At 73.1% G+C, this 57,053-nt stretch carries 49 protein-coding genes and 1 pseudogene (1 of these 50 running past the window's edge); 28 read left to right on the top strand and 22 right to left on the bottom strand.

What is annotated here, in order from left to right; translation table 11 throughout:
- Both ACF09E_RS33800 and ACF09E_RS33795 read left to right on the top strand, forming a co-directional pair.
- Positions 1-248 carry the 3' portion of a GNAT family N-acetyltransferase gene (locus tag ACF09E_RS33800; RefSeq protein ID WP_392209864.1) on the top strand. Its footprint begins 841 nt before the window's first position, so only the last 248 of its 1,089 coding nucleotides appear in the window; its start codon lies off the left edge, out of view; it ends in the stop codon at positions 246-248.
- A gap of 84 nt (positions 249-332) precedes the next feature.
- Positions 333-1,019, top strand: coding sequence for a UbiX family flavin prenyltransferase (locus ACF09E_RS33795; RefSeq protein WP_392209862.1), 687 nt, complete (start codon positions 333-335; stop codon positions 1,017-1,019).
- Here the strand turns inward: ACF09E_RS33795 and ACF09E_RS33790 are convergent.
- Positions 1,016-1,153 (bottom strand): hypothetical protein, encoded by a 138-nt coding sequence (locus tag ACF09E_RS33790; RefSeq protein WP_361852626.1) that lies wholly within the window; start codon positions 1,151-1,153, stop codon positions 1,016-1,018. The genes ACF09E_RS33795 and ACF09E_RS33790 overlap by 4 nt on opposite strands.
- A 113-nt stretch (positions 1,154-1,266) precedes the next feature.
- Here ACF09E_RS33790 and ACF09E_RS33785 point away from each other — a divergent pair, with 113 nt between their 5' ends.
- A complete protein-coding gene (locus ACF09E_RS33785; protein ID WP_148005687.1) occupies positions 1,267-1,722 on the top strand; it encodes an Lrp/AsnC family transcriptional regulator in 456 nt (151 codons plus the stop codon).
- Positions 1,723-1,771: 49 nt separating this feature from the next.
- Positions 1,772-2,935 carry an aminofutalosine synthase MqnE gene (gene mqnE / locus ACF09E_RS33780; RefSeq protein ID WP_361852622.1) on the top strand — a complete coding sequence of 388 codons (1,164 nt, stop codon included), beginning with the start codon at positions 1,772-1,774 and terminating at the stop codon, positions 2,933-2,935.
- 112 nt (positions 2,936-3,047) lie between these two features.
- On the opposite strand, the gene ACF09E_RS33775 is transcribed toward mqnE, so the two are convergent.
- Both ACF09E_RS33775 and ACF09E_RS33770 read right to left on the bottom strand, forming a co-directional pair.
- Positions 3,048-3,926 (bottom strand): GyrI-like domain-containing protein, encoded by an 879-nt coding sequence (locus ACF09E_RS33775; protein WP_392209860.1) that lies wholly within the window; start codon positions 3,924-3,926, stop codon positions 3,048-3,050.
- 96 nt (positions 3,927-4,022) lie between these two features.
- Positions 4,023-4,556 (bottom strand): GNAT family N-acetyltransferase, encoded by a 534-nt coding sequence (locus ACF09E_RS33770; protein ID WP_392209858.1) that lies wholly within the window; start codon positions 4,554-4,556, stop codon positions 4,023-4,025.
- 144 nt (positions 4,557-4,700) lie between these two features.
- On the opposite strand from ACF09E_RS33770, the gene ACF09E_RS33765 reads away from it, so the two are divergent.
- The 4 genes from ACF09E_RS33765 (at position 4,701) to ACF09E_RS33750 (ending at position 9,470) form a co-directional block, all read left to right on the top strand.
- Positions 4,701-4,967, top strand: coding sequence for a DUF4229 domain-containing protein (locus tag ACF09E_RS33765; RefSeq protein ID WP_392209856.1), 267 nt, complete (start codon positions 4,701-4,703; stop codon positions 4,965-4,967).
- Between the two features lie 380 nt (positions 4,968-5,347).
- Positions 5,348-6,697 carry a dicarboxylate/amino acid:cation symporter gene (locus ACF09E_RS33760; RefSeq protein WP_392209854.1) on the top strand — a complete coding sequence of 450 codons (1,350 nt, stop codon included), beginning with the start codon at positions 5,348-5,350 and terminating at the stop codon, positions 6,695-6,697.
- Positions 6,698-6,800: 103 nt separating this feature from the next.
- On the top strand, positions 6,801-7,442 hold the full coding sequence (locus ACF09E_RS33755; protein ID WP_392209852.1) for a TetR/AcrR family transcriptional regulator: 642 nt from the start codon (positions 6,801-6,803) through the stop codon (positions 7,440-7,442).
- Between the two features lie 144 nt (positions 7,443-7,586).
- Positions 7,587-9,470 carry an AMP-dependent synthetase/ligase gene (locus ACF09E_RS33750; protein WP_392209850.1) on the top strand — a complete coding sequence of 628 codons (1,884 nt, stop codon included), beginning with the start codon at positions 7,587-7,589 and terminating at the stop codon, positions 9,468-9,470.
- 7 nt (positions 9,471-9,477) lie between these two features.
- Here ACF09E_RS33750 and ACF09E_RS33745 read toward each other — a convergent pair whose 3' ends face one another.
- Entirely contained in the window at positions 9,478-10,131 is a 654-nt protein-coding gene (locus ACF09E_RS33745; RefSeq protein WP_392209849.1) for a pyridoxal 5'-phosphate synthase, read from the bottom strand.
- A gap of 42 nt (positions 10,132-10,173) precedes the next feature.
- Positions 10,174-11,385: an acetyl-CoA acetyltransferase gene (locus ACF09E_RS33740; RefSeq protein ID WP_392209847.1), complete on the bottom strand. Its 1,212-nt coding sequence runs from the start codon at positions 11,383-11,385 to the stop codon at positions 10,174-10,176.
- A gap of 105 nt (positions 11,386-11,490) precedes the next feature.
- Between ACF09E_RS33740 and ACF09E_RS33735 the strand changes: the two genes are divergently transcribed.
- Both ACF09E_RS33735 and ACF09E_RS33730 read left to right on the top strand, forming a co-directional pair.
- A complete protein-coding gene (locus tag ACF09E_RS33735) occupies positions 11,491-12,729 on the top strand; it encodes an acyl-CoA dehydrogenase family protein (protein ID WP_392209845.1) in 1,239 nt (412 codons plus the stop codon).
- Positions 12,730-13,200, top strand: coding sequence for a nitroreductase family deazaflavin-dependent oxidoreductase (locus ACF09E_RS33730; RefSeq protein ID WP_392209843.1), 471 nt, complete (start codon positions 12,730-12,732; stop codon positions 13,198-13,200).
- Between the two features lie 103 nt (positions 13,201-13,303).
- Here the strand turns inward: ACF09E_RS33730 and ACF09E_RS33725 are convergent, their stop codons facing one another.
- Entirely contained in the window at positions 13,304-13,951 is a 648-nt protein-coding gene (locus ACF09E_RS33725) for a TetR family transcriptional regulator (RefSeq protein ID WP_361852592.1), read from the bottom strand.
- Positions 13,952-14,271: 320 nt separating this feature from the next.
- On the opposite strand from ACF09E_RS33725, the gene ACF09E_RS33720 reads away from it, so the two are divergent.
- Together ACF09E_RS33720 and ACF09E_RS33715 are read left to right on the top strand one after the other, a co-directional pair.
- Positions 14,272-15,057 carry a VOC family protein gene (locus ACF09E_RS33720; RefSeq protein WP_392209841.1) on the top strand — a complete coding sequence of 262 codons (786 nt, stop codon included), beginning with the start codon at positions 14,272-14,274 and terminating at the stop codon, positions 15,055-15,057.
- Positions 15,058-15,193: 136 nt separating this feature from the next.
- Positions 15,194-17,614, top strand: coding sequence for a PQQ-binding-like beta-propeller repeat protein (locus ACF09E_RS33715; protein WP_392209839.1), 2,421 nt, complete (start codon positions 15,194-15,196; stop codon positions 17,612-17,614).
- Positions 17,615-17,669: 55 nt separating this feature from the next.
- On the opposite strand, the gene ACF09E_RS33710 is transcribed toward ACF09E_RS33715, so the two are convergent.
- The 4 genes from ACF09E_RS33710 to ACF09E_RS33695 all read right to left on the bottom strand — a co-directional run bounded on the left by ACF09E_RS33710 (position 17,670) and on the right by ACF09E_RS33695 (position 20,825).
- Positions 17,670-18,281 carry a hypothetical protein gene (locus ACF09E_RS33710; RefSeq protein WP_392209837.1) on the bottom strand — a complete coding sequence of 204 codons (612 nt, stop codon included), beginning with the start codon at positions 18,279-18,281 and terminating at the stop codon, positions 17,670-17,672.
- Between the two features lie 180 nt (positions 18,282-18,461).
- Positions 18,462-19,247, bottom strand: a complete 786-nt coding sequence (locus ACF09E_RS33705; protein WP_392209835.1) for an enoyl-CoA hydratase/isomerase family protein — start codon at positions 19,245-19,247, stop codon at positions 18,462-18,464.
- Positions 19,244-19,669 (bottom strand): Zn-ribbon domain-containing OB-fold protein, encoded by a 426-nt coding sequence (locus ACF09E_RS33700; RefSeq protein ID WP_392209833.1) that lies wholly within the window; start codon positions 19,667-19,669, stop codon positions 19,244-19,246. Before ACF09E_RS33700 ends, ACF09E_RS33705 begins: the two co-directional genes overlap by 4 nt.
- 13 nt (positions 19,670-19,682) lie before the next feature.
- Positions 19,683-20,825 carry a lipid-transfer protein gene (locus tag ACF09E_RS33695; protein WP_392209831.1) on the bottom strand — a complete coding sequence of 381 codons (1,143 nt, stop codon included), beginning with the start codon at positions 20,823-20,825 and terminating at the stop codon, positions 19,683-19,685.
- A gap of 90 nt (positions 20,826-20,915) precedes the next feature.
- Here ACF09E_RS33695 and ACF09E_RS33690 point away from each other — a divergent pair, with 90 nt between their 5' ends.
- Positions 20,916-22,460 (top strand): FadD3 family acyl-CoA ligase, encoded by a 1,545-nt coding sequence (locus ACF09E_RS33690; RefSeq protein WP_392209969.1) that lies wholly within the window; start codon positions 20,916-20,918, stop codon positions 22,458-22,460.
- 270 nt (positions 22,461-22,730) lie between these two features.
- Here the strand turns inward: ACF09E_RS33690 and ACF09E_RS33685 are convergent, their stop codons facing one another.
- Complete coding sequence (locus tag ACF09E_RS33685) at positions 22,731-22,973, bottom strand: hypothetical protein (protein WP_392209829.1); 243 nt, start codon at positions 22,971-22,973, stop codon at positions 22,731-22,733.
- Between the two features lie 217 nt (positions 22,974-23,190).
- Positions 23,191-26,304 carry a BTAD domain-containing putative transcriptional regulator gene (locus ACF09E_RS33680; protein WP_392209828.1) on the bottom strand — a complete coding sequence of 1,038 codons (3,114 nt, stop codon included), beginning with the start codon at positions 26,302-26,304 and terminating at the stop codon, positions 23,191-23,193.
- A 184-nt stretch (positions 26,305-26,488) separates the two neighbouring features.
- Here ACF09E_RS33680 and ACF09E_RS33675 point away from each other — a divergent pair, with 184 nt between their 5' ends.
- The 8 genes from ACF09E_RS33675 (at position 26,489) to ACF09E_RS33640 (ending at position 37,612) form a co-directional block, all read left to right on the top strand.
- Positions 26,489-27,706, top strand: coding sequence for an amidohydrolase family protein (locus ACF09E_RS33675; protein WP_392209826.1), 1,218 nt, complete (start codon positions 26,489-26,491; stop codon positions 27,704-27,706).
- A 245-nt stretch (positions 27,707-27,951) separates the two neighbouring features.
- Positions 27,952-29,337, top strand: a complete 1,386-nt coding sequence (locus tag ACF09E_RS33670; protein WP_392209824.1) for a hypothetical protein — start codon at positions 27,952-27,954, stop codon at positions 29,335-29,337.
- Between the two features lie 206 nt (positions 29,338-29,543).
- Entirely contained in the window at positions 29,544-30,461 is a 918-nt protein-coding gene (locus tag ACF09E_RS33665; RefSeq protein WP_361854157.1) for an LLM class F420-dependent oxidoreductase, read from the top strand.
- A gap of 10 nt (positions 30,462-30,471) precedes the next feature.
- Positions 30,472-31,233, top strand: a complete 762-nt coding sequence (locus ACF09E_RS33660; protein WP_392209821.1) for an SDR family NAD(P)-dependent oxidoreductase — start codon at positions 30,472-30,474, stop codon at positions 31,231-31,233.
- A 99-nt stretch (positions 31,234-31,332) separates the two neighbouring features.
- On the top strand, positions 31,333-32,457 hold the full coding sequence (locus tag ACF09E_RS33655; protein ID WP_392209819.1) for an LLM class flavin-dependent oxidoreductase: 1,125 nt from the start codon (positions 31,333-31,335) through the stop codon (positions 32,455-32,457).
- Between the two features lie 145 nt (positions 32,458-32,602).
- Positions 32,603-34,342, top strand: a complete 1,740-nt coding sequence (locus ACF09E_RS33650) for an amidohydrolase family protein (protein ID WP_392209818.1) — start codon at positions 32,603-32,605, stop codon at positions 34,340-34,342.
- Positions 34,339-35,790 (top strand): aldehyde dehydrogenase family protein, encoded by a 1,452-nt coding sequence (locus ACF09E_RS33645; protein WP_392209816.1) that lies wholly within the window; start codon positions 34,339-34,341, stop codon positions 35,788-35,790. Before ACF09E_RS33650 ends, ACF09E_RS33645 begins: the two co-directional genes overlap by 4 nt.
- Positions 35,791-36,028: 238 nt before the next feature.
- Positions 36,029-37,612, top strand: coding sequence for an APC family permease (locus ACF09E_RS33640; protein WP_392209814.1), 1,584 nt, complete (start codon positions 36,029-36,031; stop codon positions 37,610-37,612).
- A gap of 79 nt (positions 37,613-37,691) precedes the next feature.
- Here the strand turns inward: ACF09E_RS33640 and ACF09E_RS33635 are convergent, their stop codons facing one another.
- Both ACF09E_RS33635 and ACF09E_RS33630 read right to left on the bottom strand, forming a co-directional pair.
- On the bottom strand, positions 37,692-37,898 hold the full coding sequence (locus tag ACF09E_RS33635) for a hypothetical protein (protein ID WP_389039236.1): 207 nt from the start codon (positions 37,896-37,898) through the stop codon (positions 37,692-37,694).
- 155 nt (positions 37,899-38,053) lie between these two features.
- Positions 38,054-38,794 (bottom strand): GNAT family N-acetyltransferase, encoded by a 741-nt coding sequence (locus tag ACF09E_RS33630; protein ID WP_392209812.1) that lies wholly within the window; start codon positions 38,792-38,794, stop codon positions 38,054-38,056.
- 151 nt (positions 38,795-38,945) lie between these two features.
- On the opposite strand from ACF09E_RS33630, the gene ACF09E_RS33625 reads away from it, so the two are divergent.
- Positions 38,946-39,776, top strand: coding sequence for an LLM class F420-dependent oxidoreductase (locus ACF09E_RS33625; protein WP_392209810.1), 831 nt, complete (start codon positions 38,946-38,948; stop codon positions 39,774-39,776).
- Positions 39,777-39,894: 118 nt separating this feature from the next.
- A complete protein-coding gene (locus tag ACF09E_RS33620; protein WP_392209808.1) occupies positions 39,895-42,480 on the top strand; it encodes a bifunctional FO biosynthesis protein CofGH in 2,586 nt (861 codons plus the stop codon).
- 5 nt (positions 42,481-42,485) lie between these two features.
- Here ACF09E_RS33620 and ACF09E_RS33615 read toward each other — a convergent pair whose 3' ends face one another.
- Positions 42,486-43,562: a tyrosine-protein phosphatase gene (locus ACF09E_RS33615; protein ID WP_392209806.1), complete on the bottom strand. Its 1,077-nt coding sequence runs from the start codon at positions 43,560-43,562 to the stop codon at positions 42,486-42,488.
- A 154-nt stretch (positions 43,563-43,716) separates the two neighbouring features.
- Between ACF09E_RS33615 and ACF09E_RS33610 the strand changes: the two genes are divergently transcribed.
- Entirely contained in the window at positions 43,717-44,835 is a 1,119-nt protein-coding gene (locus ACF09E_RS33610) for an ADP-ribosylglycohydrolase family protein (protein ID WP_392209804.1), read from the top strand.
- Positions 44,836-44,862: 27 nt separating this feature from the next.
- On the opposite strand, the pseudogene ACF09E_RS33605 reads toward ACF09E_RS33610, so the two are convergent.
- Together ACF09E_RS33605 and ACF09E_RS33600 are read right to left on the bottom strand one after the other, a co-directional pair.
- A pseudogene (locus ACF09E_RS33605) lies at positions 44,863-46,379 on the bottom strand (sodium:solute symporter family protein).
- A gap of 192 nt (positions 46,380-46,571) precedes the next feature.
- Positions 46,572-47,354 (bottom strand): SDR family oxidoreductase, encoded by a 783-nt coding sequence (locus tag ACF09E_RS33600; protein ID WP_392209802.1) that lies wholly within the window; start codon positions 47,352-47,354, stop codon positions 46,572-46,574.
- Between the two features lie 94 nt (positions 47,355-47,448).
- Between ACF09E_RS33600 and ACF09E_RS33595 the strand changes: the two genes are divergently transcribed.
- Entirely contained in the window at positions 47,449-48,282 is an 834-nt protein-coding gene (locus ACF09E_RS33595; RefSeq protein WP_392209800.1) for a hypothetical protein, read from the top strand.
- A 116-nt stretch (positions 48,283-48,398) separates the two neighbouring features.
- Here the strand turns inward: ACF09E_RS33595 and ACF09E_RS33590 are convergent, their stop codons facing one another.
- The 3 genes from ACF09E_RS33590 to ACF09E_RS33580 all read right to left on the bottom strand — a co-directional run bounded on the left by ACF09E_RS33590 (position 48,399) and on the right by ACF09E_RS33580 (position 50,644).
- A complete protein-coding gene (locus tag ACF09E_RS33590) occupies positions 48,399-48,599 on the bottom strand; it encodes a DUF397 domain-containing protein (RefSeq protein ID WP_015034281.1) in 201 nt (66 codons plus the stop codon).
- Positions 48,600-48,845: 246 nt separating this feature from the next.
- Positions 48,846-49,706 carry a helix-turn-helix transcriptional regulator gene (locus tag ACF09E_RS33585; RefSeq protein ID WP_073916242.1) on the bottom strand — a complete coding sequence of 287 codons (861 nt, stop codon included), beginning with the start codon at positions 49,704-49,706 and terminating at the stop codon, positions 48,846-48,848.
- Between the two features lie 239 nt (positions 49,707-49,945).
- Positions 49,946-50,644 carry a GPP34 family phosphoprotein gene (locus ACF09E_RS33580; RefSeq protein WP_148003783.1) on the bottom strand — a complete coding sequence of 233 codons (699 nt, stop codon included), beginning with the start codon at positions 50,642-50,644 and terminating at the stop codon, positions 49,946-49,948.
- A gap of 354 nt (positions 50,645-50,998) precedes the next feature.
- Here ACF09E_RS33580 and ACF09E_RS33575 point away from each other — a divergent pair, with 354 nt between their 5' ends.
- Together ACF09E_RS33575 and ACF09E_RS33570 are read left to right on the top strand one after the other, a co-directional pair.
- Positions 50,999-53,470: a D-alanyl-D-alanine carboxypeptidase family protein gene (locus ACF09E_RS33575; RefSeq protein WP_392209797.1), complete on the top strand. Its 2,472-nt coding sequence runs from the start codon at positions 50,999-51,001 to the stop codon at positions 53,468-53,470.
- Between the two features lie 510 nt (positions 53,471-53,980).
- Positions 53,981-55,744 carry an MFS transporter gene (locus tag ACF09E_RS33570; protein ID WP_392209795.1) on the top strand — a complete coding sequence of 588 codons (1,764 nt, stop codon included), beginning with the start codon at positions 53,981-53,983 and terminating at the stop codon, positions 55,742-55,744.
- A gap of 84 nt (positions 55,745-55,828) precedes the next feature.
- On the opposite strand, the gene ACF09E_RS33565 is transcribed toward ACF09E_RS33570, so the two are convergent.
- On the bottom strand, positions 55,829-56,266 hold the full coding sequence (locus tag ACF09E_RS33565; protein WP_392209793.1) for a hypothetical protein: 438 nt from the start codon (positions 56,264-56,266) through the stop codon (positions 55,829-55,831).
- 221 nt (positions 56,267-56,487) lie between these two features.
- Here ACF09E_RS33565 and ACF09E_RS33560 point away from each other — a divergent pair, with 221 nt between their 5' ends.
- On the top strand, positions 56,488-56,799 hold the full coding sequence (locus ACF09E_RS33560; RefSeq protein WP_392209791.1) for a hypothetical protein: 312 nt from the start codon (positions 56,488-56,490) through the stop codon (positions 56,797-56,799).
- A gap of 185 nt (positions 56,800-56,984) precedes the next feature.
- On the opposite strand, the gene ACF09E_RS33555 is transcribed toward ACF09E_RS33560, so the two are convergent.
- Positions 56,985-57,047 (bottom strand): hypothetical protein, encoded by a 63-nt coding sequence (locus ACF09E_RS33555; RefSeq protein ID WP_392206104.1) that lies wholly within the window; start codon positions 57,045-57,047, stop codon positions 56,985-56,987.
- Positions 57,048-57,053 lie beyond the last annotated feature (6 nt).

The following is a 57,053-nucleotide window of genomic DNA, read 5'->3' as shown; positions in this document are numbered from 1 at the left end:
TGGCCCATCCGGTGCGGGCGAACTTCCTGCTGCAGCGGCTCGCGATCGAGGACGCGTGCGCCGAGGGGCGGACGGCCTACGTCATGGGCGACTCCCGCCCGGGGTCCTCGCTCGCCCACTTCAAGGAGGGGTTCGGGGCCGAGGGCCTCCCCTCCCTCCGCCACCGCCGCGAACGCCTCCCGCTCACGGAGGCCGACCGCCTGCTGCGGACCGCGGCCAAACGGCTGCTGCGCTTCCGCGACGCCTGACGGCGGCGGGCCGGGCCCCGGGTACGGCTCCGGGAGCGAGCCGCGCCCGGGCCTGGCTTTTCCCGGCCGGATAGGCTCTCTGTCGTGGAGTCGCAGGAGAAGAAGAGTCGTCGGCCCTGGGTGGTGGGGGTTTCCGGGGCGTCGGGCACGCCGTACGCCGCCGCCGTACTGCGGGGCCTCCTGGCCGCCGGGGAGAGCGTCGACCTGGTCGTGTCGAGGGCCTCACGGCTGACGCTGCTCGACGAGACGGGCATCTCCTTCCGGGACGCGCACTGGCGCGAGGACCTGGCCGCCTGGCTGGCGCGGGGCGCGGACGGCAAGCCGGACACCTTCGACGTGGCGGACGCCCTCGGCGACGTGCGGTACTGGGCGGCCGGCGACCTGGCCGCGGGGCCGTCCTCGGGTTCGTACCCGGCCAAGGGGATGCTGGTGGTGCCGGCCTCGACCGCGGCGGTGGCGGGAGTGGCACTGGGGCTCTCGAAGGACCTGCTCCAGCGGACCGCGAGCGTGACGCTCAAGGAGCGGCGTCCGCTGGTCGTCGCCGTGCGGGAGACCCCGCTGAACGGACAGACGCTCAAGCAGATGGTGGCGCTGGACGAGGCGGGCGCCGTGGTGCTGCCCGCCTCTCCGGCGTTCTACGCGGGGGCGACGCACATCCAGGATCTGGTGGACTTCGTCGCCGGGCGGGTGCTCGACGCGGCAGGGGTGCCGCATCGGCTGTACCGCCGGTGGGAGGGAGAGCTCGGTGGAGCGACCCCCCGATCGGATTAGCGCTTCGGGGCGCGCTTCTTCGCGGCGCGCTTCGAGGCGGCGGTCGGCTGGTGGGCACGCGAGCGGTTGGCCAGGTCCTGCAGCTCGCGCATGCGTGCGTAGGCCATCTCGATCGTGTACACGGTGAACACCACTCCTGAAAGATCGTCTTTGATCGTCTAAAAGATTCACAGGGCGTCTTCCCTGTGTACCTTAGATTCTATACCTAAACTCGCGGTATCGCTGGACAATGGAAGGCTTCATACCTATGGACGCCGTGGACAGGCAGCTCATCCAGGCTCTGCGCGAGAACGGTCGTGCCTCGTACGCCGAGCTCGGCCGGCTCGTCGGGCTCTCCGGCCCCTCTGTCACCGACCGCATCAACCGCCTTGAGGCGGCCGGAGTCATCACCGGCTACCGCGCCACCGTCGACGCCGCCTCGCTCGGCCTCGGCGTGACCGCCCTCATCGGCATCTCCCTCTCCGACGCCGCCGACCACGAGGACGTGGCCCGCCGCCTCAAGGACCTCGCCGAGATCGAGGACTGCTGGTTCATCGCCGGCGACGACTCCTTCATGCTCAAGGTGCGCGTCAGCGACGTCGACGGCCTGGAGAAGACGATCCGCCGCCTCAGCGGCACCAAGGGCGTCTCCCGCACCCGGACGACGATCGTGCTGTCCACCAAGTGGGAGAACCGGGTCGGAGAGCTGCCCGAAGAGGCCTGAGAGTACGGTTGGCCACGGCGTAATTCGGAGAAAAGGGAGGCGGCCGTACATGGATGTGGGCCTCAAGCGCGAACTCGAGCAGAAGGTCCGGGACGGTGAGCGGCTGAGCCGTGAGGACGGCATCGCCCTCTACGCGTCCGACGACCTCGCCTGGCTCGGCGGCCTGGCCCACGAGGTCCGGACCCGCAAGAACGGCGACGTGGTGCATTTCAATGTCAACCGGCATCTGAACATGACCAACGTCTGCACCGCCTCCTGCGCCTACTGCTCGTTCCAGCGCAAGCCGGGCGAGAAGGACGCGTACACCATGCGCATCGAGGAGGCCGTGCGCCTCGCCAAGGCGATGGAGAACGAGAACCTCACCGAGCTGCACATCGTCAACGGGCTGCACCCCAACCTGCCCTGGCGGTACTACCCGCGCTCCCTCTCCGAGCTCAAGAAGGCCCTGCCGAACGTCTCGCTCAAGGCCTTCACCGCCACCGAGATCCACCACTTCGAGACCATCTCGGGGATGTCGGCCTCCGACATCCTCGACGAGCTCATCGAGGCCGGTCTGGAGTCCCTGACCGGCGGCGGCGCCGAGATCTTCGACTGGGAGGTCCGGCAGCACATCGTGGACCACCGCACCCACTGGGAGGACTGGTCCCGGATCCACCGCCTCGCGCACGAGAAGGGGCTCAAGACCCCCAGCACCATGCTGTACGGGCACATCGAGGAGCCCCGCCACCGCGTGGACCACGTGCTGCGGCTGCGTGAGCTCCAGGACGAGACCGGCGGCTTCCAGGTCTTCATCCCGCTGCGCTACCAGCACGACTTCGTCGACATGCAGGACGGCAAGGTCCGCAACAAGCTCCAGGCGCGGACCACCATGGCGACCGGCGCCGAGGCCCTGAAGACCTTCGCGGTCTCCCGGCTCCTCTTCGACAACGTGCCGCACGTCAAGGTCTTCTGGGTCATGCACGGCGTGCAGACGGCGCAGCTCGCGCTCCAGCACGGCGCCGACGACATGGATGGCTCGGTCGTCGAGTACAAGATCACGCACGACGCCGACAACTACGGCACGCCCAACAAGCTGGGCCGCGAGGACCTCCTGGAGCTGATCCGCGACGCCGGCTTCCGCCCGGTCGAGCGGAACACCCGGTACGAGATCATCCGCGAGTACCCGGGACCGGACGCCGAGCGGCGGGAGACCCCGCAGCCGATGCGGTTCTGAGCAGGCGCGACGGAAGGGCCGGTGGGAGCTCCCACCGGCCCTTCCGCCATCCCGCCGCGCGCCGCACGGACCCGGTCCTCACCCGGCCGCGCGCCGCACGCGGGCCCGGTCCTCACCCGGCCGTGTGCTCCACCGGGATCCACAGCGCCGCCCGCGCCGTCTTCCAGTCCTCCGAGGGGCTGATGCTCATGATCTCGGGGCCCGGCCGGATCGCGTACGGGTTGGACGGGAACCACTGGGTGAAGATGTCCCGCCACAGGTGCTGCACGGCCTCCGGCAGCGGGCCCTCGTTCTCGAAGACCGCCCAGGAGCCCGACGGCACGTCCAGCACCTCGAACTCCTCCGGCACCTCGGCGTCGCTCACCACCGCGTGCCAGTAGTCCAGTTCGACGCCCTCCTCCCGGCTCTCGCCGAGGTGGACCACGGCCGAGACCACGCCCCGGGGCTCCTGGTCCGAGAGCCGCCCGAGCCGCTCGATCGTCTCCTGCCCGAGGGACCGGATGTGCGCGGCGATCGCCGGGTTCTCCCCCTCGTGGACCAGTGGGACCCGGGCCCTCCGCCCGACGACCCTCAGGTCCTTCTTCTCCACGACCCTGTACCGCATGCTGCTGCTCCCTTCGACGACCAGTCGGAAGGACATCCGCGGCTGGGCGCTGAGCGCGGCCCCCGTGCGGCGGGCCTCGCCGGGCCCGACCCCGTGCACCGCGCGGAACGCGCGGGCGAAGGCCTCCCCGGAGCCGTAGCCGTGGCGCACCGCGATCTCCAGGAGCGTCCGCTCCCCGGCGAGCACCTCGGCACCCGCGACGGTGAGCCGCCGGCGCCGCACGTACTCGGACAGGGACATGCCGGCCAGTGCCGAGAACATGCGCCGGAAGTGGTGCTCCGAGGTCGCGGCGACGCGGGCGAGGGCGGCCGCGTCGAGGGCGCCGTCGCGTTCGGCGACGAGGTGCTCCTCGATGTGGTCGAGCGCCCGGTTGAGCCGCTCCAGCACGGGGGTGTCCTTCCTTCGACGTGTCCTCACCCTAGGAAGCGGCCGGGGGTGCGGACCCGACATCCTGTGTCCGATCCGGTCGGGTCGTCCGGCGGCTCAGGTCAGCGGGAGCAGCATGAGGATGTCGTCCCGGTCGTCGCCGGGGGCGACCCGGATGGCGTCGGGGACGCGGCCGACCTCCTTGTAGCCGCACTTGGCGTAGAAGCCGTCGACGCCGGTGCCTCCCCGGCATCCCAGCCGGATCGCCTCGATGTGCTCGAAGCCCTCGGCGGTGCGGGCGGTGTGCTCGACGGCGGCCATGAGGTCGCGGCCGTAGCCCCTGCCCTGGTGCCGGGGGTCGACCATCACGGTGTAGAGCCACACCCAGTGCTGCATCAGGGGGTGGGAGTTGAAGGTGAAGAACGCGGTGGCGGCGATCGCGCCCGCCGCGTCGCGGCCGACGAGGAGCCGGGTGCCGCCCTCGTGCATCGCGACGAGGTGCTGGAGCAGTGCGGGGCGGATCTCGTCGGGAGTGACGGGCGGGACGAAGCCCACCGCACCGCCGGCGTTGGTGACGTCGGCCCAGAGGGCGAGCACCCCGTCGCGCAGGGCGGGGTCGATCGTGGGATCCACCTCGAAAGTAAGGGTCATGTATCGAGCGTAACTATTACTGGCGAGGGGCTCAAGAGGCCCGCCCCAGGGGTGCGGGGGCGGGCGTGCTTCACTGGAGGGGCGCTTGTCCCGTAAGGGATCTTGGGAACTTTTCGGAACGTCGGAACGGAAGAGTGGGCTGACATGCTCCGCTACACGCTGATGCGTCTCGGCATCTTCGCCGGATGCTTCCTCGCCCTGTGGGGCCTCGTCTACGTCGGCGCGCTGCCGCGTGGCCTCGGCGACTCGAACCTGCTCTGGGTCCTCGTCCTCTCCATCGTCGTCTCCGCCCCGCTGAGCTTCATCCTCCTCCGCAAGGTGCGCGACCAGGCGAGCGCCGAGGTCGTGGCGAAGGTCGACCGCGCCAAGGACCGCCTGGCCGCGAACCGCTCCCAGGAGGACGTGCTCTAGAGGCCCTCGCGGCCGCGTGAAGAGCGCGTAAGGTTCGTCACAGACCCGAACGACCCCGGACACCCCGGTCGGAGCTTCCAAGGCTTCCGTCCGGGGTGTTCTGCGTTTCGGAGGCGCGGAGGCGTCCCTACACCCCAAAGAAGGGCTTTGAGGTTCTCAAAGTTCAAGTGTTAACGTGTTCGACATGACGACAGCAGTGCGCCCTTCTCATGCCGCGAGCATCCCGCTCGTGGCGCGCCTGCACGTCGATCTGTGCCGCTGTATGTCCGCGGTCTGTTGCCGCGGGGTCTGACCCGGCATCATGCAGCGGCCCGCGTGAAAGCGCGTGTGTGCCGCACCCCCGTCCCGTATTTCCCGATACGCACCTGTGGAGTGTGTCTGTGTCCGCGTCCGCGACCACACCCGAGAAGCAGTCACCGGCTTCCTCGCGCATACCTAAGTTCCCCTTCTGGGCCCAGATCATCGCCGGTCTGGTCCTCGGCGCCCTGCTCGGCTGGCTCGCCCGCAGCCAGGACGTCTCCTGGCTGAAGGAGACCCTCGGCCAGGTCGGCGACATCTTCGTCCAGCTCCTGAAGCTGGCCGTCGCCCCGCTCGTCTTCTTCGCGATCCTGGTCTCGATCACCAACCTGCGGAAGGTGAACAACGCCGCCCGGCTCGCCACCCGCACCCTGCTCTGGTTCATGATCACCTCGCTGATCGCGGTGGCCATCGGCCTCGCCATCGGCCTGATCACCGACCCGGGCGCCGGCACCGGCCTCACCCCGCAGGACGGCAAGCTGCCCAAGCGCGAGGGCACCTGGATCGACTTCCTGACCGGCATCATCCCCACCGACGTCATCACGCCGTTCACCGAGCTGAACGTCCTGCAGATCGTCTTCATGGCCGCCGTCGCCGGCATCGCCGCCCTCAAGCTCGGCGACCGCGCGAAGCCGATCCTCAGCCTCTCCGAGTCGGTCCTCGAACTGCTCCAGAAGGCCCTCTGGTGGGTCATCCGCCTCGCCCCGATCGGCACCGTCGGCCTCATCGGCTTCGCCATCGCCGACTACGGCTGGGACCTGATCGGCAAGTACGCGACCTTCACCGCCGACGTCTACATCGGCTGCGCCCTGGTCATGTTCGGCGTCTACCCGCTGCTCCTCGCGACGGTCGCCAAGGTCAACCCGATCCAGTTCTACAAGGGCGCCTGGCCGGCCATCCAGCTGGCCTTCGTCTCCCGCTCCTCGGTCGGCACCATGCCGGTCACCCAGAAGGTCACCGAGCGCCTCGGCGTCCCGAAGGAGTACGCCTCCTTCTCCGTCCCGTTCGGCGCGACGACCAAGATGGACGGCTGCGCCGCGATCTACCCGGCGCTCGCCGCGATCTTCATCGCGCAGATCTTCGACGTGCAGCTGGGCATCGGCGACTACCTGCTGATCGCCTTCGTCTCGGTCATCGGCTCGGCGGCCACCGCCGGTCTGACGGGCGCGACGGTCATGCTGACCCTCACCCTCTCCACCCTGGGCCTCCCCCTGGAGGGCGTCGGCCTCCTCATGGCGATCGACCCGATCCTGGACATGATGCGGACGGCGACCAACGTCGCGGGCCAGGCCCTCGTCCCGGTGATCGTCTCGGCCCGCGAGAAGATCCTCGACCTCACGGCGTACGAGAACGCCTCGTCGTCCCCGATCGACGACCTCGCCGACACGGCCGGCACCGCCGACACCCGGGAGAAGGTCGCGGCCGCGGCCTGACCCCCCTCGCTCCCGCCCTGCGTGCCCCTCGCCCCCGTCCGGGCGGGGGGCACGTAGGCTTTCGCGGGGCAGCCAGTGGATCTTGGGAGCAGGGGTGGGCGCCATGGCCGATGGTGCTAAGCGGCGGTTGCCGCGGGCCGTGCGGGAGCGGCAGATGGTCGACGCGGCCGTGCGCTGCTTCGCGCGGAGCGGCTACCAGGCCGCCTCCATGGACGAGATCGCCGAGTCGGCGGGGGTGTCGAAGCCGCTCGTCTACCTCTATCTGCACTCCAAGGAGGAGCTGTTCACCGTCGTCATCCGGCGGGAGGCGCAGGCGCTGCTCGGGGTCGTGGCCGAGGCCGTCGTGGACCGGAGCGCGCCGCCCGACGAGCGGCTGTGGGCCGGGCTGATGGCCTTCTTCGGCTTCGCCGCCGAGCATCCCGACTCCTGGGCGGTGCTGAGCCGGCAGGCGCGGACGCAGGGCGAGCCGTTCGCCGGGGAGGCGGCGCGGATGCGGGAGGAGATCACGGCGTTCGTCGCGGGGCTGATCGGCGAGGCGGCACGAGAGGCGCCGGGCGGCGCGGAGATCACCGGGCGGGACGTCGACGCGCTCGCGCAGGCGCTCGTCGGATCCGCCGAGTCGCTGGCGAGCTGGGCCAACGAGACGCCGGGGGTGACGGCGAGGGAGGCGGCCGCGACGCTGATGAACTTCGCGTGGTCCGGTCTCGGGAACCTCATGAAAAGCGAGCGCTGGTCTCCCCGTTGACCCTTACTTGGCAGTAAGGTTACCGGCTGGTCAAGGGAGTTGCACGGTAGGCGACGTACCGGACCGCGGTGGGGGACCGTCGCGGCGTGACCGCGGTCCGTCGACGCACGACCTCAGTTCATCGCGCAGACCGAGGAGCCGCACGTGTCCGTCGTCACCGCACCGTCCGGGAGCGAACCGGTCGAGCCGCACAAGACCCTGGTGGACGGGGTGGTGCGCGAGGTCTCCGTCCCCCCGCTCGTCCCCGCCGTCCGCCGGGGATCGCTCGCCGACCTGCCGTACGACAACGCCCGCCAGGACCCCGGGGCGGTGCTGTTCTCCCGGAAGGACGCCGACGGCGGGTGGTCCGACGTCACCGCCTCCGCCTTCGCCGCCCAGGTGCACTCCGTCGCCAAGGGGCTCATCGCGCACGGGCTGCGGCCCGGCGACCGGCTCGCCCTCATGGCCCGCACCACCTACGAGTGGACGCTGCTCGACTTCGCCGCCTGGGCCGCCGGGCTCGTCACCGTCCCCGTCTACCCGAGCTCGTCCGCCTTCCAGACCCGCTGGATCCTCCAGGACTCGGGCGCCGCCGCCTGTGTCGTCGAGGACCCCGCCCAGGCCCGGCTCGTCTCCGCCGAGCGGCGGCAGCTGCCCGGCCTCGCCCACCTCTGGGTCCTGGACACCGGCGCCGTCGACCAGCTCCGCACCGCGGGCGCCCGGATCGCCGACGAGGCCGTCACCGCCCGGCGCGGACTGCTCACCCCGGAAACGCTCGCCACCCTCGTCTACACCTCGGGCACCACCGGCCGGCCCAAGGGCTGCGCCCTCACCCACGCCAATTTCTTCGCCGAGGTCGACAACGCCGTCCGGCTCCTCCACCCCGTCTTCGTCTCCGAGAGCAAGGACCCGGCCGCCACCCTGCTGTTCCTGCCGCTCTCCCACGTCTTCGGGCGGATGGTCTCCATCGGCTGCGTCCGGGCCCGGGTCCGCGTCGGGCACGCCCCCTCGGTGGAGGGGCCGGAACTCCTGGACGACCTGGCCGCGTTCCGGCCCACGTTCCTCCTCGCGATCCCGTACGTCCTGGAGAAGGTCTTCAACGCCGCCCGCGCCACCGCCGAGCGCGGCGGCAGGGCCGCGGCCTTCGACCGGGCCGCCTCGGTCGCCCGCCGGTACGGCAAGGAGACCGCCCCCTCGCTCTCGCTGCGGGCCGCGCGGGCGCTCTACGACCCGCTCGTCTACCGGCGCATCCGGGCCGCGCTCGGCGGCCGGGTGAGGTACGTGATCTCCGGCGGCTCCCCGCTCGGCGCCCGGCTCGCCGAGTTCTTCGCCGGGGCCGGCGTCGAGGTCTTCGAGGGGTACGGCCTGACGGAGACCACGGCCGCGTCGACGGTCACCCCGCCGCGGCGGCCCCGGACCGGCACGGTCGGCTGGCCGCTGCCCGGCACGTCGGTCCGGATCGCCGGCGACGGCGAGGTCTGGCTCAAGGGCGGCCACGTCTTCGCCGGCTACTGGGACGCCCAGCGCGGGGCGGCGGTGCCGTACACGGACGACGGCTGGTTCCCGACCGGGGACCTGGGCTCGCTCGACGCGGACGGCTATCTGCGGATCACCGGCCGCAAGAAGGACATCCTCATCACCTCGGCGGGGAAGAACGTCGCCCCGGCCCCGCTGGAGGACTGGCTGCGCGCCCATCCCCTGGTCGCCCAGTGCATGGTCCTCGGCGACGACCGCCCGTACGTCACCGCCCTGATCACCCTCGACCACGAGGGCCTGCTGCACTGGCGGCGGATGCGGCACAAGGACCACCTGGCGCTCTGGGAGCTGACCCGGGACGAGGAGCTGCTGGCCGCCCTCGGGCGGGCGGTGGAGGACGCCAACCGGCTGGTGTCGCGTGCGGAGTCGATCCGCGACTTCCGGGTGCTGAGCACGGAGTTCTCGGAGGGCTCCGGGCATCTGACGCCGTCCCTCAAGCTCAAGCGCCGGGCGGTGCTGCGGGACTTCGCCCGCGACATCGAGGAGATGTACGACTCCGGGGCCGGCGCCTGAACCCCTGCTAGGGCCAGAGGAGTTCGCGGGTCCAGCCGTCGGTCGTGCGGCGGTAGCGGAGGCGGAGGTGGCGGCGCTGCGCGTCGCCCTGGAAGAACTCGACCTCGGCCGGCTCGACGACGTAGAGCGTCCAGGTGGGGGCCTCGGCGTCCGGTTCCGCCCGGGCCCGCTCCCAGGCCCGGGCGCTGGCCTCGGCGAGGGTCCCGGGGGAGTCGAGGACCTCGCTCTGCCGGCCGACCAGGGCCGAGGCGAGGGCGCCCGTGGTGCGGGCGTGGAGGTCCGCGTACGCCTCCTCGGCCGTCCCGGTGGTGACGTGGCCGCGGATCCGGACCTGGCGGCCCTGGACCGGCCAGTAGAAGGCGAGCGCGGCCTCGGGGTTGGCGTCGAGCTGGCGGCCCTTGGCGCTGGTGGCGTGGGTGGCGAAGTGCCAGCCGCGCGCGTCGGCGTCGTGCAGCATCACGATGCGGACGTCGGGCCTGCCGTCCTCGCCGGCGGTGGCCAGGGAGAGGGTGTGCGGCTCGCTCTGGCCGGCGGCGACCGCGGCCGTGAACCAGTCGTGGAAGAGCGGGAGCGGCTCGGGCGGGGCGCCCGCCGGGTCGAAGGCGGGGAGTTCGGTGTCCCAGACCTTCAGGGAGCGGAGGGCGCGGTGGAAGTCGGTCATGCGGCCACGGTAGGGCGTGCGGCGGCGCCGGCGGGCCGGGGGTCACGAGCGGCCCAGCACCACCGTCCCCGAGGAGCAGAACCAGCCCCCCGTGCCCGAGGCCACCGCCAGCTCCGGCAGCGAGCCGTCCGGCCGCCGCACCTGGAGCCCCGGCGCCTCCCCGCGCAGCTGCCGCACCGCCTCCACCAGCAGGAAGAGTCCCCGCATCCCCGGATGGCAGGCCGACAGGCCGCCGCCGTCGGTGTTCACCGGCAGCCCGTCCTTCTCCCGGACGAACGCCCCGCCCTCGCCCTTCGCGCAGAAGCCCAGGTCCTCCAGGGTCACCAGGGTCATGTAGGTGAAGGCGTCGTAGATCTCCGCCACCTCGACGTCGGCGGGCCGGACGCCCGCCCGCCCGAAGGCCAGCCGGCCGCTGACGGCGGCGGGGGAGACCGTGAAGTCCTCCCACTCCGACATCGTGGTGTGCGAGACGTGCTCCCCGGTGCCGAGCACCCAGACCGGGGAGGTCCGGCAGTCCTGGACGTACTCCTCGGCGACCAGCAGCACCGCGCAGCCGCCGTCGCTGCGGATGCAGCAGTGCAGCCTGGTGAACGGGTCCGCGATCATCGGTCCGTCCAGGACGTCGTCGACGGTGATCGGGTCGCGGAACATCGCCTCCGGGTTCAGGGCCGCGTTCGCCCGCGCCCGGACGGCCACCTCCGCGAGCTCCTCCAGGGTGGTCCCGTACGCGTGCATGTGGCGGCGGGCGGCCATCGCGTACTTGGCGATCAGGGTGTGCCCGTACGGGACCTCGAACTGGAGCGGGCCGCGCGCGCCGAAGGACAGGTTGGCGGTGCGCCGACGGGCGCGGATGTCGGCGCGCGCGGTGGAGCCGTACACGAGGAGGACCGCGTTCGCGTGCCCCGCGGCGATCGCGTCGGCGGCGTGCCCGGCCATGACCTCCCAGGTGGCGCCGCCGACGGCGGTCGAGTCCACCCAGCGGGGCCGGAGGCCGAGGTACTCGGCGACCTCGACCGGGGCGAGGGTGCCGAGACCCGCCGAGGCCAGGCCGTCGATCAGCGAGCGGTCCAGGCCGCTGTCCGCCAGCGCGCGCCGGGCCGCCTGGGCGTGCAGGGCGTAGGGGGTGGCCTCGTCGACCCGGCCGCAGTCGGCGAGGGCCACTCCGGCGACGGCGACACGGCGGGGTCTGCGGACGGCGGCGCGTGCGGTGGTGTGCGCGGTCGTCGGCACGGGGGCGGGCGCGGGGATCGGCATGGATCTGACGGTACATCAGATCTGCTGGATCGGGACCGGCGCGACTCTGGCAACCGGCCCGACTCGGGCCTAGCATGACGCACCGTCAGATACGGAGGGAGCCTCATGGACGCCGCCGACAGCGCAGCGCTCGCCGCCGGAACCGCCCCGCCCGCCGCCCCGCCCGCCGAGGAGCCGCAGGGAATCCGCCGCGCCCTGCGCGCGCTGCTCGCCGAACGGGCCGGACCGCAGGAGAACCGCGCGGCCACCGCCACACCCCAGGGGTACGACCCCGGCCTCTGGGCCCGGATGTCCGGCACCCTCGGCATCGCCGGACTCGCCCTCCCCGCGGAGTACGGGGGAGGCGGCGGCCCCGCCGCCCTCGCCCTCGCCTGCGAGGAGACGGGCCGCGCCCTCGCCCCCTCCCCGCTCCTCGCCACCGTCGTCCTCGCCGCACCGCTCGTCACCGCCCTCGGCACCCCCGGGCAGCGCGCCGCGATCCTCCCCGCGCTCGCCGACGGCGGCCTGACCTGCGCCCTCGCGGTCCCCGGCGGCTCCCTCGCGCTCGCCCTCGGCCTCAGCGGCGACAACGCCGCCGGGGACTGGTCCGGCGGCGGCCGCGCGGGCGGCGTTCAGGCCCGCGCCGCCGACGGGGGCTGGCGCCTGTACGGCGAGGCCGCCCAGGTCCTCGACGGACACAGCGCGGGACTGCTCCTCGTCGCCGCCCACGCCGGCGGCTTCGCCCGCAGCCGCACCCTGCTCTTCCTCGTCCGGGCGGACGAGGCGGAGCGGCGCGCCGACGGACTCGTCCGCACCCGGCGGCCCACCCTCGACCCCACCCGCCCGCAGGCCTCCGTCCAGTTCCGCGACACCGCCGCCGAACTGCTCGGCGAGGAGCCCGCCGACGTCCTCGCCGCCCTCGCGGCCACCGGGCGCGGCGCCGCCGTCATGCTGGCCGCCGAGGCCGTCGGCGCGGCCCGGGAGGCCCTCGACCGGACCCTCGCCCACGCCTCCGCGCACCGGCGGCCCGGCCGGCCCGCCGGTGTCCTCCCGGAGGCAGGCCACCGCCTCGCCGACCTCTGCGTCCAGGTCGAGGCCGCGCGCTCCCTCACGTACGCCGCCGCCCGGGAGCCCGGCCCCGGGCCCGCCGGCGGACCGCTCGCCCTCGCCCACGCCCTGGAGGCGCTGCGCGCCGCCGCCGGCGAGTGCGTCCGGCTCCCCGGCGCCCTCGGCGTCACCGGGGAGCACGAGGCGCAGCCCTTCTTCCGGCGGGCCGCCTCCGACGAACTGCTCTTCGGGCCCGTGCGGCGGCTGCGCGCCCGCGCGGCGGAACGGACCGGACTCCTCGGAGAGGTGGCGGCGTAGATGCCCGTCGGACGCACGCTCCTGCAGAGGATGTCCTCGACCAGGACCTTCGCCCGGATCGGCCCGCACGTGATCCCCGCCATGGACAAGGCCGTGCACCGGCTGACCGGGGGAAAGGTCCTGCTCAGCGCCCGGATGCTGCCCGGCGTGGTGCTGACCGCCCGGGGGGCCAGGAGCGGACTGGCCCGGGTCACCCCGCTCGCCTGCATGCCGGAGGCGGACGGCGGCTGGCTGCTCGTCGGCTCCAACTTCGGCCGCCCGGGACATCCGTCGTGGACCGCGAACCTGCTCGCCCATCCGGACGCCGAGGTGAACTGGAAGGGCGAGGACATCCCCGTACGGGCCCGGCTCCTCACGGGCGAGGAGCGCGCCGAGGCCTGGCGGGCGGCCCTGGAGTTCTGGCCGCCGTACGCCACGTACCAGGCGCGGATCGAGCGCGAGATCAGGCTGTTCCGCCTGGCCCGGCGGTGACCGGCGGGCGGACCGGCCCCCGGACACGGCGACGCCGACGGCGGTCCGTGGGGGCGGGCCGCCGCCGGCGTCGACGACAGGACGGGTGGAGGAGGGGTCGGGGCTATCTGGTCGGCTTCTTGCCGGTGATGCCCAGATGCACCAACAGGGCCAGGTTGGGCTTGAGTTCGGCCTGCTTCACGCCCCAGGTCGTGAAGCCCTTCTGGTGGCCGGCGACCGCGGCCAGCATCGCCACCAGCGAGCCGGCCATGGCGGCGGGGTTGACCTCCTTGTCGACCTTGCCCTTGGCCTGGAGCTCCTTCACCGCGTCCGTGAGGGAGTTGGTGACCGAGTTCAGGATCTTCATACGGATCTTGTAGAACCGCTTGTCGCCCTCCGCGGCGCCGAGGTCCACGACCCGGAGGATCGCGTCGTGCTTCCGCCAGAAGTCCAGGAAGCCCTCGACGAGTTCCTCGGAGGTCTGCCAGCCGGCCTTGCCGACCCAGGAGCGGCCGGAGACCAGCTCGGTCAACCCGGCTCCCTCCTTGGCCATTTCCTCCGCGATCTCGAGAACGGCCCCCTCGACGTCCGGGAAGTACTGATAGAACGTCGCGGGTGAAGTACCCGCCTTCCGGGCCACATCGATGACCTTGACGTCCCGGTAGGGCGAGGAGCTGAGCATCTCACCGAGGCAGTCGAGCAGCTTCTGCCGCGTCGCCTGGCCGCGTCGTCCGGCCACGCGGCCGTCGACGGTGCGTACTTGTCCTGTCATGCCGTCAGCTTACCGAGGGGGTGTCGGCGCGCGATTCGGCCGACTGCAAATGGGGTGCACCCCCCGGCCACGCGTGTTCTCCGAGGTCGGCACGCGTGTCTCCGTGGGCGGGCCGCCGCGGGGGAGGGGCGGGATCGCGCCACTCCTGACGGACGGCGGAGCGGCTCCCCCCTCGAATAGGCTTATGAACAGCCTGTGGACAACTTCGGTGGACAACCCAAGCGTCCCAAGGGTTCCATGCCCATAAATCGGCACTTTGTTCGTATGTCCGGGTGTCGTGGAGCCCTGCGGGACCGTGCCCGCCGACCTAGCGTGGGGACATGGCCGCACGCACCGAGGGCACCCCCTGCTGGGTGGAGGCGCAGCTGCCCGACCTGCGGGCGGGCAAGCGCTTCTACGGCGAGCTCTTCGGCTGGACCTTCGACCCCGACCGCGACGAGGCCCTCCTCGACGGGCGCCGGGTGGCCGGCCTCCTCCCCAAGCGCGACGGCCGCATGCCCACCACCTGGACCCTCTACCTGGCCACCCGGGACGCCGGCGCCCTCGCCGCCCGGATCAGGGCCGCCGGCGGCCGGATGGTCATGGAGCCCTACCCCGTCGGCCCCTTCGGCGTCCTCGCGCTCGCCGCCGACCCCGGCGGCGCCGTCTTCGGCCTCCGTCAGTCCGGGGACGACGACGGCTTCGAGGTGACCGACACACCGGGCTCCTTCTGCTGGATGGAGGTGTACACGCGCCGCCCCGACGCCGTCGACACCTTCTACGCCGCCGTCTTCGGCTACCTCGGCCGCCAGGCCGACCCCGAGGAGGAGGGCCGGGACGCCGGCTTCGACTACCGCGTCTGGTCGCCCCCCGGCTCCCGGCCCGGCGACGACAGCGCCTTCGGCGGCCGCGCCGTCATCGGCGACGACTTCCCCGCGGAGATGCCGGGCCACGTCCTCGTCTACTTCGTCGTCGACGACTGCGACGAGGCCTGCGAGACGACCCTCCGGCTCGGCGGACGGATCGCCACCCCCGCCTTCGACACCCCGCACGGCCGGATCGCCGTCCTCCGCGACGACCAGGGGGCGCGGTTCGCGGTCCTCTCGGAGCCGTCCCGCCCGGCGTGAGGACCCCCCGCGGCGGGCTTCCTCATGACCTGAGACACCCCGATACGCCCCCGGGTTCGCAACCGGGCCCTCGGACAGGAAGAATCAGGGCCACGGGGCCGTACCCTCATGGCCCGTACGGGGAGGTGGCAGGCAAGTGGAACAGCTGACGCAGCACGACCCGAGACGTATCGGGCCCTTCGAGGTGCTGGGCCGGCTCGGCGCGGGCGGAATGGGTCTGGTCTATCTCGCACGCTCGGCCTCGGGCCGGCGCGTGGCGATCAAGACCGTGCGCACGGAGCTCGCTGAGGACCAGCTGTTCCGGGTCCGCTTCACCCGTGAGGTGGAGGCCGCGCGGGCGGTCTCCGGCTTCTACACGGCCGCCGTCGTGGACGCCGACCCGCGGGCCGCCGTGCCCTGGCTGGCGACCGCGTACGTCCCCGCGCCCTCGCTCGAAGAGATAGTGAACGAGTGCGGGCCGCTCCCGGCCCAGGCCGTGCGCTGGCTGGCCGCCGGCGTCGCCGAGGCCCTGCAGTCCATCCACGGCGCGGGCCTGGTCCACCGCGACCTCAAGCCCTCCAACGTCCTCGTCGTCGAGGACGGCCCCCGGGTGATCGACTTCGGCATCGCGTCGGGCGTCTCCAACACGCGCCTGACCATGACCAACGTCGCCGTCGGCACCCCGGCCTACATGTCGCCCGAGCAGGCCCGCGACTCGCGCAGCGTCACCGGCGCCAGCGACGTCTTCTCGCTGGGCTCGATGCTGGTGTTCGCGGCCACCGGCCACGCGCCGTTCCACGGCGCCAACCCGGTCGAGACCGTCTTCATGCTGCTGCGCGAGGGACCAGACCTGGAGGGCCTGCCCGACGAGCTGCGGCCCCTCATCGACTCCTGCATGCAGATGGACGTCAGCCGCCGGCCCACCCCGGCCGACCTCCAGGCCCAGCTGGCCCCGCACCTCTTCGGCCCCGGCAGCGACGACAGCGGCACGGCCTCGGCCTGGCTGCCGCGGAGCGCCACCGACATGATCGAGACCCGCCGCGGCGGCCGCCCCGCCCCGCAGGCCACCGCGCCGCCGATGCCGCCGCGCCCGCCCCGGCAGCCCGCCGAGCGGGGCGGCGACCCGCGCTTCCCGGAGCCGGCGCCCGTCGCCGGAGGGCGGCACGCGGGGCCCGTCGAGAGCGGCGGCGGACCCGTGCGCCTCGCCGGCGCGACCGTCCCGATCGGCCCCGGGCCGCGGGTCGCGGACACCCGAGCGGCGCTCGCCGTCGGCCGCGGCGCCGACGCCGGACCGGCGACCGGCTGGATCCGGCCGCCCGGCGGCGGCCCGCACGGCGCGGACCACGGTTCGTACGCCGGGGAGCCCGGCCCGCCGCCCGGCTCCCGCCCGGTCAACGTGCCGCCGCAGGGCTCCGACCAGGCCGCGCCGGCCGAGCCCGGCCCCTGGCGGCCGTGGCGCTTCCGGATGTCGAACGACGTCTGGGGTACCCCGGTCGTGGACGGCGACCTGCTGTACGTGACCTCTTTCGAGGTACACGCCCTGGACACCGGCAGCGGCCGGCGCCAGTTCAAGACCCGGGACGTCGCCTGGTCCATGGCCGTCTCCGGGGGCCGGATCCACGCCTCCGACGGGCCCACCCTCTACGCCCTCGACGCGACCGACGGCACCGAGCGCTGGCGGCTGCGGACGGACGCCTGGGTGTACTCGCTCCAGGTCGACCGGGGCACCGTCGTCACCGGGACGCGCGGCGGCGGCGTGCAGGCCTGGGAGGCCTCCAACGGCGCCAAGCTGTGGGAGATCACCGGAGCCCAGACCGACTTCGAGACTCCGGAGGCGGGGCCCGCCGTGCACGGCGACACCGTGTACGTGTGGCGGGACGCCCGGCTCCAGGCCCTCGACGCCCGCACCGGATCGGAGCGCTGGTCGTACCCGATCGGCGACGCCGCCTCCTGCGCCAACGTGCCCGTCCGGGTGGCCCCGGCCGAGGACGGCTGTGTGTACGTCTCCGCCGGGACCCGGGTCCTGTCGATCGACGTCGCCGCAGGGCACGTCCGCTGGCACTTCGAGGCGCCGGCCGTCTTCACCTCCCCGCCGGCGTTCGCCCCCGGACCGGCCGTCACGGGCGGCGGGGTGTACCTCTCCGACCACCTCGGCACGGTCTACGCCCTGGACGCCACCACCGGCCAGGACCGCTGGCGCATCGCGACCGAGCCGCGCCAGTCGACCGAGCCCGTCCTCGTCGCCGACGGCAACGTCCACGTCGGCAGCGGCAGCGCGCTGTACACGCTCGACGCGGTCACCGGCACGCCCCGGTGGCGGTTCGCGGCCGGCGGCGAGCTGGTCGGCTCGCCCGTCGTCGCCGACGGCCGGGTCCACTTCGGCTCGGCCGACCACGTCCTCTACACCCTGGACGCGACCGGCGGGCAGCTGCGCTGGAAGCTCGCGACCGGCGGCGAGATCACCGGCTCGCCGGTGGTCAGGGGCGGCGTCGTCTACGCCTGCAGCAAGGACCGCTGCGTGTACGCGCTCGACGCGGCCAAGGGCACGGCCACCGGCCGGGGGGCCGCCGCGCGGTAGGAGGGTGGCGCGGGCCGGGACCGCGCCCACGAGGGGGACCCGCCCCGGGGGAGTCTCAGCTCCCCGGCGGCGGGTTCCGCCGTTCCCGGTCGGGATCCCAGACCGGGACGTCGTAGGTCTGCGTCGCCGCGTACGGCGCCGGGGCCTGCGGATGCGCCCGCGGATCCTCCCCGGGGTCCGGGTCGTCGGGACGGGGTCCGTCCGACGGGGGGCGGGGGGATCGCGGCGGCGGCCGGTCCCCACGGTGCGGGGCACGGGACCTGCCCGACATGACGAGCGCGCCGATCAGCAGCAGGACACCGCCGCCCAGGGCGTTCGCGACCCCGTCGCCCAGACCCGCGCCGTCGCCGCCGACCGTGAGGCCGCCCTCGGCCTGCCCGACCCGCACCATCCACAGCACGGTGAAGCCGAGGACGACGAGCCCGGCGAACGCGACCAGCAGCCGCGAGCGCAGCAGCACGCCGAGCAGGGTCAGCAGGGCGGCGAAGAGGAACGGCGCGAGGACGGACCCGATGACCTCGGGACGGGCGTCGGTGATGCCGGTGAAGAGCTCGTCGATCGCGTAGTCGCGTCCGTGACGGCCGTCGTACCAGGCACGGAAGGGGCTCCAGACGGCGGCCGTCGCTCCGGCGAGAGCGAGGACCGAGCCGGCGAGGTTACGGATCATCGCTGCGGCCTCCTCGGGGTCCTGCTCCCGCTCCCGACGCTACGCCGGGACCGGGGGGTACGCCACGCGGCCGACGGACCCCATGAAAGCGGCGCGAACACGACAGGGGGCGGGGGCGGCGATGGTGCGCACACGTCCTGAGCGCGCGGCGACGTCCCGGCGCCGCCACCGCCCCGCCGGCTACCGCGTCCTGAACCCCGTCCCCCGCTTCCCGAACAGCTCCGCCTGACGGTCCGCGGGCAGGTTCCCCAGGGCGACCAGGTGCGGCGCGTGCGCCAGGGCCTGGGCACGGGCCGCCTCCTTCACCGACCACAGGGCCCGGACCGTCCCCTGGACCGCCTCCGTCGGATGGCCCGCGACGACGGCGGCCGCCGCGCGGGCGGCGGCCAGCGCCCCGCCGGGCGGGGTCAGCTCGGAGACCAGCCCGGTCTCGTACGCGCGCCGGGCCGAGATCCGCTCGGCGCCGCCCATGAGCGCCATCCGGGCGACCTCCCCGTACGGCATGCGCAGCGCCATGTGGACGGTCTCGAAGGCGCTCACCATGCCGTAGGTGGTGTGCGGGTCGAAGAAGGCGGCGTCCTCGCCCGCGATCAGGAACTCGGCCTCGCCGAGCAGGTAGAACGCCCCGCCGCAGGCCATCCCCTCGACGGCGGCGACGACCGGCTTCCACAGGTCGTTGGCCTTGGGACCGATCGCGAGCAGCGGGTCGTCGATGGCGTACGGGGAGGAGGGCTGGGGCACGTCACCGACCGCGGTCCGGTCGATGCCGGTGGAGAAGGCCCGCCCGCCGGCCCCGGTGACGACGATCGCGCGGACCTCGTCCTCGTACCGGAACCCCCGCCAGACGGCGCCCAGCGCGCGGGCCATGTCGGGGGTGATCGCGTTGTGCCGCTCGGGCCGGTCGAGGGTGACGACGGCGACGCCGGTCTCCTCGTCCCGCTCCACCGTGATGCCCGGGGTGCTCATCCGCGTTCCAGGAGCCAGCGCGGGACGACGACGCCGTCGATCTCGGCGAAGGCCACCCGCACCGCGGCCCCGATCCGGAGCCGGCTCGGGTCGACGGAGTCGAGCGGGGCGTCCGGGGCGGCGACCACGTTGCCGACGAGGCGGATGCGGGGGGCGTCGGCGAGCTCGACGATCACCGCGTTGTACGGGGCCTGGGCGGCGTAGTCGGGCAGCAGGGGCGGGTGGGGGAACACGTACGACCAGATCCGGCCGCGGCCGGACATCGGGCGCCATTCGCTCGCGAACGACTGGCAGTGCGGGCAGCAGGGGCGGGGCGGGAAGCGCAGCTCGCCGCAGTCGGCGCAGCTCTGGACGCGCAGTTCGCCCCGGGCGGCGTACTCCCAGAAGGGGGCGCCGTCCTCGTCGGTGACGGGGTTCAGCATGGGGACCAGCTCCTCAGGCGCGCAGCAGGACGGCGGAGGTGGGGACGCACGCGCCGGCGGTGACCAGGCAGGTGGCGGCGTCGGGGACTTGGGCGGTGGAGGTGCCGCGGAGCTGCTTCACGCCCTCGTTGATGAGGTTGAAGCCGTGGACGTAGGCCTCGCCGAGTCCGCCGCCGCCCGTGTTGATCGGCAGCCGGCCGCCGGTCTCCAGGGCGCCGCCCTCGGTGAAGGCGGCGCCCTCGCCCCGGCCGCAGAAGCCGTAGCCCTCCAGGGAGAGGGGGACGAGCGGGGTGAAGGCGTCGTAGATCTGGGCGACGTCGACGTCCTGGGGGCCGAAGTCGGCCTGCTTCCACAGGCGGCGGGCGGCGGTCCAGGCGGGGCCGGAGAGCGGGTCGTCGTTCCAGTAGTCGACCATGCCGTGGTGCTGGGCGGGCAGGCCCTGGGCGGCGGCGTGCACGTAGACGGGCTTCCGGCGGCAGTCGCGGGCCCGCTCGGCGGAGACGACGACGCAGGCCAGGGCGCCGTCGGTCTCCAGGCAGTTGTCGAAGAGGCAGAGCGGGTCGCTGATCCAGCGCGAGGTCATGTACATCTCACGGGTCAGCGGGCGCTCGTACATGATCGCGTCGGGGTTCTGGTTGGCGCGGTTGCGGCAGGCCAGCGCCACGTTGAAGAGGTGGTCGCGGGTCGCGCCGTACTCGTGCATGTAGCGCCGGGCCAGCATGCCGATCTCGTCGGCGGGGCGGAGCAGCCCGAAGGGGCGGGTCCACTGGCCGGGGGTGGGCAGCTGGACGGCGGTGTTCTTCCAGGGGCGGGGGCCGCTGCCCCGCTTCCGGGAGCGCCAGGCGACGCCGACGGTGGCCTGGCCGGTGGCCACGGCGGCGGCGAGGTGGCCGACGGTGGCGCAGGAACCGCCGCCGCCGTAGCCGACCTTGGAGAAGAAGGTGACGTCGCCGGCGCCGATGGCCTTGGCGACCTCGACCTCGTCGGTCTCCTCCATCGTGTACGAGGCGAACCCGTCGACCTCGGAGGGGGCGATCCCGGCGTCGTCGAGGGCGGCGAGGATCGCCCGGCAGGCGAGTGTCTTCTCCGACTCGGGGAGCTGTCTGGCGAAGGCCGTCTGACCTATGCCGACGATGGCCGTGACGTCCTTGAGCACCGGACCTCCTCATGGGGCAGCACTGCTGACAGCGCGTCAGGCTACAACTAATCTGACGGATAGTCAGCTACAGGGAGGTTGGGTATGGACATGCGCGGCGACCTGGAGTGGGGCACGATCCCCGGTCTCGTCCGAGCGGCCGCCGAGCGGTACGGCGCACGGGAGGCCGTCGTCGACGGCCGCAACCGGATCAGCTACGCCGAACTCGGTGCACGCGTCGAACGGGCCGCGGCCGCCTGCCTCGCCACCGGCATACGCACGGGGGACCGGGTCGCGATCTGGGCCCCCAACACCCTCGACTGGATCGTCTCCGCACTCGGCGCCGTCACCGCCGGAGCCGTCCTCGTCCCGCTCAACACCCGCTTCAAGGGCACCGAGGCGGCCTCCGTCCTCCAGCGCTCCCGCGCCCGCCTGCTCTTCGTCACCGGCACCTTCCTCGGCACCTCCTACGTGGCCTCCCTGCGCCGCTCCGGGGTCGCGCTCCCCGACCTGGAGACGGTCGTGGTCCTCGGCGACACCGCGCCTGAGGAGTGGACGACCTGGAAGGAGTTCCTCGCGGAGGGCGACGCCGTCCCGGCGGACCGGGTGCGCGCCCGGGCCGCCGCCCTCGACCCCACGGCCCCCTCCGACATCGTCTACACCTCCGGCACCACCGGCCGCCCCAAGGGCGCCGTCATCAGCCACGCCCAGAGCCTGCGCTGCTACGCGATCTGGTCCGAACTGGCGGGCCTGCGCGAGGGCGACCGCTACCTCGTGGTCAACCCCTTCTTCCACACCTTCGGCTACAAGGCCGGGATCCTCGCCTGCCTGATGCGGGGCGCTGTGATCGTCCCCCAGTCCGTCTTCACCGTCGACACCGTCCTCGCGAACATCGCCGCCGAACGCATCACCGTCCTCCCCGGACCCCCCACCCTCCACCAGTCCCTCCTGGACCACCCGGCGCGCGGCGGACACGACCTCTCCAGCCTCCGCCTCGTCGTGACGGGCGCGGCCGTGATCCCCCTCCGGCTGGTCGAACGCCTCCGCGTCGAACTCGGCGTCGCCACGGTCCTCACGGCGTACGGCCTCTCCGAGGCGAGCGGCATCGTCACCATGTGCCGCCGCGAGGACCCGGCGGAGACGGTGGCCACCACCTCGGGGCGCGCGATCCCCGGCACCGAGGTCCGCGTCTCCCCGACGGGCGAGGTCCTGGTCCGCGGCCACCACGTGATGAGCGGCTACTTCGAGGACGAGGCCGAGACCGCGGCGGCGATCGACGAGGACGGCTGGCTGCACACCGGCGACATCGGGGTCCTCGACGAGGCCGGCAACCTGCGGATCACCGACCGCCTCAAGGACATGTTCATCGTGGGCGGCTTCAACGCCTACCCGGCCGAGATCGAACAGCTCCTGGGCCTCCACCCGGACATCGCGGACGTCGCCGTCATCGGCGTCCCGGACCCGAGGCTCGGCGAGGTCGGCAAGGCGTTCGCGGTCCGCAGGCCGGGCGCCCGGGTCACCGCGGACGACCTGATCGCCTGGTCGCGGCGGGAGATGGCGAACTTCAAGGTGCCGAGGCAGGTCGAGTTCGTGACCGAACTGCCGAGGAACGCGAGCGGGAAGGTGGTGAAGGGGGAGCTGAGGGCACGGTGCTGAGAGCCGGGGGGCGGGGACGGGTCCGTGGGGGCGGGGCCTCGGGAGGCGGACCACCCGGTGCCGGCCCGCGCACGCCGGAGGGGCCGGGCGGATGCCCGGCCCCTCTTCTGCGGTGGTCCGATCGCGTTGCGCACGGGTCCTGCCCGGACGGATCCCCCCTGGTCCCGTCCCGGGCGTCCCCCGGGCCCGTGCGCTCCCCCGTCGACCGGACCTCGGGCCCCGGCGGCTCCCCCGAAGTCGCCGCCGCGGCCTCTCCCCGTCGGGAGTGGTCTACTTGGCCGGTTCGGACGTGGCGTGCATGTCCTTGGCGGCGATGGACTCGTCGTGACCACCGGTGATCTTCTCGGTGATCGCGTCGATGGCCGGTTCGGACGTGGCGTGCATGTCCTTCGTGGCGATGGACTCGTCGTGACCACCGGTGATCTTCTCGGTGATCGCGCCGACGGCCGGCTCGGACGTGGCGTGCATGTCCTTGGTGGTGATGAGCGGTTCCTGCTTGATCGGGTCGGTCATGCTCGTCAACTCCTGCGTGTGATGTCCGAGATGGGGGAGATCCGCCCAGCCGTTCCCCCGTGGACAGCCGGGCGAATCTCCGGGGGCCGATCACCCTAGTACTCAGGGGCAGTGGCCCTCATCGGCGACCCGCCTGCCCCCCGACGCGGCGGATCGTCATGAGGAAGAGCATGCCGGGTGGCGATAAACGAACGATGAACGCCCAGGCCCGACAGGTCTAGGCGGCCGTCGCAGGCGCCAGCAGCGCACGCACCTCGGCGGCCTCCGGGGCCCCGAGGCCGTCGAAGATGCCGAGTGCCTCCTGCCAGCAGACCAGCGCCCGGCCGCTCTGGCCGATGCCGAAGAGGGCCCGGCCCAGGACGGTGAGGACGTTGCCCCGCCGCCACTCGCCCCCGATGCCGCGCAGCACCGTGAGGGCCATCTCGGCGTTCGACGCAGCCTGGGCGTGCCGGCGGGCGGCGAGGTCCACCTCGGACAGCCGGAAGAGCGTCATGCCCTCCCACAGCCGCTGCCTGCTGTCGGCGAAGACCGCCAGAGCCTCGCGGAGCTGCTCGGTCGCCGCCGCCAGCTGGTCGTCCTGGGTGAGGGCGAGCCCGAGGGCGTACCGACCGTTGGCGCCCCGGAGCGCGTGCCCCATCGCGTCGTAGATCTCGGTTCCCTGGCGGGCGAGGGCTATCGCGCTCGGCGTCCGCCCCATGGCCAGGTGGATGCGCGACAGGTTGCAGAGGGCGCTCGCCTCCCCCGGCTGGTCCCCGATGTCACGGAACCGCTCGATCGCCTGGGTGAGGTACTGCTCGCCCTCCGCGAAGCGGTTCTGGTAGAGCGCGATGATGCCCCGCGCGTTGGCGGACCAGCAGACCGGCAGCGGATCCCCGGCCCCGTCCGCGTGCGGCAGGGCGAGTTCGGCGTCCCGGTCCGCCTCCGCGAAGCGGCCCGCCGTGTGGTGCACCCCCGCCAGGACCATGAGCGCACGGCCCTCGGCCCTGGCATCGGCGTGGCTGCGGGCCGCGTCACGGACGACGACGCCGGTCGCCTCGAACTCCCGGGAGTTCGCGCCCGACTCCCCGAGGTCCAGCGACGCCCACAGCAGGTCCACCCCGCGGCGCAGCGTCGTCGGGGACGCGGCCGACTGGCGGACGCAGGCCAGGAGGCAGTTCGCCTCCGCGTAGAGCCAGTCCTGTGCCCCGTGCCGGTCGGTGAAGGACAGGCCCTCGTACGCCGTGGGTTCCAGGTGGTCGACCAGGCGGTCGCCGGGCCGCTCGATCGCGTACACCCGCGCCGCCGTCGACAGGTAGAAGTCCAGGAGCCGGGAGAACGCCGCGTCCTTCTCCGACGGCGGCTCCTCGTCGCGGTCCGCGCACGCGCGCGCGTAGAGCCGCACCAGGTCGTGGTAGCGGTAGCGGCCCGGCGCCGCCGACTCCAGGAGGGACGTGTCGACCAGCGCCTCCAGGAGGTCCTCGGTGTCCCAGAGCGGCCGGTCCAGGACCGCCGCGGCCGCCGCCAACGAGATGTCCGGGCCGTCCGCCAGGCCGAGCAGCCGGAACGCGCGGGCCTGGGCCGGCTCCAGCTGCCCGTAGCCGAGTTCGAAGGTGGCCTTGACCGCGAGGTCCCCCGCCTGGAGCTCGTCGAGCCGGCGCCGCTCGTCGGCGAGCTTCGCCGCCAGCACCGAGACCGTCCAGGTGCGCCGCGCCGCCAGGCGGGACGCGGCGATGCGGATGGCCAGCGGCAGGAAGCCGCAGGCCGCCACGACGTCCAGCGCCGCCTCCCGCTCCGCCTGGACCCGCTCCGCGCCGACGATCCGGGTGAAGAGCTGGAGCGCCTCCTCCGGGGACATCACGTCCAGGTCCACCAGGTGCGCCCCGGCCAGGTCGACCATCCGGATGCGGCTCGTCACCAGGGCCGCGCAGCCCGCCGTGCCCGGCAGCAGCGGGCGGATCTGGGCCGCGTCCCGGGCGTTGTCCAGGAGGACCAGGACCCGTCGCCCGTCGAGGGTCGAGCGGTACAGCGCCGCCCGGTCGTCGAGGGAGTCCGGGATGGCCGAGTCGGGCGTGCCGAGGGCGCGGAGGAAGGATCCCAGGACCGTCTCGGGCGCGGCGGCGCGGGAGCCGGCCCCCTGGAGGTCCACGTACAGCTGCCCGTCCGGGAAGTGCGGCCGCGCCTCGTGCGCGACGTGCACGGCCAGCGTCGTCTTGCCGACCCCGCCGATGCCGGCCAGCGCCGACACCGCCATGACGTGCCCCTCGGCGGTGGCGAGCCGGGCGCCCAGCTCCCGTACGAAGGGGGCGCGGCCGGTGAAGTCGGGGACCGTCGCGGGGAGCTGCGCGGGCCGGGCGACGGGCGGCGCGGCCGGCGCGGACTCCTCCATCGGGCGGGCGAGTTCGGCGTCGGCCTGGAGGATGCGCTGCTGGAGCCGGGAGAGTTCGGGTGTGGGGTCGACGCCCAGCTCGTCGGCGAGCAGCCGCCGGGTGTCCGCGTACACGGCGAGCGCCTCGGCCTGCCGTCCGCTCCGGTAGAGGGCGAGCATCAGCAGTTCGCGGAGCCGCTCCCGCAGGGGGTGCGCGGCGGTGAGGGCGGTCAGCTCGGACACGGCCTCCGCGTGCGCGCCGACCTCCAGGTCGATGTCGAGCCGGGTCTCCAGGAGGGTGAGCCGCCACTCCTCCAGGCGGGTCCGCTGGGTGTCGGCGTACGGCCCCGGCACGGAGGCCAGCACCTCGCCGTTCCACAGGTCCAGTGCCTCGGCGAGCCGGTCGCGGGCCCCCGCGCGGTCCCCGGCGGCCCGCAGCTTCTCCGCCTCGGCTCCGAGTTCCTGGGCGGTGTCGGCGTCGAGGGAGGCGGCAGGGGTGCGCAGGGCGTAGCCGCCGGACTCGCTGACGAGGACCTCGGGGCCGAGGGCCTTGCGGAGCCGGGAGGCGTACGTCCGGACGGCCGCGAGGGCCTGCGAGGGCGACTCCTCGCCCCAGAGGGCGTCGATGAGTTCGGAGGCGGTGGCGGTGCGTCCGCCGCGCAGGAGCAGGGCGGCGAGCAGGGCCCGCTGCTGGGGGGAGCCGGTGGGCACCGGTTCGCCGTCCCGCCAGGCCCGTACGGGCCCGAGCACGGCGAACCGGAGGGGGCCGGCGGTCGGGCCGGTCCCGGTCGGCGCGGCAGGGCCGGAGGGCGTGCCCGCGGTCGGGCCGGGGGCGTCGCTCCCGGCCCCGGTCCGGTCCGTGGCGGCCGGGGCCGCCCCGGCCGTCCTTTCCTCGCCGCCCGCCTCGGGGTTCCGTTCCGTGCCGGCGTCCGCGCCCGTCCTCGGAGCCCGTTGCGCCGGGATCCGCGGCCCGTTCTCACGGTCCATAGCTCCCCCTGCCCGTACCGCCAACGCTTGTTTCGCCCTGGACAGTCTGCCTTGTCCGGAGGGGCTCCGTCAGCATCGGGTCGGCCGTAGTCCGGGCCGTGACGCGGCCGCGGGGGGCGCGTCGGGCCGCCGATTCCCCGCAGGCTAGCTGACGGGTCGTCAGATCAGCGCTACCGTGAAGGCCATGGAGACCTTCCCGAAGATCATCTCGGTGGACGACCACACCGTGGAGCCCCCGCACGTCTGGCGGGACCGGCTCCCGTCCCGCTTCCACGACACCGGACCCCGGATCGTCCGCGCCCCGCTCAAGGAAATGACCTTCCTGGGCGGGAAGTTCGCCCCCGTCATGGGCGCGAAGGGGGACGACGGCCCGATCGGCGACTGGTGGGTCTACGAGGACCTGCACCGGCCCCTCACCCGTCTCGACACCGCCGTCGGCTACGACCGCGACGAGATACGGCTCGAGGTCATCACCTACGAGCAGATGCGGCCCGGCTCCCACTCCGTGCCCGAGCGGCTCGCCGACATGGACGTCAACCACGTCCAGTCCGCGCTCTGCTTCCCGACCTTCCCCCGCTTCTGCGGGCAGACCTTCACCGAGGCGAGCGACCGCGAGCTGGGCCTGCTCTGCGTCCGGGCGTACAACGACTGGATGGTGGAGGAGTGGTGCGGCCCCGAGGCCCGCGGGCGGCTCATCCCGCTCACCCTCATCCCGCTCTGGGACCCGGAACTCGCCGCCGCCGAGGTGCGCCGCAACGCCGCCCGGGGGGTGCGGGCCGTCGCGTTCTCCGAGATCCCGCCGCACCTCGGACTCCCCTCGGTGCACACCGACCACTGGGACCCCTTCTTCCGCGCGTGCGACGAGACGGGCACCGTCATCGCCATGCACATCGGCTCGTCCAGCCGGATGCCGTCGACCTCGGCCGACGCCCCGCCGGCCGTGGGCTCCACCATCACCTTCGCCAACTGCTGCTTCTCGATGGTCGACTGGCTGATGAGCGGCAAGTTCGAGCGCTTCCCCGGCCTGCGGATCATGTACGCGGAGGGGCAGATCGGCTGGATCCCGTACATCCTGGAGCGCGCCGACGTGGTGTGGGAGGAGAACCGGGGCTGGGGCGGGGTCGCCGACAAGGTGCTGCGCCCGCCGTCGGAGCTGTTCGCCGAGCACGTCTACGGCTGCTTCTTCGACGACGCCTTCGGCCTGCGGAACCTCGACGCGATCGGGGTCGGGAACGTCCTCTACGAGACGGACTACCCGCACTCGGACTCCACCTGGCCCAAGTCGAGGGAGGTCGGCGAGGCGCAGATGGGGCACCTGGCCCCGGACGTCGTCGAGCGGATCGTCCGCGGCAACGCGATCGACCTGCTGGGCCTGACGCCGGACGGCCTCTGGCGGCCGTAGTCCGGCGAACGCGGCCGGGCTTCCCCCCGGCCTGGCTTCCCCCGCGGCGGCGTCTCCCCCGCGGCCGGGCTCCCCTCGGGCGGGGGAGTCCGGCCGTTCCGTCGCCCGGACGGCCCAGTGGGACGCCCCCCTGATGGCGGAGGGTCGGCGAGTGCGCGCAAATAGTAATCAAGTGTGCGCTTCTTGCACATCACGAGACAGCCAGTGGGCGTCCCTCCGGGGTGTCCACGAACGGAGCCTGTGACATGACCCCCCACCCCCTCCCGCACTTTCACCCCGCGGACGACGACATGGAACCCGACGACATAGGACCGACCGCAGCACCCCGCCCGGGTCCGTCCCGCGAGCCGGTTGTCTCCTCGCCCCCCACGCTCGACGCACCTCCCCGCCACGACCGCCCGGCGCCGTCCCCGGCGGAGCCCCGGTCCACCGCCCCGGCCGTCCAGGCCGTCTCCGTCTCCTCCTCCTCCTCCGACGCGAAGCCCTCGAAGCCCTCGGTGGCGTCGCGGGCCCCCTTCGTGACGGCGTCTCCCGTGGCGGCGGCCCCCTTCGAGGGGACGAAGTCCGCCGTGGCGACGGCCGTTCCGCCGGTGACCGGGTCGCCCGCCGCCCCGCACGCCCACGAGACGGAACGGCCCGCCGCCGACCGGCCGGCCGACGGGAAGCCGGCCGCCGAGCCGTCGACCGCCGATCAGTCGACCGCCGAGCCGTCGACCGCCGATCAGCCGGCCGCCGAACCGCCGGCCGCCGAGGAGTCCGGCGACGAAGCGGTGCACACGCTCCTGCGGACCGCGGCGACCGAGCGGCCGGTGGAGGAGGTGGCCGCCCTGGTGGCCCGCCTCCAGGAGACCGGCGAGCTCTCCAGTCCCGCCGACGTGGCACTGCGCGCCGCGGCCGTCACCCGTCCGCTGGACGAGGTGCGCGAGCTGCTCGTGCTCCTGAACGCCTCCGGGTACGACCTCCACGAGGCCGAGACCACCCTGCGCGCCGCGGCGGTCGGCCGGCCCGTCGAGGACGTGGTCCGGCTGGTCGGCATCCTCGGCTCCGACAGCGGCGACTGGCGGCCCGCCGCGGGCGGCGACGCCGCCCGCGGGCCGGACGTCGCGCCCGGGCACCCGGGCCGCCCGGCCGGGACCGCGCCCGCCGCGAGGAAGCGGGACCGGGGCGCCGCCAAGGGGCGCAGGTCCACCCTGGACGGCGCGCTCGCGGCGGGCCCCGGCAGCCACGTCGCCACGCCCGCGCTGCGCTCCGTGCTGCGCTGGCCCGCCGCGCTCGCGCTGTTCGCCTGCGGTCTGATCCATCTGCCGACCGACCTCGCGGGCCTGCGCTCGGGCGGCGACGCGCAGGCGCTCTCCGCGGTCGTCTCGGTGCTCTGCCTGGCGTGCGCGGTCTGGCTGGCGGCCAGGGACACCCTGATCGCCTGGGCCGCCGCCGCGGGTGCGGCCGTCTTCGTCATCGCGGTCCACGGGGTCGAGAGCGCGCGCACGGCCGACCTGCTGGGCGACAGCCTCGGCACGACGTTCGCCTGGGCGAAGGCCCTGGCGCTCCTGAGCGCCGTGGGCATCGTCTGCCTGGCCGCCTCGGCCCTGGTGCGCCACGCGAGGACGTCCGGCGCGACCGACGGCGCCTGACGGCCTCCGCCGGTCCCCGGCGCCCGACGACGCCGCGATCCGCCCCCGCCCGGGCAGCTCCCCGCTGCCCGGGCGGGGGCGCCCGTGTGCGCCCGGGACCTCCCCACCCCTTGCCTGATGGGTCGTCAGGTACGAGCATGGGCCCTGCTCGATGAAGTGACGATCCGTCAGATACGGGCCGGGTGCCCGGGCTCAAGGGGGTTGCCGTGGTGGTCTACGGGATGCAGCTGCCGGTCCAGTCGCAGAGCGTGATCTACGCCGAGCCCTGGGAGGCGGGCGCCGGGCCCGCCGATCTCCTCGCCGTCGCCCGCGCCGCCGAGGAACACGGGTTCGACTACCTCGCGGGCTGCGAGCACGTCGCCATCCCGCGCCGGCTCGCCGAGGCCATGAGCACCGTCTGGTACGACCCCGTCGCCACGCTCTCCTTCCTCGCCGCCGCGACCGAGCGGGTCCGGCTGCTCTCGCACGTGGCCGTCGTCGCGCTGCGCCATCCGCTCGCCACCGCCAAGGCGTACGCGACGCTCGACCACCTCTCCGGCGGCCGCCTGGTGCTCGGGGTCGGCGCCGGACACGTCCAGGAGGAGTTCGAGGCGCTCGGCGTGGACTTCGCCCGCCGCGGCGCCGTACTCGACGAGACCATGGACGCCCTCCGGGCCGCGCTCGGGCCCGAGGAGTACCCGGAGCACCTGGGGGAGCGGTTCGCCTTCAAGGACCTCGGGCAGCTGCCCCGGCCCGCGCAGGAGCGCGTCCCGCTCTGGGTCGGCGGGTCGTCCCCGGCCGCCGTGCGCCGCGCCGCCCTCAAGGGCGACGGCTGGCTCCCGCAGGGCGACCCGCGCGAAAGGCTCGCCGAGCAGATCCGGAAGCTCCTGCGGCTCCGCGCCGAGGCCGGGATCGCGGAGCCGATCACCGTCGGCGCGATCGCCGAGCCGCTGTACGTCGGCACGCCCGGCTGGCCCGTCGGCCGCCGCACCCTGAGCGGCGCCCCGGAGGAGATCGCCGCCTCCCTGCGCGCGTACGGGGAGATGGGCGTGCACCAGATCCAGGTCCGGTTCCGGTCCCGGAGCCGTACCGAACTCATCGACCAGATGGCGGCCTTCGGCACGGAGGTCGCCCCTCATCTCTAGGGGTGTCGACATGGGCTCACTCGACGGGCGGGTCGTCCTCGTCACCGGCGCGGCGCGCGGGCAGGGGGAGCAGGAGGCCCGGCTGTTCGCCGCGGAGGGGGCCAGGGTCGTCCTCGCGGACGTGCTCGACGAGGCCGCCGCCGCGCTGGCCGAGGAGCTGGGGAAGGAGCGGGCGGTCGCCGTCCGCCTGGACGTGGCCAGGGAGGAGGACTGGGCCGCGGCCGTGGCCGTCGCCAAGGAGCGCTTCGGGAAGATCGACGGGCTCGTCAACAACGCCGGCATCCTCCGCTTCCGCGAGCTGCTCGCCACCCCGCTGGAGGAGTTCCAGGCGATCGTCTCCGTCAACCAGACGGGATGTTTCCTCGGCATCCGCGCCGTCGCCCCCGAGATCGCCGCGGCCGGCGGCGGGACGATCGTCAACACGGCCTCGTACACCGGTCTGACGGGGATGGCCGGGGTCGGGGCGTACGCGGCCTCCAAGCACGCCGTCCTCGGGCTGACCCGGGTGGCCGCACTCGAACTGGCCGGGAAGGGGATCCGGGTGAACGCGGTCTGCCCCGGCGCCATCGACACGCCCATGAGCAACCCGGAGGGTGTGGACCCGGCCGCCACCGCCGCGCTGTACCGCAGGCTCGTGCCGCTGGGGCGGATCGGGCGCCCGGACGAGGTGGCGGCCCTGGCGCTGTTCCTGACCGGGGACGACTCGGCGTACATCACGGGGCAGCCGTTCGTGATCGACGGCGGCTGGCTGGCCGGGCTCGGTCTTCTCTGACGACCCGTCAGGTATTGACGCCCGTGGCGCTCGGTGCGACAGTCGGGCACATCGCAGATCTGACGACTCGTCAGAAACTTACGAGGACGGTGAACCCCCTTGGAATTCGGGATCTTCGTACAGGGATACGTCGGCAAGCGCGCCGAGACCGATCCCGAAGCCGAGCACAAGGCCCTCATGGAGGAGACCGAGTACGTCATCCAGGCGGACAGGTCGGGCTTCAAGTACGCCTGGGCCTCGGAGCACCACTTCCTGGAGGAGTACTCGCACCTCTCCGCCAACGACGTCTACCTGGGCTACCTCGCCCACGCCACCGACCGGATCCACCTCGGCTCCGGCATCTTCAACCCCCTCGCCCCCGTCAACCACCCGGTCAAGGTCGCCGAGAAGGTCGCCATGCTCGACCACCTCTCCGGCGGACGCTTCGAGTTCGGCTCCGGCCGGGGCGCGGGCTCCCACGAGATCCTCGGGTTCATGCCGGGCATCACCGACATGAACCACACGAAGGAGCTGTGGGAGGAGACCATCGCCGAGTTCCCCAAGATGTGGCTCCAGGACGAGTACCCCGGCTTCCAGGGCAAGCACTGGTCGCTGCCGCCCCGCAAGGTCCTGCCGAAGCCGTACGGGAAGTCCCACCCCGCCATGTGGTACGCCGCCGGCTCCCCGCCCTCGTACGCCATGGCGGGCAGGAAGGGTCTCGGCGTCCTGGGCTTCAGCGTGCAGAAGGTCTCCGACATGGAGTGGGTCCTCGACTCCTACAAGACGGCCATCAAGGAGGCCAAGGCCGTCGGCGACTTCGTCAACGACAACGTCATGGTGACCTCGACCGCGATCTGCGCCGAGACGCACGACAAGGCGGTCGAGATCGCCGTCGGCGGCGGTCTGAACTACCTCCAGTCGCTGCTCTTCCGCTACCACGACACCTTCCCGCGGCCCGAGGGCATCCCCGAGTGGCCGGAGCTCCTCCCCGAGTACTCCGCCGAGATCATCGAACTCCTCATCCAGGAGGAGCTGATGATCTGCGGCGACCCCTCGGAGGTGCTGGCCCAGTGCAAGCGGTGGGAACAGGCTGGGGCGGACCAGCTCTCCTTCGGGCTGCCGATCGGGATCTCGTACGAGGACACGATGAACTCGATCAGGCTGATCGGCGAGCACGTGATCCCGAAGATCGACACGGACCCGGTCCACCGCACGACCCGCTTCCGTCAGTCCGCCGGCGCCTGAGGGCCCCGCGCCGGCGGGCGGTGCACGACGAGCGCGGGGTGGTGTCTTCCCGGACCGCCGCCCCGTACCGGCCCCGGCCGGAGGCCGTTCCGCGGCGGCCCCCGGTCCGGGGCACACCCGTGTCCGCGTCCAGAAAGGGACCGTCATGCTCGACCACCTGATCACGGGCGCCACCGTCGTGGACGGCACCGGCGCCCCCGCCCGCACCGCCGACGTCGGCATCCGAGACGGCCGGATCGCCGTCGTCGCCGAGCCCGGCACCGTCCGCGAGGAGGCCCGGACCACCGAGGACGCCACCGGCCTCGTCCTCACGCCCGGCTTCGTCGACCCGCACACCCACTACGACGCCCAGCTGTTCTGGGACCCCTACGCCACCCCCTCGATGAACCACGGCGTCACCACCGTCGCCGGCGGCAACTGCGGCTTCACCCTCGCCCCGCTCCACCCGGACCGGCCCGAGGACGCCGACTACACGCGCCGCATGATGTCCAAGGTCGAGGGGATGGCCCTCAAGGCCCTGGAGGAGGGCGTCGACTGGTCCTGGTCGTCGTTCGCCGAGTACCTCGACGCCCTCGACGGCCGGATCGCCGTCAACGCCGGCTTCATGGTCGGCCACTGCGCCCTGCGCCGGTACGTGATGGGCGCCGACGCCGTCGGCGGGCAGCCCACCCCCGAGCAGCTCGCCGACATGGTGGCCCTCCTCAAGGAGGCCATGGAGGCCGGCGCCTGGGGGCTCTCCACCACCCAGTCGGCCACCCACTCCGACGGCGACGGCGCCCCCGTCGCCTCCCGGCACGCCGGCCCCGAGGAGCTCATCGCGCTCTCCCGCGCCGTCGGCGAGCACGAGGGCACCCAGCTCGAAGCGATCCTGGCCGGCTGCCTCGACCAGTTCTCCGACGACGAGATCGAACTGTTCGTCGAGATGACCGCCGCCGCCGGACGCCCGCTCAACTGGAACGTCCTCACCATCGACGCCGCCGTCCCCGAACGGGTCCCGCGCCAGCTCACCGCCTCCGAGCGGGCCCGGAAGTCCGGCGGCCGGATCGTCGCCCTCACCATGCCGATCCTGACCCCGATGAACATGTCCCTCGGGACCTTCTGCGCCCTCAACCTCATCCCCGGCTGGGGCGAGATCCTCGGCCTTCCCGTTCCCGAGCGGATCGCGAAGCTCCGCGACCCGGACGTACGGGCCGGGATGCTGCGGCGCGCCGACTCCAAGGAGGCCGGGGTCTTCCGGCGTCTCGCCCACTTCGGGCGGTACGTCATCGGGGACACCTACAGCCCCGCGAACGAGGGCCTCACCGGCCGCGTCGTCGACGACATCGCGGCCGAGCGCGGCCAGGACGCCTTCGAGTGCCTCGTCGAGATCTGCGCCAACGACGGGCTGCGGACGGTCCTGTGGCCGATGCCCAGCGACAACGACCCGGCCTCCTGGGCGCTGCGCCGCGAGACCTGGGACCACGAGGACGTGCTGCTCGGCGGCTCGGACGCGGGCGCCCACCTGGACCGGATGTGCGGAGCGCCGTACACGACCCGGTTCCTCGGCGACTGCCTGCGCGGCCGGAGGCTGGTGCCGCTGGAGCGGGCCGTGCGGATGCTGACCGACGACCCGGCGCGGCTCTTCGGGCTCCGCGAGCGGGGCCGGATCGCCGAGGGCTTCCACGCCGACCTGGTCCTCTTCGACCCGGAGCGGATCGACGCCGGACCGGCGACCCTCGTGCACGACCTGCCGGGAGACAGCCCGCGGCTCGACTCGCGGGCCGTCGGGATCGTGTCGGTGCGGGTCAACGGGGTGGAGACGGTGCGGGACGACGAGGTGACCGGTGCGGTACCGGGAAAGGTGCTGCGCTCCGGCCGCGACACGAGGACGGTGGCGACCAGGTGAACCAGAGGCTCTTCATCGGCGGGGAGTGGGTCGAGCCGGACGGCGGGCACTACGAGGTGATCGACCCGGCCACCGAGGAGGTCGTCGGGCTCGCCCCGGAGGCCTCCCGGGCCCAGGTGCACGAGGCGGCCGCCGCGGCCCGCGAGGCCTTCGCCTCCTGGTCCCGGACGCGGCCGGAGGAGCGGGCGGCGATCCTCGACCGGGCCGCCGACCTGATGGCGAGGGACGCCGAGGCGAACACGCTCCTGGCCCGCGCGGAGACCGGCGCCACCACCGGCACCGCGCGCGGCATGCAGGTGGCCGTCGGCGCCGCCCGGTTCCGGCGGTACGCCCGCGGGGCGATGGAGCCGGTCGAGCAGGCGCTGCCCCCGCAGATCAACGAGGCCGGCCCGATGGGGAAGGCCGGGGTGTTCGGCGCGGTCGCGGTGCGCCGCCCGGTCGGCGTCGTCACCTGCATCACCTCGTACAACAACCCCTGGGCCAACCCGGCGGGCAAGGTCGCCCCCGCGCTCGCCATGGGCAACACGGTCCTGGTGAAGCCCGCCCCGCAGGATCCGCTCTCCGTGTACGCGATGACGCGGGCGCTGGAGGAGGCGGGCGTCCCGCCGGGCGTCGTCAACGTGGTCACGGGCTCCTCGGCGGAGGCCGGGCAGGCCGCCGTGGACTCCCCGGACGTCGACATGGTGTCGTTCACCGGTTCCACGGCGGTGGGGCAGGCGATCGGCGAGGTCTGCGGCCGCACCCTCAAGCGGCAGCTGATGGAGCTGGGCGGCAAGGGCGCCGCGCTCGTCCTCGACGACGCCGACCTCGACTCGGCGGTACTGGGCATCGGGACGACCTTCTCCTTCTACAGCGGGCAGATCTGCACGGCCCCGACCCGGGTGCTCGCCCAGCGCGGGATCTACGAGCGGCTGGTCGAGAAGCTCACCGGCTATCTGGCCCACATGACGGTGGGGGACCCGGCGGAGAGGGGCACGGTCGTCGGCCCGGTGATCTCGGCGGCCCACCGCGACCGGGTGGAGGCGTACGTGGAGCTCGGCCGGAAGGAGGGGGCGCGGGTCGTCGCGGGCGGCGAGCGGCCGGACCTCCCCAAGGGCTTCTACGTCGCCCCGACGCTGCTCGCCGACTGCACGAACGAGATGCGGGTGGTGCGGGAGGAGATCTTCGGGCCGGTCGTGGTGGTGGTCCCCTTCGACGACGAGGAGGAGGGGATCGCGCTCGCCAACGACAGCGACTACGGGCTCCTCGACTACGTGTGGTCGGGCGACGTGGCCCGCGCCTTCCGGATCGCGGCCCGGCTGCGGGCCGGCGGGGTGGGCGTGAACACGATCGGACGGAACATGGAGGCGCCGTTCGGCGGATTCAAGCGGAGCGGGGTCGGACGGGACGTGGGCTCGTACGCGCTGCACGCCTACAGCGAGCTGCAGGCGGTGGTGTGGCCGGGCTGACGGCGACCGCGAAAATTCCTCGGGAAAATTTCTAAACGGACATTTCGGACCGAGCTGCGGTTCCCGCATATCGGACACGGATCGACCGACCTACCAGTTGGTCGGTCCGTTCCGATGGTCGATCTTTCAATCATTGGCGTGCGCCCGCTTCGACCCGGACAATGCAAGGCGGCGATCGATCGAGTACACGGATTCAGATCCTCCGCATATGGAAACCGCAGCACTTAACGTCCTGTTCATGACTCAGCTGGATGCGCGGCCCCAGGCCGGAGACACGGTAAGGGGCGTCAACGCTCCGGGTGGCGGCGACGGCGCGGCCGATGCCAACGGCGTCCGTACCAAAGGGCTCGGCGGGAACTCCGTCGGCCTCCTCGGCAGCGCCGTCATCGGCATCTCGACCGTCGCCCCGGTCTACTGCCTGACCTCGACGCTGGGCTCCACCGCCGGCGAGGTCGGCCTGCAGATGCCCGCGATCTTCCTCGCCGGCTTCCTCCCGATGCTCCTCGTCGCCTTCGCGTACCGCGAGCTCAACCGGGTCATGCCCGACTGCGGCACCTCGTTCACCTGGACCGTGAAGGCCTTCGGGCCCAGGATCGGCTGGATGTGCGGCTGGGGCCTCGTCATCGCGACGATCATCGTCCTCTCCAACCTGGCGGGCGTCGCGACCTCCTACTTCTGGCTCCTCGCCGGTGAGATCAGCGGCAGCGAGTCCATCGCCGCCCTGGACGACAACAAGGCCGTCCACATCGTCACCTGCCTCGCCCTCATCGCCGCGGCCACCGCGATCAGCTACCGCGGCATGACCGCCACCAAGGGCGTCCAGTACACCCTCGTCGGCCTCCAGCTCGTCGTGCTCGCCGTCTTCGTGGGCATGGCCCTGACGAAGGCCGGCTCCTTCGAGACCTCGGTCGACTTCTCCTGGTCCTGGATGAACCCCTTCGCGGTCCAGTCCTTCGCGGCCTTCACCGCCGGCCTCTCGCTCTCGATCTTCATGTACTGGGGCTGGGACGCCTGCATGGCGACCAACGAGGAGACCACCGGCAGCGCCAAGACCCCCGGCCGCGCCGCGCTCATCGCGATGGTCGTCCTGGTCGGCTCCTACCTGGCCACCGGCATCGCCGCCCAGATGGTCGTCGGCTCCGGCGAGAAGGGCCTCGGCCTCGCCAACCCGGAGACCTCCGACAACGTCTTCGCCGCCCTCGCCGGCCCGGTCATGGGCCCCACGCTCGGCGTGCTGCTCTTCGTCGCGGTCCTCGCCTCGGCCGCCGCCAGCCTCCAGACGACCTTCATCCCGGTCGCCCGCACGGTGCTCGCCATGGCCACCTACGAGGCCCTGCCCAAGTCCTTCACCAAGGTCCACCCGATCTTCAAGACCCCCGGCAAGGCCACGATCGTCGCCGGAGTCGCCACCGGCGCCTTCTACACCGTGATGACCCTGCTCAGCGAGAACGTCCTGGTCGACACCATCTACGCGCTCGGCCTGATGATCTGCTTCTACTACGCGCTGACGGCCTTCGCCTGCGTCTGGTACTTCCGCGGCGAGCTCTTCCGCTCCGGCCGGGACTTCGCCTACAAGGGCCTGATGCCGCTCCTCGGCGGGCTCATGCTCACCGCCGTCTTCGGCAAGACCCTCTACGACATGTGGGACCCGGCCTACGGCTCCGGCTCCGCGGTCTTCGGCGTCGGCTCGGTCTTCGTGATCGGCGTCGGCCTGCTGCTCATCGGCGTGGTGATCATGCTGGTCATGCAGCGCCGCAGCCCCGCCTTCTTCCGGGGCGAGGTCCTGACGAAGGAGACCCCGTCGCTGGTCGTCGCCGACTGAGCGTCGTAGGCACCTGAGTCGCAGAGACACGAAGGCGGCGGGCCCGTGGGGGGTCCCGCCGCCTTCGTCCGCGTACGGCTCAGTGGTGTCCGGGCAGCAGGCGCTCCACCGCCGCGTTCGCCGGCGGCAGGTCGGGCGTACCGGCCGGCTTGGCCTTCGGGGTCAGGACGCCGCTGAGCGGCACCACCGACGGCAGACTCGCGTCGGCGGCGGCGGTCCCGGCGGCGGCGAGGCCGCCGGACGCGGCGAAACAGGTCAGGGCGACTGCGGTGAGCATCTTCTTCATGCCCGCACCAACGCGGACGACGGCGATCCGGTTACGAGCCCGCCGCCGCACCGGCCGCACCCGGCCATGCCCCCGACGCCTCGGATGCTCACGACCCGACCCGGGGCACCGCACCCGCCGCGACCGGTCCCCGGCGCCGTCCGCCCCCCCCCGCGTCACGCCTCCGCGATGAGCGCGGTCGCGACCGTGCGGAAGCCGAGCCCCCCGTAGAGCCTCGCCACGTCCCCGTCCGACGCCGACAGGAACACCAGGTCCACGCCCCGGGACCGGGCGTCGGCCACCAGGGCCGCCGTCACCGCGAGCCCGAGGCCCCGGCGCCGGGCCGCCGGGACGGTGCCGACGCCGACGACCTCGGAGACGCCCCCGACCGGCTGGTGCTGCCCGGCCGAGAGCGCGGCGCCGGTGTCGTCCAGCGCCGCCGAAAGATGCGTCAGACCCGCCGTGATCCGGTCCGCGACCTGGCCCACCACCTCCGGCCCCGGCTCGGCTCCGAACGCCGCGTACGGCGCGGCGACCGCGCTCGCCAGGAACGGATCGCGCGCGCCGACCATCCGCACGGTGACGTCCTCGGGCCCGGCCACCGGCAGGGCCTCGCCCTCCAGGACCATCAGCGGATGCTCGTGCACGGCGAGCCCGCTCGCCTCCACGGCCGCCCGCAGCCCCGGCGTCGTCTCCGCCACCCACTCGAACGCCTCGGGCGCCCCCAGCTCCCGCTGCCGCGCCCGCACCCGGTCCACGTCGGCGACGGTCACCTCCCCCTCGTACCCGAGGGAGGGCCGCGCGTAGTACGGCCAGCCGGGCCCCTCCCGCACGAACAGGGTCAGCGGCCCGAACTCCTCGGCGCGGGCGGCGGAACGGGGAACGGCGTCGTAATACGTCTCGATTCGCTTCAGCACGGCCACACGCTAGGCCCCGCCGCCCGACCCCGCCCGGGTATTTCCGCCCGCCCGCGCGCACCCGGCGCGTGCCCGCGCCCGTTCGGCCGACGCGGCACACGGGTGCGTCGTACCCCTCGGAAATCCACGCCGTACGCCCTACCGTGCCGCTATGCGGATCTCGACCACGATCTTCCTGACCGACGAGACCATCAGCCCCGTGCGGCTCGCGCGCGAACTCGAACAGCGCGGGTTCGGCGGGCTCTACCTCCCCGAGCACACCCACATCCCCGTGGCCCGGGACACCGACTACCCGGCGGGCGGTGAACTGCCCCGCGAGTACGGCCGCACCCTCGATCCGCTCGTGGCCCTCGGCCAGGCCGCGGCGGTCACCGAGCGCCTGGCGCTCGGCACCGGCATCACGCTGATCACCGAGCACGACCCGATCGCCCTCGCGAAGCAGATCGCGACCCTCGACCACCTCTCCGGGGGCCGCTTCACCCTCGGTCTCGGCTTCGGCTGGAACAAGGAGGAGGCCGCCGACCACGGCGTCGAGTGGTCGACCCGCCGGGAGCTCGGCCGCGACCGCCTCGACCTGATGCGCGCCCTCTGGGCACCGGAACCGACCGCGTACGAGGGCGCGTTCGGCCACTCCGTCCGCCCCTCGGAGGCCTGGCCGAAGCCCGCGGGCGGCGCGCCCCGCATCCTGCTGGGCGGTGCGGCGGGCCCGAGGACCTTCGCGCAGATCGCCGCGCAGACGGACGGCTGGATGCCGATCGGCGGCCGCGGCCTGACCGAGGCGCTGCCGGTCCTCAGGGAGGCGTGGGAGGAGGCGGGCCGCGACCCCAAGGCCCTGGAGGTCGTCCCGTACGCGGTCCTCCCGACCAGGGGCAAGCTCGACCACTACGCGGAGCTGGGCTGCCAGGAGGTCGTCCTCCAGCTCCCGCCCGAGGGCGAGGCGGAGGTCCTGCGCGTCCTGGACGCCTACGCCGAGTACCTCTGAGCGCCGGCCGGTGGGCGGGGCGGAGGCGGGGAGACGGACGGACGGCCGGGTGGCCGGATCCGCCGCTTCCTGCGGGGACCCGAAGCCTGCTCCCGGCACCCGCTCGTATGCTCGGTCCATGACGGATGACCAGGAAGCCCGCCCCTCCGCGAACGCGATGCGCCGTGCTCTGAAGCGGGCGCGGGACGGGGTCGCCCTCGATGTCGGCGAGGCGGCCGTGCTGTTGCGGGCGCGGGGCGGGGATCTGGCGGACCTGGTGGCCTCGGCGGGGCGGGTCCGCGACGCGGGCCTGGAGGCCGCGGGGCGGCCGGGGGTCATCACGTACTCGAAGAGCGTGTTCATACCGCTGACCCGGTTGTGCCGGGACAAGTGCCACTACTGCACGTTCGTGACCGTCCCCGGCAAGCTGCGCAGGGACGGGCACGGGATGTTCATGTCCCCCGACGAGGTCCTGGAGATCGCCCGCCGGGGTGCGGAACTGGGCTGCAAGGAAGCCCTGATCACGCTGGGCGACAAGCCGGAGGACCGGTGGCCCGAGGCCCGCGAGTGGCTCGACGCGCACGGCTACGACGACACCCTCGCCTACGTCCGGGCCATGGCCATCCGCATCCTGGAGGAGACCGGACTCCTGCCCCACCTGAATCCCGGTGTGCTGTCCTGGACCGACTTCCAGCGCCTCAAGCCGGTGGCGCCGTCGATGGGGATGATGCTGGAGACGACCGCGACCCGCCTGTGGTCCGAGCCCGGCGGGCCGCACTACGGCTCGCCGGACAAGGAGCCCGCGGTGCGGCTGCGGGTCCTGGAGGACGCCGGCCGCTCCTCCGTCCCCTTCACCTCCGGCCTCCTCCTCGGCATCGGCGAGACGCTGGAGGAGCGGGCCGAGTCGCTGTTCGCGCTGCGGCGGGTGGCGCGGGCGTACCACTCGGTGCAGGAGCTGATCATCCAGAACTTCCGCGCCAAGCCGGACACGGCGATGCGCGGGATGCCGGACGCCGAGCTGGACGACCTGGTCGCGACCGTCGCCGTCGCCCGGCACATCATGGGGCCCTCGGCCTGCCTCCAGGCACCGCCGAACCTCGTCGACTCCGCGTACGAGCGGCTGATCGCCGCCGGCATCGACGACTGGGGCGGTGTCTCGCCGCTCACCATCGACCACGTCAACCCCGAGCGGCCCTGGCCCCGCATCGAGGAGCTGGCCGCCCGGTCCGCCGCGGCCGGTTTCGAGCTGCGCGAACGGCTCTGCGTCTACCCGGAGTTCGTCACCCGCGGCGAGCCGTGGCTGGACCCCCGGCTGCTGCCGCACGTGCGGGCCCTGGCCGACCCGGAGACCGGCCTCGCGAACCCGGACGCGCCGGTGCGGGGTCTGCCGTGGCAGGAGCCGGACGAGGCGTTCACCGCCGCCGGCCGCACCGATCTGCACCGCACGATCGACACCACCGGCCGCACCCACGACCGCCGCGAGGACTTCGACGAGGTCTACGGCGACTGGGACGCCCTGCGCGAGGCCGCCGCCCCCGGCATGGTCCCCGAGCGCGTCGACGCCGACGTCCGTGAGGCCCTCGCCGTCGCCGCCGACGACCCGACCAGGCTCAGCGACGCGCAGGCGCTCGCCCTGCTGCACGCCGACGGGCCCGCGCTCGACGCGCTGACCCGGATCGCCGACGACGTCCGCAGGTCCACCGTCGGCGACGAGGTGACCTACATCGTCACCCGGAACATCAACTTCACCAACGTCTGCTACACCGGCTGCCGCTTCTGCGCCTTCGCCCAGCGCCGCACCGACGCCGACGCCTACACGCTCTCCCTCGACCAGGTCGCCGACCGCGCCGCCCAGGCCTGGGACGTCGGCGCCGTCGAGGTCTGCATGCAGGGCGGGATCCACCCCGACCTGCCCGGCACCGCCTACTTCGACATCGCCCGCGCGGTGAAGGAGCGCGTCCCCGGCATGCACGTCCACGCCTTCTCCCCGATGGAGGTCGTCAACGGCGCCACCCGCACCGGCCTGTCCATCCGGGAGTGGCTCACCGCCGCCAAGGAGGCCGGACTCGACTCGATCCCCGGCACCGCCGCCGAGATCCTCGACGACGAGGTCCGCTGGGTCCTCACCAAGGGCAAGCTGCCCACCGCCACCTGGATCGAGGTCGTCACCACCGCCCACGAGCTGGGCATCCGCTCCTCCTCGACGATGATGTACGGGCACGTCGACCAGCCCCGGCACTGGCTGGGCCACTTCCGCACCCTCTCCCGCATCCAGCAGGAGACGGGCGGCTTCACCGAGTTCGTGACGCTGCCCTTCATCCACACGAACGCGCCGGTCTACCTCGCCGGCATCGCCCGCCCGGGCCCGACCGCCCGCGACAACCGCGCGGTCATCGCGATGGCCCGCCTCCTCCTCCACCCGCACATCCCCAACATCCAGACCAGCTGGGTGAAGCTCGGCACCGAGGGCGCCGCCGAGATGCTCCGCTCGGGCGCCAACGACCTCGGCGGGACCCTGATGGAGGAGACGATCTCCCGCATGGCCGGGTCGAGTTACGGCTCCTACCGCTCGATCCAGGACCTCGAGGCCATCGCCGAGGCGGCGGGCCGCCCGGCGAAGCCCCGGACGACCCTCTACGGCGACGTGCCCGAGGAGCGGCAGCGCACGGCGAGGGCCTCGGACGGACACCTCCCGGAACTGCTGCCGGTCCTTCCGCGGGAGTAGCGGGGTCAGCCGACCAGCAGGTCCTTCTTCAGCTCCTTGAGCTCCCGCTCGTCGATGCCGAGGCCCTTCCGCAGGTAGCCGCGGAAGGAGCCGAACTCCTCCTCGACCTCGTCGAAGCTCGCGTTGAGGTACGCGGGGCGGACGTCGAGGAGCGGCTTGTAGACGGCGGCCTGGGCGGCCGGGAGGTGGGAGAGGACCGCCTCGTTGGCGGCGGCCCGGTAGGTGTTGCTGGCCAGGTAGTCGGCCATGACCGTCTCCTCGGGGACCCCGAGGGCGGTGAGCAGGGCGGCGTTCGACCAGCCGGTGCGGTCCTTGCCGGCGGTGCAGTGGAAGAGGACGCCGCGCCTGCGGTCGGTGCCGATGCCGTCGAAGACGGTGGTGTAGGCGGTGCGGGCGGTGCCGCCGCTCACCATGAAGCGGTTGCCCTCGACCATCATCGCCTCGGCCTCGGCGGGGCTCTTCGGCATCGAGGTGAACGTGCCGGTGCCGGCGAGGACGTCGGCGACGACGTGGGTGGCGCCGGCCGGGACGCGGTCCGGCGCGGTGGTCCGCTCGGACTCCATGCGCAGGTCGAAGACCGTCCGTACGCCGAGGCGCCGCAGCTTGGCGAGGTCGGCGTCGGTGAGCCTGTCCAGGGAGTCGGAGCGGTAGACCTCGCCCATCCTCACCCAGTGGCCGTCGGTGGTGCGGTAGCCGCCGGCGTCGCGGAAGTTGACCGTGCCCTGGAGGCGGATCAGCCGGTCGGCGAGGTGCAGCGGGGTCCCCCGGTCGGGTACCAGGTCGAACCAGCGCCGGTCGGTGGGGGCGAGTCCGGAGACGGTGACGGAGCCGGTGGCGCCGCCGCGGGCGACGGTACGTCCGCCGGTGCGGACGGTGACCCCGCGGGTGCCGGGGGCGTTCCAGGCGACGGTGTAGGTGCCGCCGGTGTTCTCGGTGACGGTCGCGGCGGTGAAGGGGACGCGCCGCTCGTCCCGGTGCCGGTCGTGGGGGTGCGCGGCGGCGGTCGGGGCGACGAGGCCGGTGAGCAGGGCGGCCGCGAGGACCGCGGTGGGGAGGGTCGTGACGCGAGTCAGGGCGTTCATGACGCGGATCGTTCAAGTCATGCTCAAACCTCAGGTGAACTACGGTCGAAAGTGGACTGAAAGGCTTCGGATCGCATAACGTTCCGGACCCCGAGCGGACGTACCCGGTCCATTACAGTGCTGCGCAGACCGGTCTACGGGGGGAGGGCACGTCGTGGCCACGACAGCCGCGGCCGTGTGGGGCCGCGCCGAACAGCAGGACTTCCGCGCCCGCGTACGGGGCTGTCTGCTCGGCGGAGCCCTCGGCGACGCCCTGGGCGCCGGGGTCGCCGGGCTCACCCTCGCCGAGATCCTGGAGCGGCACGGACCTGACGGACTCGGGGAGCCCGCGCCCGCCTTCGGGCGCCGCGGCGCCGTCACCGCCGCCACGCAGATGGCGCTCTTCACCGTCGACGGCCTGATCCGCGCTCAGGTCCGCCGGGACACCGGCGCCTGGCACCCGCCCACCGACGTCCACCGGGCCCATCTCCGCTGGGCCGCCACCCAGCGCGACTGGGGCCCCGACGAGCGCCGCAAGGACAACGGCTTCCTCGCCGGCGAGGAGTGGCTCTACGCCCGCCGCGACCCGTCCCGCGCCTGCCTCACCGGCCTCGGCGACGAGATCCTCGGCACCCTCGACAAGCCCAAGAACCCGGAGGCCGCCGACTCCGGCGCCGTGGTCCGCTCCGCGCCCTTCGGGCTGCTCGTCGGCTGGGAGCCGCAGCTCGTCTGCCAGCTGGCCGTGGAGTGCGCCGTGCAGACCCACGGTGCCCCGGCCGCCGGCCTCGCCGCCGGCGCCTTCGCGGTCGTCGTCCACGGCCTGGCGCGCGGCGGCTCCGTGGAGGCGGCCGTCGAGCGGGCCCTCGGGCAGCTGGCGGAGCGCTCCGGCCACGAGCCGGTCACCGAGGCGCTGGGCCGCGCCCTCGGAGCCGTACGCGAAGGGGCCCCCGATCCGGAGCGGGTGGCCGCCCTCGGGGCGGCCGCGGACCGGGCCGAGGGGCAGCTGGCGGCGGCCGTGTACTGCGCGCTGGTCGGCGAGGACGTCCGGCACGGGCTGCGGCTCGCGGTGAACCACGACGGGCCGTCGGCGGTGACCGGGGCGCTGACGGGCGCGCTGCTCGGCGCCCTGCACGGCGAGACGGCCCTCCCGCCGGCCTGGCTGGCCGAGCTGGAGGGCCGTGCGACGGTGCTGGAGATCGCGGACGACTTCGCGATGGAGATGACGCAGGGGGCCGCCCTGCACGGCCCGGTGGAGTCGTCGCCGGGCTGGCTGGCGCGCTACCCGAGGGGCTGACGGGAGCCGCCGTCCGGGGCGGGCGGCTCACCCCTGGGGCTGATCGGCCCGTGCGCCGCCCTGCGCGGGGAGGGCGGCGCCGCCCTCGTCCTCCGGGTCGCCGCCGAGCCGGGCGAGCAGGGCGTCCCGCTCCGGGGTGTCCTCGGGCCGGAGAAGGCCGACGAGCACGTACAGGACGAGGGACGTGGCGAGCGGCGCGACGATCTGGATCTGGAGCTCGATGCCGTCGAGGCCGTAGTTGGTGAGCCAGAAGACGAAGAGGCCGGCGGCCCAGGAGACGAGCGCCGCGGTGGGGCCGGACTTCCGGAAGGTGCGGAGCAGGCCGAGCATGAAGGGGATCGCGATCGGCCCCATGAGGCCGGCGACCCACTTGATGACGACGGTGATGATGTCCTTGAACGTGGGGGAGTTCACCTGCGTGGCGACGGCCATCGACAGCGCGAGGAAGGCGATCGTCGACCACCGCGCGGCGAGCAGCCCGGCCGTCTGGCTCCAGCCGCGGGCGGCCCTGCTGACGGCCGGGGCGATGTCGCGGGTGAAGACGGCCGCGATGGCGTTCGCGTCGGAGGAGCACATGGCCATCGTGTGCGAGAAGAAGCCGACGACGACGAGACCGAGCAGACCGTGCGGGAGCAGCTGCTCGGTCATCAGGGCGTACGCGTCGGAGGCGTCGGGCTTCTTCGGGTCGACGAGCAGCGGCGCGACCCACATGGGGAAGAAGAGGACCAGCGGCCAGACGAACCAGAGCAGCGCGGACAGCCGGCCGGAGCGGGTGGCCTCGCGGGCGCTGGGGGTGGCCATGTAGCGCTGGGCCTGGTTCCACATGCCGCCGCTGTACTCGAAGGTCTTGATGAAGAGGTAGGCGAGGAGGAACGTCAGCGTGTACGGGCCGGCGGTCGGCGCGGTGTGGCCCTGGAGCTCGGGCCGGTCCCACACGGTCCACAGCGCGCTGAAGCCGCCGAGCTCGCCCAGGACGGCGACGAGCATGGCGACGCCGGCGAGCAGCTGGATGACGAACTGGCCGAGTTCGGTGAGGGCGTCGGCCCACAGTCCGCCGACGGTGCAGTAGATGCCGGTGACGACACCGGTGATGAGGATGCCCTGGTTGAGGGAGATGCCGGTGAAGACGGAGAGCAGGGTGGCGATGGCGGCCCACTTGGCGCCGACGTCGACGATCTTCAGCAGCACCCCGGACCAGGCGAGGGCCTGCTGGGTGGGGAGGTTGTAGCGGTCCTTGAGGTACTCGAGCGGGGAGGCCACCTTCAGGCGGGAGCGCAGCCGGTTGAGCCGGGGCGCGAAGAGGTTCGCGCCGATCGCGATGCCGATGGCGATGGGGAAGGACCAGGTGACGTAGGACGTGACGCCGTAGGTGAAGGCGATGCCCGCGTAGCCGGTGAACATCACCGCGCTGTAGCCCGACATGTGGTGGGAGATGCCGGAGAGCCACCAGGGCATCCGCCCGCCGGCGGTGAAGAAGTCGGAGACGGTGTCCACCCGCCTGTGGGACCAGACGCCGATCGCGAGGCCCAGTCGAGACTGTTCATGGAGTCCCCTCCAGGGGTCCGGTCCGCCTTGTGAACGCCGTTCATGGTGTGGCGCGCCGCAAGGCAGAGACAATGCAATGGAGGGTCAAGGGACAGTAAAATCGTTCTGTTTACTGACCCTTGTTCATGTCCATGAATGATCTCCGAGGGCGATCGGAGGGGGACCGGAAGGTTCCTGCGGGTATCAGCGCATCAGCGCATCAGCTCACCCGCGTTGACGAGCAGGGACTGCCCGGTGATCGCGCGCGCCCGGTCCGAGGCCAGGAAGGCCGCCGCCTCCGCCACGTCCCCGTCGGTCGCCAGCTCGGGCAGCGCCATCCGCTCGGTGAGCCGGGCGAGCACCTCCTCCTCCGGGACCTGCTCCGTGTGCGCGGTGAACTGGACGAAGGCCTGCACCGGCGGGCCCCACATCCAGCCGGGCAGCACGGTGTTGACCCGGATCCGGTACGGCCCCAGCTCGTGCGCCAGCGAGTACATCGCCGAGGTCAGCGCCCCCTTCGAGGCCCCGTACGCGGCCTGCCGCACCTGCGAGGGCGCGGCCACCGCCGATTGCGTGCCGATCAGGACGACCGACCCCCCGCGCACCTTGAGCGCCGGCAGGCAGGCCCGGGTCATCCGCAGGGTCCCGAGCAGGTTGACGTCCAGGACCCCCTGCCAGGTGGCGAAGTCGGCGTCCTCCAGGCCGCCGAAGTAGGAGTCCCAGGCGGCGACGTGCACCACCGCGTCGATCCCGCCGAAGCGCTCGGTGGCGAGGGCGGCGAGGGCCTCGCACTGCCCCTCGTCGGTGATGTCCGTGACCCGGTAGGCCGTACGCCGGCCCTCCGGGTCCAGCTCGGCGGCGGACTTGGCGAGATTGGCCTCGGTCCGGGCGCCGAGGACCGCGTTCCCGCCGTCCCGCACGACCGCCTCGGCGACGCGGTGGCCGAGCCCCGCGCCGACGCCCGACACGACGACCGTCTTCCCCTGGAGCAGCATCCGGACCCCTCTCAAGCCTGGCCAAGTATCTGACGGTCCGTCAGAGTGGTGGTCAGGTTAGGTCCCCGTCACCGACTTGGGAAGAGGTGCGAGTGTGAGCGAGGAGACCCGCAGCGACACGTACGCGGAGCTGGCGTCCGTCGGCCCGTACGGGGTGCGCCCCGGCCACGCCCTGATCACCATGGTCGAGCCGCACCCGGGCCACGAGTACGCCTACAACCGCTGGTACGAGGACGACCACTACTACGCCGGCGCCATGGCGATGCCCTGGATGTACGCGGGCCGCCGCTGGGTCGCCACCCGCGAACTCCAGGAGCTCCGCGTCCCGGAGAAGTCCGCCGTCGCCCGGCCCGTCACCGCCGGCTGCTACCTCTCCACGTACTGGATCACCGAGGGCCGCTACGACGACCACATGAAGTGGACCGTCGGCATCAACAAGCGCCTCAACCGCGACGCCCGCGTCCACCAGGAACGCACCCACGTCTTCACGGCGTTCCAGGACCACGAGGCGACCGTCTACCGGGACGGGGCGGCCGGCCCGCGCGACTTCCACGCCCTCGACCACCCCTACGCGGGGCTGATCCTCCAGGTCGTCGACACGGAGGGCCCCGAGGAGCGCGCGACCCTCCTCGCACACCTCAGGAGCCGGGAACTCCCCCGCCGCCTCGCCGGCTCCCCGGCGGCGATGATCACCGTCTTCCGCCCGACCCCGCTGCCCGGCGACCGCATGACGTACGTGAAGCAGGTCGAGGGCGTCGACACCCGCCTCACCCTGCTGTGGTTCCTGGAACGGAACCCCGCGGAATGCTGGACGGACCACTTCGCGGACCTGGAGACGGTGGGCGGCGCAACGGCCCGGGTGGAACTGGTGGCCCCCTTCATCCCCACGGTGCCGGGAACCGACCTGTACGTGGACCGGCTGCGGTAGCGGGCGATCGGGGGAGGGGCACCGCGCGGAGAGAAAAAGGCCGAGCCCCCTCGGCCAGGACGGCGGACCGGTCGAGAGGGCTCTTGCACACTGCGGACGACGTCGAGCGGCGGGGCTCAGAGGGCCCCGTTGCTGACCTCGCCGACGAAGGCGTTCCACGATCCCGGTCCGAAAGAGAGGGAGGGGCCCTCGGGGGCCTTGGAGTCGCGCACCGCGATCGCGGTCACGAGGGGGGACTTCACTTCGACGCAGGCCCCGTTCCCTCCGGAGTACGAGGACTTCGTCCAGGTGTCGGTGCCACCCTGAATAATCGCCATGCTGCTCAGCTCCGGTTCTGCCAGTGGATGTGTCGCGCCAACGTTCTCGCCGGCGTGATCGACGCTACTCGTCGGTCCCGTCCACCGTGACCGGCGTTCACACGTCCGAGTGGCATATTCCAACGGGGCTTCCGTGGGAGCGAGTACGCCGTGTACCGTACCCGCCCCGCCGCATTTCGGACCCCCGGAGCAGCGCCTTCCGGGCCCGGGACACGGGTCTCGCGACCCGGCCCCGAACACCCCGGATCAGCCCCTGGCGTGCTTCTTCACCATCTCCGAGATGAAGTCGCGGGTCTGCTCGACGTTCAGCGCCTGCGCCCGCAGGTGCTCGTACATGACGCTGTACTTGCCGACGTCCTGCGCCTTCTCCAGGTACAGGTCGCTCGTCACGCCCTCGATGTAGACCACGCTGGAGTCGGACGTGTCCGGGAACTCCAGGATCGAGTACTGCCCGCTGATCCCCGGGTGCGCGCCCATCTCGAACGGGATCACCTGCACCGTGACGTGCGGCAGGTGCGACTGCTCGATGAGGTGTTCCAACTGCTCCACCATCAACTGCCGGCTGCCCACGATCCGGTGCAGCGCGCCCTCGTCGATGACCGCCCACAGACGCAGCGGACGCTCCTCGTCCCGGATGCGCTCCTGGCGGCGGGTGCGGACCGTGACCCGCTTCTCGATGTCCGCGGGCGTCGACTCGGGCAGCGCGCCCGTGATGACCGCTTCCGCGTACGCGTGGGTCTGGAGCAGCCCGGGGATGATCTGCGGCTCGTACATCCGCAGGCTCTCCGCGTCCGTCTCCAGACCGATGTAGACGCTGTACGGGATGTCGCCGAAGGCGTGCCACCAGCCCTGCTGGCGCGAGTCCTTGGCCATCTGCATGAGCGAGTCGACCATGCGCTCGTCCTCGACCTCGTACACACCGCAGAGGTCGCGCACATCGCGCTGGCTGATGGAGCGACGGCCGTTCTCCAGCCGGCTGATCTTGGACTGGGAGACGAGGAGACGTTCGGCGACCTGCTCCGCCGTCATGTTCTTCGCTTCCCGGAGCTTGCGCAGCTCCTGGCCCAATCGGCGTCGCCTGACGGTGGGGTTGACGTTGGACGCCACGGAAACTGCACCTCCGGCTGTCTGCTGCGTAGCTGTGGGTATCTACCGCTTGGCAGACTGCCACCAAAAGCCGGGTGTGCGCTGGGAAACGACCACACCGCCCGCGACCACGCCGTTTGCGCGGCGGACCACCGGACCCCCGGGGGAAGCGCGGCAAGCGCGCGTGTGCGGGGCGGCCGTCCAGACCGCCCCGCACACCTGTGCGGCTCCCGGGTTGGTTCTGTGCTGTGCCCGGGGTGCTAGTGCGCCGCCGCGCGGGCCATGCTGCCGCGAGGCTGCGCCGGGACACCCGCGGCGCTCCGGCGCGGCTGTGCCGCCGCGCCGTTCTGGACGTCCATCACGGCGTGCGCCACGAGTCCGCCCATGGGGTCGTGCCGGATCAGATCGCGCAGCCGGGACCGCGACGACCGTCCTTCGTTGCCGGGGTAGAGGTGCTTGCCGAGACCGACCGCGTGGGCCAGCGCGGCGAGCGCCGCGGTCCGCGGGTCCGGCGGTACGCCGGTGCGGATCGCACTGTCCAGCCGGGAGCGGATCTCCCGACTGATCGCCGTGTCCGTCGCCTGGTAGCGAGTCGTCGGCAACACCCCGCACATCTGGCCCTCCACGGCATGCACCATGCCGCATCGCTCCAGATGCGAGAGATACGTCTGGCGGAGCCCCAGTCGGGGTCCGCCGATCCAGTGGACGGCCCGAACCGGACTGCCACGCCTGCGCAGCAGCTCCAGTGCGGAGTCCAAGGTCGGATCTCCGGTCGGCCGTGGCATCACCACGGCGATACGATCCCCGTCAGGGGCTATCCGGCCTGCCATCGCCAGCTCCACTAGCTGTGCTCCGGCCAGGCCGAGGTCGAGCGACTGCGGCTGCGCTGTGGTACCCGTGGTCGGGTCCAGAGCGAGCAGCAGAAGCTCCTCCGGAATGGTTCTGCGGCTCCTGCCCATCCATGCCTCCCCGCGTGGATGAATGACAGGGTGACCCCTCTCACATTCATCTGTCGAGAGTGCCTGGGTGGTTCATCCGGGAACCAGTAGGTATGTCGTTCTCGTCTAGCACGGGGGCCAAGGGGTTCACACAGGACACTGGTACACGGACCGGTACACGGTCCGTACGTACGCACGACGCATGGAGGAGGCACGGTGGCGGGCGAGTCCCCCGACAAGGCGGAGCAGCAGGGGTCGTCTCAGGAGACGGCGGCCTCGGGCGGCGGCGGCAGGGATCCTCGGCTTTCCGTTCTCCATGATTCGGACGCCTCGTCGGCGGCTTCGGTTGCGCCGTCGCGGGCGTCGGCGGTTCAGGTGGACCAGCCGACGGCCGTCTTCAAGACCCTGACGCCGCGGACCCCCGAGGACGACGCGCCGGCGCAGGAGCGCCCGGAGCGCGAAGAGGAGTCCCGGGAGCCGGAGACGACCGACGCCGGGAAGGCCGCGGAGGCCGCTGAGACCTCCGAGGCCGAGTCCGGCGCGGAGAAGGCCCCGGAGCCCGAGAGCGACCGCCTGAAGGCCGCCGTGGCGGCGTGGGTGGCGACGGCGGATGAGCCGGAGAAGGCGGAGCCGGCGGAACGGGCCGGTGACGGGGCCGAGGCGTCCGCGGCGCCTGCCGGGGCGCCCGCGAAGGCGTCCGACGGGGCCGACGGGGTCGTGGCGGACGCGGCCGTCGCCGCCGACGAGGCGAGAGCCGCGGACGCGGGCGACGCGGACGCGGGCCGGGCGGACGCGAACGACGGGGACGCGAACGACGGGGAGGCGAACGACGGGGAGGCGGACGGTTCTGACGCCGACTCCGATGCCCGCGCCGAATCCGGCTCCGACTCCGGCTCCGGTACCGGTACCGATGCGGATGCCGACTCCGGCTCCGGCTCCGAGTCCGGGCCCGAGGCGGCGGACGACGAGCCGGTCGCGGAGAAGGCAGCCGCGGCGGAGAAGCCCGCCGCGGAGTCCTGGTTCGCGGCCCGGAAGCCGGCCGCGGACGCGAAGCCGGTTGACACGAAGCCGGCGGACGCGGCGACCCCCGCCGTCGCCGACGCGGACGACGCCGACCGCGAGGACAGCACCGGCGGCACCGGCGGCGACGACCGCACCGAGCGCACCGACGGCGGCGGCAAGGACGCCGCCGACGACGTCGAGGACAAGCCGGTCGACCAGCCGACGACGATGTTCAAGGCCGTCCGGCCGCCCGTCGACCAGCCCACGACCGCGCTGAAGCTCCCGTCCTCGCTGACCGGCAAGGGCGGCTCCGGCCGCTCCGCCGCCGACGCGGACAGCGAGCGCACCAGCACCTTCCTGCCCCTGCGCGCGGACATCCCGGCCGACCAGAAGGCCGAGCAGGCCGCCCGCGCGGCCGCTGCGCCTCCCAGGGCTCCCGAGGCCCCGAAGCCGGCCGCCGCGCCCGTACCGCCGAAGGCGCCCACCGCGGCCGCGCCTTCGCCCGCGCCGGCGTCCGCGCTGACCGAGCCCGAGCGGACGCGGCAGCAGCCGCTTCCGCCGCTGCCCCCGCTCGACCTGCTGGCCGAGCTGACGAACACCCCGCCCCCGCCGCCGACCCCGCTGCGGACGACCGTCCGCCGGGTGCGGATCTGGACGCCGCTGATCCTGCTGCTGCTGATCGTCTTTGCGATCGTGCAGATGGTCCGCCCGCTGCCCGCGCCCGAGCTGACCCTTTCGGCCGCCCCGACCTTCAGCTTCCAGGGCGGCGACCTGAAGCTGCCGTTCCCGGCCGAGGGACAGGGCGCCGTCGAGGTCGAGGGCGTCGGGTCCATGGGCACGTACGGAGCCCAGAAGCCGGCCCCGATCGCCAGCGTCACGAAGACGATGACGGCGTACGTGATCCTCCGCGACCACCCGCTCAAGGGGAGCCAGAAGGGCCCCGAGATCGAGATCGACCAGAAGGCGGCCGATCAGGGCAAGGCCGAGCACGAGTCGACGGCGGCGGTCCAGAAGGGCCAGACGTACTCGGAGAAGGAGCTCCTGGAGCTCCTCATGATCCCCTCCGCGAACAACGTGGCCCGGCTGCTCGCGCGCTGGGACGCCGGTTCGGAGGCCGCGTTCGTCGAGAAGATGAACGCCGCCGCGAAGGACCTGGGCATGACCCAGTCCACGTACACGGACCCGTCCGGTCTGCTCGACAGCACGGTGTCGACCCCGCAGGACCAGCTGAAGCTGGCGAAGGCGGTCATGCAGTACGACGTGTTCCGCGAGATCGTGAACATGCCGAACGTGACGGTGGACGGCATCCCCGGCCGGATCGAGAACAACAACAACATCCTGCTCGAACCGGGTGTGAGCGGCATCAAGACCGGCTCGTCGACCCCGGCGGGCGGCAACCTCCTGTGGTCGGCGAACACGATCGTCGACGGCCAGAACCGGCGCATCCTCGGCATCGTGATGGGCGCGAAGGACGCGGACCAGCTCGGCCAGAAGCTCCAGCTCGCCATCGACAACAGCCTCAAGATCATCCAGCAGGCCCAGAAGGACGTCACCTCCGCGGTCGTCATCCGCAAGGGCCAGGTCATCGGCTATGTCGACGACGGCCTCGGCGGACGGACGCCGGTGGTGGCGACGAAGGAGCTCAAGGCGATCGGCTGGCCGGGCCTCCAGGTGAAGCTGGCGCTGACGGACGGCGGCAAGGCCGTCCCGCACGCCGGCAAGGCGGGCGACGTCGTCGGCCAGGTGTCGATCGGCACCGGCGCCGGCAAGGTCAGCTCGCCCGTCGCGCTCCAGGCGGACCTGGCGGAGCCGGGCTTCGACAAGAAGCTGACCCGCGTGGGCTGACCGAGCGGACCGGCTGTCGGTGGGGGCCCGGCCTCACGGCTCGGGCGCCGCGGTCCGGCCGCCGCGCCCCCGGGACCGGCCCCGCGGCTCGGGCCCGCGGTCCGGCCCCGCCCCGTCAGGGGCCGGTTCACCGCCCCCGTCGGGACCGGCCCCGCCACCCGCTCGGCTGGGCTTCCCGGGTTCTCCCGGGGGCCCAGCTGTTAGCGTTTTCCCGGGGACGAGTACGACGCGTGACTCACGCGAGAGCAGCGAGACGGGCAGCACGGGAAAGGGCCGCAGTTGACCACCGCCGAGCCGACACGCGCCGATCGCGCGGACTCAGCCCCCGCCCCAGCCCCCGATCAAGCCCCCGCCCCGGCCCCAGACCCCCTCCTCGACTCCCCCCACGACGACGGCCGCACCGAGGGCCGTACCGACGGCCGAACCGGAGGCCGCAGCGATGCCCGGACCGACCCCGCGAAAGCCGCTGCCGACGCCGATGACGCGTCCCTTGATTCGCTCCCGCGAATAGTGCTCCCGGCGCAGCGGCCCGCCCCGGCCCCCACCGCGCCGGCCCGGGCCCCGCGGCGGAAGCGCCGCTACACGGTCCTGGCGGCCACCGGCCTCGCGGCCGTCACCCACATCCTGTGGTTCTTCTTCTTCGCCAACAGCGGCGGCGACCTGGCCGCGCAGGACGCGTGGGCCGAGTTCGTCGGCCGGCACCCGGATTCGGCGTACAACCTCGCCTGGTACGGCGGGATGCACCCCGTCTCGTACAGCGTGGTGTCCCCGTACCTGATGTCGATGCTGGGCGTGCGCAGCACGATGATGGTCGCCGGGACGCTGTCGGCGGGGCTGACCGCGCTGATCCTGGTGCGGGTGCGGGCGGTCCGCAATCCGCTCGCCTGCTCGGTCGCGGGCGTCTTCGCCTTCCTCTGCAACGCCCTGTCGGGGCGGGTGACCTTCGGCCTCGGGATGATGTTCGCGCTCGGCGCGGTCGCGGCGGTGTTCTGCTGGCCGCACCGCTGGCGCCGCAAGCGCTGGGCGAAGGCCGCGGTCGCGGCGCCGCTCGCCGGCCTGGCGACGGCGTGCAGCCCGGTGGCGGGCCTGTTCCTGGGGGTCGCGGCGGCGGCGCTGTTCCTGAACCGCCGGCGCCCGGGTGCGTACGCCCTCGGCCTGGCGCCCGTGGCGGTCGTCGCCCTGTCCTCCTGGCTGTTCCCCTTCTCCGGGACGCAGCCGATGGCGTTCGGCTCGACGGCGCTGCCGCTGCTGTTCGGCGCGCTGGTCTTCGTCCTCGTGCCGAGGGACTGGCGGACGGTGCGGGTCGCCGCCGCCGTCTACACCGTCGGCACACTGCTGACCTGGCTGATCGACTCGCAGATCGGCTCGAACATCTCGCGGCTGCCGATGCTCTTCGCGGGCGTCGTGCTGCTGGCGGCCCTGCCGTACACGGCGCCGCGCTCCCGCCGCTGGTACGCGCTGGTGCTGGCCTTCGCCGGCCTGAACTTCTGGATCGGCTTCAAGGGCGTCGACGACGTGATCCGCACCGCCCCGGACGCCTCCTGGGCGCGGGAGCTGGCGCCGCTGATCAACCAGCTCCAGGTGCGCGACGCGCGCAAGGCGCGGGTGGAGGTCGTACCGGCGTCGAGCCACCGGGAGTCCTCGGCGCTGAGCCCGTACATCAACCTGGCGCGGGGCTGGAACCGCCAGGCGGACATGGAGCGCAACCCGCTCTTCTACGACGACACGCTGAACGCCGTGAACTACGAGGAGTGGCTGCACCGCTGGGCCGTCCACTACGTGGTGCTGCCGACGGGCGCGCCGGACTCGGGCGCGGAGCAGGAGGCGGAGCTGGTCGGGGACGGCCTGCCGTACCTGGAGCAGGTCTGGTCGGACGAGAACTGGCGCCTGTACGAGGTCGCGAACCCGACGCCCCTCGCGAACCCGCCGGCGGTGGTGCAGAGCGCGGAGGAGAACGAGGTCGTGATCCGCGTCGAGACCCCGGGCCGGGTCCTCATCCGCGTCCCGTACTCCCCGTGGCTGGCGCTGGTGGACGACCAGGGCGGCAAGATCGAGCCGCCGCAGGAGACGGAGGCGTCGAAGCTGGCCCGCGAGGACGCGGAGACCGAGATCCCCAAGGTCTTCGCGAACGAGGAGGGCTGCCTCTTCAAGACGGAGGCGGACGCGGAGGGCGACGAGTGGACGCAGCTGGTCGCCCCGAAGGCAGGCGTCTACCGCCTGGCGGCCCCGTACAAGCTCTCCCGGGGCACGCCGTGCCCGGAGGAACTCCGCTGAGCGGATGAGGCCGGGGCCGAGCGTGGTCCGGGACGGGTACGGCGAGGCGTCCGGTCCGAGGAGCGTCAGGGGCGGGTGCGACCGTCACGGACGCCGGTAGCCCGCCAGCATTCTCCGCATGGCGAGGGCGTGCCCGCCGCTGCCGATGACGAGCGCCCGGTAGACCCGCCCGGCCGCCCCGGGAAAGACGGCGCGGGTCTCGGCACGGAGCCGGCAGCGCCCGTCGGGCCGCTCCTCGACCTGGAGGACGAGGCTGTACGAGGAGAACCGGTGCCGTCCCTCCAGCGCGAGCTCCCGCCCCGGCACGAGCCGGGCGACCCGGAACCCGGGGAACTCGGACCCGGCGCCGAGCGGCCGGACGCCGCCGCTCCGACGGGGAACGGCCCGCACGAGCCGCGCGTACAGGGCGCCGCCGGGTGTGGAGAGGGACCGCTCGACGCGGACGAGCAACCGCCGCCAGGCCTCCTCGCGGCCAGCGTCCACGACGACGACGTGCTCATCGACGAACGGCAGCAGACTCACGGCACTTGCCTCCGGTGGACCACGGGACATCGGCGCAAGGAGCGTACGCCGGACGGGACGCGGGGCGGGGCGGATCTGGTACGGGCGCGGACGGTGGGAACTCCCGGTGGACCACCGCCCGATCGCCCGTCGGTGCAGCACCGGGATCGCAGCCGGGCAGAACGCTACCGGGGACCACAGCCTTCCGGCGACGGCCTTAGAGGGCGGGCTACCCTCCGGGCATGACGAGGCGCGGGAAACACTGGAGGGGCGGCCTGGGCACGCCGGACATGATGGTCCTGTTCCGGACCGCCAACGAGTGGCGCTACGCCCTGTACTTCTCGGACCCAGGCGGCGTCGCGGACGGCCGGCTACCCCACCCGGGCCCCGGCGGCACTCCCGACGAGGCGCAGACGGCGGCCCGAGCGAAGGCGCAGGAGATCGCCGGCCGCCCCCTGACGATCTCCTGGCGACCGGACACCGCCCCGGCCTGGTGGACGGGCACGGTCACGACCACCCCGCCGGAACGCCCAGGCCCCGCGTCAACGGCCTGAAGAGCCCGAGGAATGGCCGAAGGCCACACCTGAAACGTCCAGGTGCGGCCTCTGCGCTTGTGCCCCCGGCAGGTTTCGAACCTGCGACACTCGCGTTAGGAGTTCGATCGGTGCTCGGCACCGCCGGGAAGCCACCCGGCCCCGCCACCCGTGCAGAGCCACCTAGGGCCTGTCTCCTTGAAGGGCTATGGGCGCCATTCCTGCTGGTAGGCGGGGTGCTCGGCGTATGACTGGCCAAGGACTCGCAGCGCGTA

The organism is Streptomyces sp. NPDC014891, from assembly GCF_043081085.1.
Classification (GTDB): domain Bacteria; phylum Actinomycetota; class Actinomycetes; order Streptomycetales; family Streptomycetaceae; genus Streptomyces.
This window is presented reverse-complemented; position numbering and strand designations above follow the sequence as displayed.

What these genes read in the sequence shown, in the direction of transcription:
- ACF09E_RS33730 (WP_392209843.1), top strand. Translation starts at nt 12,730, where the DNA reads ATGCCCGTCGGACGCACGCTCCTGCAGAGGATGTCCTCGACCAGGACC.
- ACF09E_RS33705 (WP_392209835.1), bottom strand. Translation starts at nt 19,247, where the DNA reads ATGAGCACCCCGGGCATCACGGTGGAGCGGGACGAGGAGACCGGCGTC.
- ACF09E_RS33650 (WP_392209818.1), top strand. Translation starts at nt 32,603, where the DNA reads ATGCTCGACCACCTGATCACGGGCGCCACCGTCGTGGACGGCACCGGC.
- ACF09E_RS33600 (WP_392209802.1), bottom strand. Translation starts at nt 47,354, where the DNA reads ATGCTGCTCCAGGGGAAGACGGTCGTCGTGTCGGGCGTCGGCGCGGGG.
- ACF09E_RS33615 (WP_392209806.1), bottom strand. Translation starts at nt 43,562, where the DNA reads ATGAACGCCCTGACTCGCGTCACGACCCTCCCCACCGCGGTCCTCGCG.
- ACF09E_RS33720 (WP_392209841.1), top strand. Translation starts at nt 14,272, where the DNA reads ATGGCCGCACGCACCGAGGGCACCCCCTGCTGGGTGGAGGCGCAGCTG.
- ACF09E_RS33625 (WP_392209810.1), top strand. Translation starts at nt 38,946, where the DNA reads ATGCGGATCTCGACCACGATCTTCCTGACCGACGAGACCATCAGCCCC.
- ACF09E_RS33710 (WP_392209837.1), bottom strand. Translation starts at nt 18,281, where the DNA reads ATGATCCGTAACCTCGCCGGCTCGGTCCTCGCTCTCGCCGGAGCGACG.
- ACF09E_RS33690 (WP_392209969.1), top strand. Translation starts at nt 20,916, where the DNA reads ATGCGCGGCGACCTGGAGTGGGGCACGATCCCCGGTCTCGTCCGAGCG.
- ACF09E_RS33700 (WP_392209833.1), bottom strand. Translation starts at nt 19,669, where the DNA reads ATGCTGAACCCCGTCACCGACGAGGACGGCGCCCCCTTCTGGGAGTAC.
- ACF09E_RS33735 (WP_392209845.1), top strand. Translation starts at nt 11,491, where the DNA reads ATGGACGCCGCCGACAGCGCAGCGCTCGCCGCCGGAACCGCCCCGCCC.
- ACF09E_RS33670 (WP_392209824.1), top strand. Translation starts at nt 27,952, where the DNA reads ATGACCCCCCACCCCCTCCCGCACTTTCACCCCGCGGACGACGACATG.
- ACF09E_RS33560 (WP_392209791.1), top strand. Translation starts at nt 56,488, where the DNA reads ATGACGAGGCGCGGGAAACACTGGAGGGGCGGCCTGGGCACGCCGGAC.
- ACF09E_RS33635 (WP_389039236.1), bottom strand. Translation starts at nt 37,898, where the DNA reads ATGAAGAAGATGCTCACCGCAGTCGCCCTGACCTGTTTCGCCGCGTCC.
- ACF09E_RS33755 (WP_392209852.1), top strand. Translation starts at nt 6,801, where the DNA reads ATGGCCGATGGTGCTAAGCGGCGGTTGCCGCGGGCCGTGCGGGAGCGG.
- ACF09E_RS33725 (WP_361852592.1), bottom strand. Translation starts at nt 13,951, where the DNA reads ATGACAGGACAAGTACGCACCGTCGACGGCCGCGTGGCCGGACGACGC.
- ACF09E_RS33580 (WP_148003783.1), bottom strand. Translation starts at nt 50,644, where the DNA reads ATGGGCAGGAGCCGCAGAACCATTCCGGAGGAGCTTCTGCTGCTCGCT.
- ACF09E_RS33770 (WP_392209858.1), bottom strand. Translation starts at nt 4,556, where the DNA reads ATGACCCTTACTTTCGAGGTGGATCCCACGATCGACCCCGCCCTGCGC.
- ACF09E_RS33675 (WP_392209826.1), top strand. Translation starts at nt 26,489, where the DNA reads ATGGAGACCTTCCCGAAGATCATCTCGGTGGACGACCACACCGTGGAG.
- ACF09E_RS33640 (WP_392209814.1), top strand. Translation starts at nt 36,029, where the DNA reads ATGACTCAGCTGGATGCGCGGCCCCAGGCCGGAGACACGGTAAGGGGC.
- ACF09E_RS33680 (WP_392209828.1), bottom strand. Translation starts at nt 26,304, where the DNA reads ATGGACCGTGAGAACGGGCCGCGGATCCCGGCGCAACGGGCTCCGAGG.
- ACF09E_RS33660 (WP_392209821.1), top strand. Translation starts at nt 30,472, where the DNA reads ATGGGCTCACTCGACGGGCGGGTCGTCCTCGTCACCGGCGCGGCGCGC.
- ACF09E_RS33785 (WP_148005687.1), top strand. Translation starts at nt 1,267, where the DNA reads ATGGACGCCGTGGACAGGCAGCTCATCCAGGCTCTGCGCGAGAACGGT.
- ACF09E_RS33740 (WP_392209847.1), bottom strand. Translation starts at nt 11,385, where the DNA reads ATGCCGATCCCCGCGCCCGCCCCCGTGCCGACGACCGCGCACACCACC.
- ACF09E_RS33765 (WP_392209856.1), top strand. Translation starts at nt 4,701, where the DNA reads ATGCTCCGCTACACGCTGATGCGTCTCGGCATCTTCGCCGGATGCTTC.
- mqnE (WP_361852622.1), top strand. Translation starts at nt 1,772, where the DNA reads ATGGATGTGGGCCTCAAGCGCGAACTCGAGCAGAAGGTCCGGGACGGT.
- ACF09E_RS33590 (WP_015034281.1), bottom strand. Translation starts at nt 48,599, where the DNA reads ATGGCGATTATTCAGGGTGGCACCGACACCTGGACGAAGTCCTCGTAC.
- ACF09E_RS33745 (WP_392209849.1), bottom strand. Translation starts at nt 10,131, where the DNA reads ATGACCGACTTCCACCGCGCCCTCCGCTCCCTGAAGGTCTGGGACACC.
- ACF09E_RS33685 (WP_392209829.1), bottom strand. Translation starts at nt 22,973, where the DNA reads ATGACCGACCCGATCAAGCAGGAACCGCTCATCACCACCAAGGACATG.
- ACF09E_RS33620 (WP_392209808.1), top strand. Translation starts at nt 39,895, where the DNA reads ATGACGGATGACCAGGAAGCCCGCCCCTCCGCGAACGCGATGCGCCGT.